We start from the raw sequence: 57,671 nt of genomic DNA, 5'->3' as shown, positions 1-57,671 counted from the left end.
CGGCCTGGCCGAGATCCTTCCCCCGGGTCTGCGCCTGGCCCGGACCCAGGAGGAGTCCCGCCGCATCGACGTCCACAACGGCCCGCAGATCGTGATCTCCGCCTCGGGCATGGCCACCGGCGGCCGGATCCTGCACCACCTGCAGGCCGCGCTCCCGGACCCGCGGAACACGGTCCTGATCGTCGGGTTCGCCGCCGCCGGCACCCGGGCCCGCGACCTGACCGAAGGCGCCACAGCGCTGAAGATCCACGGCCGCTACGTCCCGGTCCGCGCGCGCATCGTGCAGCTGTCCGGCCTGTCGGCGCACGCCGACTACCCCGAAGTCCTGGAATGGCTCGGCACCGTACGGGCCCCGAACACCACCTACCTGGTCCACGGCGAGCCGACAGCCGCCGAGTTCCTGCGCGAGCGCATCACCGAACGCCTGCGGTGGACGGCTGTCGTCCCCCGCCCGGGAGAGAAGGTCCTTCTGCCGTGACCATCCACGACCACGCGGTCCCCGCCGGCCAGATCCATCTGCGGGACAACCTCACCGGTCGGCACGGCCTGTTCTCCTGCTACAAGCCGGTCGTCTTCGCCTTCCACGGCTACGAGGAGCAGGGCACCACGACCGCGCCGATCCGGCAGGCCATGACCGACGCCAGGGCGCGGCACCGGACCTGGATCGTCGAGCACGGCGAGGATCTGCCGGAGATCCGCGAATGGACCTGGACGCCATGAACGGACCCGCCTCGCTCGCCGATCGGCCCGCCTTTCCGAGCGAACCGGTGCACGCACTGCTGGCCGACGGCACCACGGTGTCGATCCGGCCCACCGCCGAGGGGGACCTCGACGGCCTGATCGCGATGTTCGCCGCGTTGTCCCCGGAGAGTTCGCGCATGCGGTTCTTCGCCTCCGGCACCGCCGCCGGACGTGGAGCGGCCCGCAGGCTGTGCGATCCGCATCCCGATCGGATCGCGCTGGTGGTCGTGGCGCACCACGGCCAGGACGAGGAGATCATCGGCGAGGGCGAGGCCTGGCGGCTGCGCCCGGACGCCGACGCCGCCGAGGTCGGCTTCACCGTCGCCGAGGGCCACCGCGGCCTCGGCATCGGCACCCTGCTGCTGGAACACCTCGCCGGCGCCGCGCGTGCCGCCGGGATCCGGACGTTCGTGGCCGAGACCCTGGCCGATAACCTGGCGATGAAACGCGTCATCGCCTCGGCCGGACTGAACCACAGCGCCGCGTACGAGCACGGCGGCACCGTCTTCCACGAGATCGACCTCACCGAGGACGACGCGTACCTGGAGGTCGTCGCCGACCGCGAGTTCGCGGCGAGCGCCGCGTCGCTGGAACCGTTGTTCCGGCCGCGCGCGGTGGCCGTGGTCGGCGCCGGGCGCGGCGGCGGAGTGGGGCGCGCGATCCTGGACCATCTTCTGGCCGCGGGGTTCGACCGGCCGCTGTTCGCGGTGAACCCGCACGCGGACCGGATCGCCGGCGTGCCGTGCTCGCGCTCGATCGACCTGCTGCCGGAGCAGGTCGACCTGGCGGTCGTGGCGGTACCGCAGGACGGGCTCGTCGAGGCGGCCGCCGCCTGCGGACGGCGCGGCGTCAGGGCCCTGACCATCATCACTTCTCCGGTGTCGGCCTCGGTGCGCATGACCGTGAAGGCGATCTGCCGCCGCCACGGCATGCGGCTGGTCGGGCCGAACTGCCTGGGTGTCGCCTCGTTCGGGCCGGACCTGGCGATGGACGCCACGTTCGGGCCGCAGACCCCGCTCGGGCCGGCCCGGATCAGGCCGACCGGGACGGGGCCGGCGACGATGGGGCCGACCGCGATCGGATCTTCCGTGATCGGACCTTCTGCCATCGCCAGCGCGGCCGGGATCGGCGTGCAGTCCGGCGGCGTGGGCATCGCGATGCTCGACCACCTGTCCCGGCTCGGCATCGGCGCGGCCTCCTTCGCCTCGCTCGGCGACAAGGCCGACGTCTCGGGCAACGACCTGCTGGCCTGGTGGTCGCGCGATCCCGCGACGCGGCTGGTGCTGCTGCACCTGGAGTCGTTCGGCAACCCGCGCAAGTTCGCCCGCTACGCCCGGCGCGTGGCGCGCGCCAAGCCCGTGCTGATCGTCGCGGCGGGACGCTCCGCGGCCGGGTCCCGGGCCGCCGCCTCGCACACCGCGACCTCCGTGGCCCCGGGGATCACCCGCGAGGCGCTGTACCGGCAGGCCGGCGTCATCGCGACCCACTCGGTCACCGAACTGGTGGAGACGGCCGCGCTGCTGGCGACCGGCGCACGGCCGACCGGCAACCGGGTCGCGGTGGTGTCCAACGCCGGGGGCATGGGGGTGCTGGGGGCCGACGCCTGCGTCGAGACCGGTCTGGCCGTCCCGGAGTTCGGCGGCGCGTTGCGCGAGCGTCTCAGTACCCTGCTGGGGCCGGCCGCCGACTGCGGCAACCCGGTGGACGCCGGGGCCGGGGCCGATGCGGATCTGCTGCGTGCGGCGGTGGAGACCGTGGCCGCCTCCGGCGAGGTCGACGCGGTTCTGCTGTTGCTGGTCCCGACGGCGCTGGCGGAGTTGCCCGCGACGCTCGCCGCCGACGCCCGCACCGGATCGGTGCCCGCCCTCGCGGTGCGGGTGGATCAGGCTGCCGGGGTCCGGACCGTAGTGGGGTCCGACGGAGCGGTCGCCCCGGTCTACGGGGACGCCGAGTACGCTGCCAGAGCCCTGAGTCATGCCTGCGCCTATGCGGCGTGGCTGCGCCGTCCCGGCGGCGAGGTGCCGGTGCTGTCCGACGTCCGCTCGCGGGACGCGGCGCGGTTGATCTCCCTGTTCCTGGCCACTCACCCCGAAGGCGGCTGGCTGCCGCCGGACCGTGCCGCGGATCTGCTGGCCTGCTACGGGATCCGCTGCGCGCGCCTGGTCCTGGCCACCGACGAACAGAGCGCGGTGACCGCCGCGGACGTCTGGGGCGGCCCGGTCGCGCTGAAGGCGTACTGGCCCGAGCTGATCCACAAGAGCGATGCCGGCGGCGTGCTGCTGGGTCTGTCCGGGCCGGAGGAGATCCGCGCGGGCTGGCGCCGGCTGCGGGACAGGTTCGGCGACCGGCTGGCCGACGTGGTGGTGCAGGAGATGGCGCCGACCGGCGTGGAGCTGCTGGTCGGCGTCGACGACGACGCGGTCTTCGGCCCGCTGGTGGCCTTCGGCATCGGCGGCACCGTCACCGACCTGGCCGCCGACCGCGCCTACCGGCTGGCCCCGCTGACCGGCGCGGACGCCGAGGAACTGGTGCGCTCCACGCGCGCCGCCCGGCTGCTGGCCGGCTATCGCGGCCGGCCCGGAGGAGATGTGGTCGTGGTGCGCGAGGTGCTGTCCCGGCTGGCGCAGCTGGCCGCCGAGCAGACCTGCGTGGCCGAGGCTGAGATCAATCCCCTGATCGCCGCCCCGGACGGCGTGACGGCGGCGGACTTCCGCATCCGTGTCGAACCGCGCACCCCGACCGATCCCTACCTGCGCCGCCTGCGCTGAAGGCGGCGGCGCGGACCCGGTTCCGCCCAAGCAGAAGGAGGCCATCATGAAGCACACCGTCGTCGTCGGGTACGACCAGAGCCCGTCCGGCGAGCGCGCCCTGGGCCAGGCCGGCCGGGAGGCGGCCTGGCGGAACGGCTCGGTCACCGTCGTGAACGCCTTCCAAGCCGTCCTGACGAGCCCGATCGGCTACTTCCCGACGGACGTGGAGACCTCGCTGAAGGAGGCCGCCGACGAGATCGCGGCAGCCGGCGTCGCCGGGGTGCGCCAGCGGTATCCCGGCATGACCGTGGACTCGGCGGTCGTCGCCGGGCCGGCCGCCGACGCCCTGGCCGAGGCCTCCCGGGACGCGGACCTGCTGGTGCTCGGCAACCGCGGCCGCGGCGGGTTCGCCGGCCTGCTGCTCGGCTCGGTGTCGATGCGCACGCTGACCCTGGCCTCGTGCCCGACGATGATCGTCCGCGGCGCGCAGCGCGATCCCGTCCACACGGTCCTCCTCGCGGTGGATGTCGCGGATCCCGCTGAGGAGTCGATGGACTTCGCGTTCGCCGACGCCTCCATGCGCAGGGCGCAGCTGAAGGCGGTCACGGTGTGGGACCTGGACTGGATCGGGGCCGACGACCCCGACACCGCCGACAGCCTGGTCAAGGCAGAGCGGAACGCCCGGGCCGACATCCGCTCGACCCTGGAGCGGCAGCTGCGCCCGTGGCACGCCGAGCATCCGGAAGTCCACGTCGTCGCCGAGGTCCTGGGCGGCACACCGAGCGCGGCGCTGACAGACCTGACCGGGAGCACGGACCTGATCGTCGCGGGCGCGCACCGGCGCGGCGACGACCACCTCGGCATGCGCCCCGGGCCGACCGCCCACACGCTGCTGCACCACGCGGACTGCCCGGTCGTGGTTGTGCCGCGGGCGTGATCGGCGCCGGTTTCCCGGGCTTTTGGGGACCTTCGGCCCTGGGGCCGCTCGCCCGCACCGAGGTCCACTGGGAACCGGAAGAGGAGGCGCGCAGGCCATGGGAGTACAGGCCGGCGGCTACGCCGTCGTGAGGGCACCGCGGGGCTGAGAAGTCATGCGCCTCATCAGTCGGATCGCGGGCAGGCACCGTCCGAAGCGTTCGGGGCGGCAGAAGGACCCGGCCCCGGACACCGCGCGCTGGCGGCAGCGGGCCATGCTCACGAGCCTGCGACGGGACCTGGACGAGGCGGCCGACGAACTGGCCTTCGTCGAAGTGGAGATCACCCGCAGCCGGGAGCACGCCGCGCGGTTGGCCGCCGAGGAGGAGGCAGCGGCCGCCGACGGCTGCGCCGCCGTCGCCGCCGAGATCCACGAGGAGCTGAGCCAGACCCGCGCCTTCCTCGCCGAGCTCGTCGAGGTCCACGACGCGGTGATCGCCGAACAGGACCGGCTGTCCTCGGAGTACGCACGCCTCGTGAACCGCCTCGCCGAGGCCGACAGGACGAACGGACCGATCACCATCATCACGAATCCGGGAACGCCGGGTCCAACGGCCTGACCACGATCGGGACCTCAAGCCCTGGCGGGGGTGCGCGGCCGCGACGAGCGTGGAAGGCGGGCCCGCGGGCGAGCCCCGAACAAGCCGGCCAAGCCCGCGAACAGGCACCGGACAAGGCCCGCAGACAAGCCGGCAGGCAAGCCCGCAGAAGAGTCCGCAGAAGAGCCCACAGACCGCGCTCACCGTGGAGGTCGCCATGAACACCGTCGTCGCCGTCGGGTACGACCGCGCGCTGCCCGGCGAGCGGGCCCTGGACCTCGCCGCGGCCGAGGCGGCGCGTCGCGGCGGATCACTGGTCGTCATCACCGCCTACCACTGGCTGACCCCGCCGGCACCGGACTCGCTGACTTCCTCCGACACCGAGTCCACCGCGCGCAAGGCCGCCGAGGAGATCGCCCTGGGCGGCGCGGCCCGGGCCCGCCAACAACACCCGGCCGTCCCGGTCGAGGCGCGCGCCGTCGCCGGGTACGCCGGCAAGGTGCTCGCTGCGGCCAGCCATGAGGCGGACCTGCTCGTGGTCGGCAACCGCGGCACCGGCGGATTCCAGGGCATGATGCTGGGCTCCACCTCGCTGCGCACCCTCGCCGAGGCCTGCTGCCCGGTGATCGTGGCCCGCGGGAACGTGCTGGACGCCCACCACCGCATCGTCGTCGCCGTCGACATCGACGAGGGCTGCGACGCCGTCCTGGACTTCGCCTTCGACGAGGGCTCGCGCCGCGGCGCCGGCCTGACCGTGACGAACGTCTGGGACGAGCCCTGGATCGTCGCCTACGGCCAGCAGGACCCCGGCATCGCCGAGGACGTCGCCCGCATCGAGCGCGAACGCGACGACCGCCTCGCGGCCCTGGTGCGCGCCTTCCAGGAGCGCTACCCCGAAGCCCGCTCCTTCCACCAACTCGCCATCGGCTCGGCCGCGGGCCTGCTGGTCGACGCCTCCCGGCGCGCGGACCTGCTGGTGACCGGCGCACGGCGGCACGCGGAAGGCCGGCACGGGATGCTCATCGGGCCGGTGAGCCAGACGCTGCTGCAGCACGCCGAGTGCCCGGTCGCCGTGGTGCCGCTGGGATGAGGCCGCCGGACATCGAGCCCTGACAACCCCCTTGGACACCGGCGCGCTCAAGGTGTTCCTGAACCGCCCCTGACCCCTCGCGAAAGGAAGAAGCCATGAATCGCGGATGGCCTGCGGCACTGCTCGCCGGCGGGCTGCTCGGCTTCGCCGCCGCGGCCTACCCGGCCCTGTGGCGGGACCGCTGCTTGAACTGGGGCGCCCGGGACGACGAGATCCTCCGGACGATGCCCGGCGACAAGCTCCTGCCCGATGCCACGGTGGTGACCACCAGAGCGATCGGCGTCGACGCGCCCGCCTCGGCGATCTGGCCGTGGCTGGTGCAGATGGGTTCAGGGCGGGGCGGCGCCTACACCTACGACTGGATCGAGAACTTCTTCGGGCTGAACATGCACAGCGCGGACGAGATCGTCCCCGGGCTGCAAGACCTCGCCGTCGGCGACGAACTCCCGCTGGGCAAGGGCCAGAGGATGCGCGTGGAGGTCCTGGAACGCGAGCACGCGCTGGTGGTGCGCTCGGTCGACGGCGCGTGGGTGTGGTCGTTCGGGCTCTACCCCCAAGCCCCTTCCACCCCTGGCAAGTGCCAGACCCGCCTGATCAGCCGCAACCGGATCCAGGTCCCGCGGACCGGGCCCGTGGCCGGCGCGCTGTGGCTGTTCGTCATGGAGCCGGGCAGCCTGGTCATGGAGCGGAAGATGCTGCACGGCATCAAGGACCGGGCCGAACGGCTCACCGCCGCGCCGAACCCGCCGACCCCGAACCCGCCGACGCTCAGACCGGCCGCCCCATCTGCTCCGAGAGCTGCGCCAGCTGCTCCAAACGCCGCTCCAGCTTCGGGTGCGTCGAGAACAGGTTGGCGATAGACCCGCCGACCGGGCTGATGAAGAAAGCATTGAACGCCTGCACGCTGCGCAGGTCGCGATGCGGGATCCGGCTGGACTTGTCGGACAGCTTCACCAGTGCCGAGGCCAGTTCCGAGGGCTGCCCGGTCAGGATCGCGCCGTCCCGGTCCGCGGCCAGTTCCCGATACCGGGACAGGGCCCTGATCAGCACGAAGCTGACCGCGTAGACCGTGAGCGAGACCACCGTGATCGCCATCATGATGATCGCCGTGTTCTGGTCCTGGCGGCGGCCGAAAGCCTGCGAGTACAGGGTGAAGCGCATGATCAGGCCGGCCATGACGCCCAGGAACGAGGCGATGGTGATCACCGCGACGTCCCGGTGCGCCACGTGCGTCAGCTCGTGCGCCAGGACGCCTTCCAGCTCCTTCTCGTCGAGCAGCGCCATCATGCCGGTCGTCACGCACACCACCGCGTGCTCGGCGTTCCGGCCGGTGGCGAAGGCGTTGGGCACGTCCAGCTCGGCGACGGCCACCTTCGGCTTCGGCATGTCGGCCAGGGCGCACAGCCGGTCCACGATCGCGTGCAGCTGCGGATACTCCTCTTCGGTCACGATCTGCCCCTTGAGGGCGGCCAGCGTGATGCGGTCGGAGTACCAGTACTGGGCGAACAACAGGCCGCCGAGGATCACCACGATCAGCACGACGGACTTGAGCAGGACCACGAGCACCGCCGCGAAGGCGACGTACAGCAGCCCAAGCAGGAACAGAGTCAGACCCATCCGCGCGGTCAGCTTGCGGTCGGGCTGGATACGGCTTTCCACGGCGCCTCCTGGTATCCGTTCCTCCTCCCATCTCCAGCATGCGCCTCGACCAGGGCTTTAGGCCAGGGCCATACGTCCCTGATCGTTTTCGCCGATCACGGCTCCGGGAACAGGCCGTGCCAGGGAAACGCCGAACGCCTGGTCAGCATCACGGCCCGGTCCACGGGATCGGCCGGGTCGTATCCGCTGGTCCACGGCCGCGGGTCCGGGTGCTGCCCGTCGGTCATGGTCGGCACGCGGGCCGGACGGCCGGTCGCCTCGCGGGCGAGGACGAGCCACTCGGCAGGGATCGCCGAGGCCGGCGCGATCGGGTGCCCGGCGGCCTCGGCCAGCAGGTGCGTCCAGGCCCGCGGCACGACGTCCACCAGCTCGTAGCCGCCCCCGCCGAAGGCGACCCACCGCCCGGACGCGACCTCGTGGGCCAGGCGGTGCAGCCGTTCCGCCGCCGCACGCTGCCCGTCGACGGTGAGCAGCAGATGGGCCAGCGGGTCCAGGGCATGGGTGTCGCAGCCATGCTGGGTGACCAGCACGTCCGGTTCGAAGGCCCGGACCAGCGGCGGCACCACCGCGTCGAAGGCCCGCAGCCACTTCTCGTCGCCGGTCCCGGCCGGCAGCGCGACGTTCACCGCCGCGCCCTCCGCGCCCGGGCCGCCCGACTCCGACGGCAGACCGGTGCCCGGGAACAGGCTTCCGGGGTGCTCGTGCAGGCTGATCGTCAGGACCCGCGGTTCGTCCCAGAACGCCGCCTGGACCCCGTCCCCGTGATGCACGTCGACATCGACGTAGGCCACCCGCCGCGCGCCCTCGGCGAGCAGCCAGGCCACCGCGATCGCCGGGTCGTTGTACACGCAGAAGCCCGAGGCGTGGGAGCGCATCGCGTGATGGAGTCCCCCGGCGATGTTCACCGCATGCTCGCTCACCCCGTTCCACACCTGGCGCGCGGCGGCGACCGACGCGCCGACGATCCGCGCCGAGGCCTCGTGCATGCCCGGGAAGTAGGGGTTGTCCTCGGTCCCGAAGCCGAAGCGCATCCGCTCGCCGGACGTCGCCTGAGCGGAGTGCCGCACCGCCTCGACGTACTCCGGGGAATGGACCAGTTCCAGCAGGCCGTCGTCGGCCGGCGGCACCGCGACCACCTCCACACCGGGGTGCTCGAACACCCCGAACGACCGGGCCAGCGCCATGGTCAGCGCGACGCGCACCGGCGCCAGCGGATGGTCGTGGCCGAAGTCGTACTCCAGCAGACGGTCGTCCCACGGAACACTCAACGAGCCGGTCACCAGACCAGTCCACCCCAGCCGCACCGCGCGTCGTAGGGCCGAAAGTCCCGCCGTTCGCGAACCGGGCCCTTCGTCCGTCCGGGTGACCACGGGCCCAGCACCGCCACACAACACCGGACCCGGTGCCGCCCGCACATACCGTGATCTTGATATCCATGCTCTTCAATCCTGACGCGGCAGGAGTTCGACGTGTTGGACCGACGGGATGTGCTCAGGCTCGGTACGGCGGGCGCGCTGGCGGCGGCGGCCTCGGCAGCAGCGACGCCCACGGCCACAGCCACGGCCACGGCCACAGCGCGCGACGTATCAGGGGCCGAATGGCGCGCGTTGGCCAGAGCGCTCTCCCCCGGAGCCTCCCTCTACCGGCCCTGGGATCGCGCCTACTGGCCGCTCTCCGTCCCCTTCAACCACCGCTATGAAGCCATCCGGCCGGCCGGCATCGTCACCTGCGTCACCACCGCCGACGTGGCCGCCGCGATCCGCTGGGCCGGCGCGGTGGGGATGCCGGCCGTGCCGCGCTCGGGCCTGGGGCACAACTACGCCGGGTACTCGACCACCACGGGCCTGCTGCTGAACATGAGCCGCATGAAGGCGATCTCCTCCACGAAGCGTCCCGGCGTCCGGGTCCGGCGCTACGGCCCGATCCAGGTCGGCCACGACGCGGGCACCGTGACCGTCGGGGCCGGGGTGACCAACGGCGACGTGCATCCGCTGTTGGAGGACGAGGGGATGTTCGTGCCCACCGGGCGCTGCCCGTCGGTGGGCGTCGCCGGCCTGGTGCTCGGCGGCGGCATCGGCTTCAGCGACAAGATGTTCGGCATGACGTGCGACCGGCTGCTGTCCACCACCGTGGTGCTGGCCGACGGCAGCGTGGTCGAGGCGAGCGAGGGCTCCCACCCCGACCTGTTCTGGGCGGTGCGCGGCGGAGCGGGCAACAACTTCGGCGTGCACACGTCCTTCACCTTCGGCTACGACCAGTTCGCCGGCAACGTCTCGTTCTACTCCTTCACGTGGACCATCGACAGCGTGCAGCCGGTCATGGCCGCGATGCAGCAGATCGCGACGGAGACGCTCGGCGACAAGCGATTCCACTGCCGCCTCGGCATCGGGACCGCCGGACAGCGCCGCCGCGAGATCGAGGACAACGCGAACGTCAACGTCATCGGGCAGCACTACGGCAGCGTCGGGGATCTGCTGGGCATCCTCGATCCCCTGCTGCGGATCGGCACCCCCGGCGAGCGCGCGAGCAACGCCAAGTCAGTCCGCGAAGTCACCCCCGGCCGGGCGAGCGAGCTGCTGTCCCAGACCACGCCGAAAGACCGTTTCGCCGCCAAGTGCGCGATCCTCGCCCCCGGGGACCTCCTGGACGCCGATCAGGTCCAGGCCGCGGCCGAGACGCTGAAGACCTGGCCCGGCAGCGCCAACCCCGACGGCGCCGGCTTCGCGATGTTCGGTCTGGGCGGACGGATCAACGAGATCGCCCCGGACGCGACGGCGTTCGTACACCGGCGCGCGGCGTTCATCCTGAACGCCGAGACCACCTGGGCCGACCGCGATCCGCGCAGCGTCGTGCGAGCGAACCTGGGCTGGCTCGACGAGTTCTACGACGCGATCTTCCCCTTCGGCCCGCCGCGGCACTCGTACCAGAACTTCCCCGACCCGCAGCTCGACGACTGGCGCACGGCGTACTACGGACAGAACTACGACCGCCTCGTCACGGTGAAGCAGGACTACGACCCGGCCGGCTTCTTCTCCTACCCGCAGGCCATCGGCAGCTGACGGAGCCGGGGTCCGTCAGGCTGAAGCCTTGAACCCGCCGTAGAACATGCCCAGGCCCAGAGCGACGCAGAGTCCGGCGATGATCCAGAACCGGATGGTGATGGTGATCTCGGGCCAGTCCATCATCTCGAAGTGGTGGTGGATCGGGGAGTTCTTGAACACCCGCTTGCCGTGCCGCAGCTTGTAGGAGCCCACCTGGATCACCACCGAAAGCAGTTCCATGAGGAACACGCCGCCTATGAGCAGGGCGAGCAGTTCGGTGCGCGAGCAGATGGCCAGACCGGCGAAGGCGCCGCCCAACGCCAGCGCCCCGGTGTCGCCCATGATGATCTTCGCCGGGGACGCGTTCCACCACAGGAAACCGAAGCACGCGCCCACCACGGAGGCCGCGACGATCGCCAGGTCCAGCGGGTCGCGCACCTGGTAGCAGCCCTTGCTCGGCGACACGGCGCAGTTCTGGCCGTACTGCCACAGGCCGATCACCACGTACGCGCCGAAGGCCATGACCGAGGTGCCGGCGGCCAGGCCGTCCTGGCCGTCGGTGAGGTTGACCGCGTTCGACCAGCCCGCGATCATCACGTAGCTCCAGACCACGAACAGCACCGGGCCCAGGCTGAGCCAGCCGATGTCCTTCAGGAACGACACGTGCTCGCTGGCCGGCGTCAGTCCCGCGGCGTTCCGGAAGTGCAGCACCAGCACGGCGAACGTGAGCGTCACCGCCAACTGCCCGGCCAGCTTCGCCCTGGCCCGCAACCCGAGCGAACGCTGTCGGAAGATCTTGATGAAGTCGTCCATGAACCCGACCGCCCCGAGGCCCGTCATCAGGAACAGCACGAGCAGCGCCGACGTCGTCGGGGCCTTCATCGTCACGGCCTTGGTCAGGAAGTAGGCGGCGAGCGCCGAGAGCACGATGACCGTGCCGCCCATCGTCGGCGTCCCCCGCTTGACCTGGTGCAGCTCCGGCAGCTCGTCCCGGATCTCCTGCCCCCAGCCGCGGCGGGTGAAGAACCGGATGGCCACCGGCGTACCGGCCAGCGAGCAGATCAGGGCGATGAGGGTGGCATACAGAAGCGCTCTCATCGTGGCTGGTCCCCCACTGCGGTTCGAACTACCGACGGTTTCGCGCAATCGTACGGGCGCACGCCGCGCGGGGGCCCGGCAACCTCATCGCCCGGCCGCGGCCCCGTCTTTCTGCCAAGCCAGGGTCCCGCCGAGGAAGGTATGAGTCGGGTTCAGGTCCCGCCGATCCTGGTCCGAACAGGTCGCCGGATCCCGGTCCCACACCGTGAAGTCGGCCAGACGCCCCGGGGCAAGGCATCCACGCAGGTTCTCCTCCTGCGAAAGCCGGGCCGCGTGGCCGGTGTGCAGGGCGACCGCCTCGTCGTAGCTGACGGCGTGTTCGGCCCCCTGAACGCCGATCACGGTCTGCCGCGTGGTCATCCCCCACACCGAGCGCATGGCGCCGAACTGGCCGACGGGGAAGTCCGAGCCGGCGCTGACCGAGGCGCCCTCGTCGACCCACTCCCGGGCCGGGAACAGGGCCGCGACCCGCTCCGGGCCCCAGAACCCCTGCTCGACTTCGGCCGCGTCGTGCAGCAGTGGCTGCTGGATGGTGACCGGGACGCCCAGCGCGACGGCGCGGGCCCGCTGCTCGGGCCCGGCCAGCCCGCCGTGCTCCATGACGAGGGTGCCGGCGGGCAGGCCGGGGTTGTTCCGCAGGACTCGTTCGTACACGTCGAGAAGCACGCGTACCGCGCGGTCCCCGTATGCGTGCGTGCCGACCCGCCAACCCCGGCGGACCACGGCCTCGACGGCTTCGACCAGCACATCGGGATCCCAGGTCAGCGTACCGAAGAAGGAGTGGTCGCAGGCGTACGGCTGCTCGGTGGCCCCGGCCTCGAGCCCGCCGTCGAGGCCGAACTTCACGCCCCACACCCGCAGCCAGGGGTCTGCGCTGTAGCGCCACTCCTCCATGGCGTCGAGCATGTCCTCGACCTGGGCCACGCTGTCCATCCCGAAGGTCGCGATCATCGCCCGGACCCGGACCCGCAGCGCGCCGGCCTTCCGGGCCGCAAGCAGGATGCGGTAGTCGGGCAGGAAGACGGCGGCGTCGCGGACCGTCCCGATGCCCGTCGCCGCGTACTGACCGCTCGCCAGGCGCAGGCCGTCGATCTGCCGCGCCTCGTCGTCGACCGGCACCAGGCGCTCGACCAGTCCCTGGGCGTTGTCGATGAGCCGGCCGTCCAGCCGGCCGGCGGCGTCGCGGCCGATCACGCCGCCGGGCGGGACCGGCGTGTCCTCGGTGATGCCGGCCAGGCGCAGGGCGAAGCTGTTCACCACGTCGTTGTGGCCGCCGCGCTTGACCAGCACCGGGTGCCGGTCCGTGGCCCGATCGAGCTCGACGGCCGTGGGCATGCGGCGCTCGGCCAGGTTGAGCTCCTGCCAGTTCGTCGTGGTGCGGATCCACTCCCCGTCGGGGGTGACCGCGGCCCGCTCTCGGATCAGGTCCAGGAACTCGGCAATGGTCCGGGCCTTGTGGACCGGGACGTCATGCGCGCTGCGGCCGGCGAAGACCAGATGGGTGTGGGTGTCGTCGAAGGCCGGCAGCACCGTGGCCCCGGGCAGGTCGTGGACGGCGGTCCGCGCGCTCACCCACGCGTCCAGGCCGTGCGGATCAGCGGACAGGGCCACGATGCGGTCGCCCCGCACTGCCAGGGCGCGCTGCGGCGCCTGACCGGGAACCAGCGTGTGGATGGCCGCCGCGCGAACCACCAGGTCTGCACCATGATCATTCATGCTTCGACGCTAATCGGCCGGTGCGGATAGCCGCTCCCGTCATGTGACGTATTGAGCCGCTCGAGAGCATCGCGCAGCGCCGCCCGGGAGGTGACACCCAGCTTCGGGAACAACTGGTAGAGATGCGTGGACACAGTCCGCGGGGACAGGAAGAGCTTCTCCCCTATCTGCTTGTTGGTCAGGCCCGAGGCGGCAAGGCGCGCGATCTCCCATTGCTGCGGCGTCAGCGCGGAATCAGCATGCTGAGCTTCGACGCCGATCGGCCTGCCGCAGGCCCGCAGTTCCTGCAGAGCCCGGTCGGCCCAGGGCGCCGCGCCGAGCCGGCCGAAGGTCTGCGCGGCGACGTTCAGGTGGTGGCGCGCTCGTGCGGAGGACTTGCCGCGCCGCAGCCGCTCGCCGAAGTACAGATGGATCCGGGCCTGCTCGAAGGGCCACCGGTCGGCGCCTTCGACGGCCAGCGCTTCATCGAACCCTGCGAAGCAGACGTCATCGTCGTCGGCGGCCAGGGCGGCACCGGCCAGCAAGACCATGCGCAGCCGCGGGGACACCTCAGCGAGACCGGATTTCCGCCCAACCTCGATATGCGCCAAAGCGTGGCCACGTCGGCCAGTCCGCACCGCCGCCTCGATCAGGTCCAGGAACACCCACAACGCGTGCGAGGCGAACGACGGCAGACTCCCGGCCGGCGCGATCGAACTCGCATGGTCGTAAGCCGCCTCGAAATCCCCTCGCGCGAGGGAACCGAGGGTCCTGATATGCGCGGCGTATTGACGGGCCGCACCCGCACGATGCGGCCCGGCCCACTGCTCGAGCTGGTCGGCCACCGAATCGGCGCCCTCGTAGTCGCCACTGGCGGCCGACACGCAGGCGACGAGGAACCTGCCCGGCCAGGACGGCATCGGATAGTGGAACAGCTCGCACAGATCCAAGCCGTCGGCGATCACCCGGCGCAGCTGTGACCACTGGCCGCTGAACCAGAAGTGGTTGCCCAAGAGGAACAGCGCCTGGATGGCCGGGAAGACGTTCTCCCCGGCCCGGTCCCCATAGGCCGTGCGCCACAGCGGCTCCTCCAAGCCACCGAGGCGGTCGGCGTAGGCCGCGGCGACACCGATGCGCACGATCCGCACCGGATCCGCGGTGCCGGGCAGCTGCCCGATGACGGCGTCCAACTGAGCCCAGTCGGCCGGCCGTGCGCGGACCGGATCGCCGAATGCCGCCCGCATCAGGGCCGCCAGATCCGGGACCGAGGCGAACCGCGCCATCGCCTGGTCGAAGGACGACCACAGCTCTGGCCTGCCCCCGTAAAAGCACACCATCAGCAACACGAACAGCGCTTCGACCAGCGGCGTGTCGGATGCCTCGCAGGGCTCGGGCCGGCTGAGCACGGCCGCGCTGAGAACGCGATGCGCGGTGTCGACGTCGCCGTAACCGTTGAGCAGATACACGGCGGTAGCAGCCGCAGCGGCCACGGACCCCGCCTCCGGAGCGGAATGCCGCGCCGCGTCCAACAAACGCGGTACTTCTCTCAGACGGCCGGTGAGGTTCACGCCGACATACGCCGCCATGGCCAGCCGCCGCGCCTGCTCGGTTCCCCGCGGACTCAAATCGGCGGCGCGCACCAGCGCCTCCACGGCGTCCGCCCCGTCACCCCGCGCGGCTCTGATTCCGGCGACCTGCTCAAGCAGCGCCGCGACACGCTCGTCGGGCTCGACACAAGCCAGCGCCAAGTGCCAGGCACGGAGTTCGAGGGAGCCGCCATGAGCCTCGGCGAGAGCGTTGTGCACGTTCCGTCGCTGCTCGCTGGTCGAAAGCTCCACCACCGCCGAGCGCACCAGCGAATGCCGGAAGCTCAGCCTCCCGGTCGCGTCGTCGACGACCACCAGGCCCGCATTCTCCGCCGGCGCCAAGTGTTTCAGGCTGCACCGTCCGGCGACCGCCCGCCGTACCACCTGCATGCTGCCGCTGCTCTCCAGTGCCGCCACGAGCAAAAGGTGGCGGGTGGCGGCGGGCAGGCCCTGGACGCGGGAAGCGAATGCCGCCTGAAGACGGCGGGTCAGCGGAAGGTGCCTCGGCAGGGCCTGGGACGCGGTCCGCTGCGAATCGGTGAGCGCGGCGGGCAGTTCCAACAAGGCCAGCGGGTTGCCCTCGGCATCGGCCATGAGGCGCTGACGGACCCGCGGCGCCAGTGCCGGGAAGCTGCGCACCAGCAGTCTTTCGGAGGCGGCCGCGCTGAGCGGCCCCAGCTCGTGCAGCCCGTCGACGGCGAACACGCTCTCAGCGCCGGTCCGGGCGGCGCACAACATCCCCGCGCCGGTGCCCGGCAGACGCCGCGCCATCGTCTGCAGAACAATGGTGCTGGCTGGATCCAGCCACTGGATGTCGTCCAGCACGAGCAGGATCGGGCAGTCCCGGCTGAGGTCGGTGATCAGGGAGACTGCCGCCTCGGCCACAGCGCCGTGATCGAGAGCCGGGCCTGTCACCGCCGCCAGGTCTTCTCGTAGCCGGTACTCCGGCACAGAGGACAGCAGCTGGTGCAGCGCGATGTAGCCGACCTGCGTCCGGTACTGGTGGCCCGCGGTGTGCAGAACCCGGAAACCCGCCTCTTCGGCCTTATGCGAAACGGCGGTGAGCAAGGCCGTCTTGCCGACCCCCGGGTCCCCGACCACCAGCAGCGACCCGCCGAACTGCGGGATGCCGGCCACGAAGTCGCCGAGCCGCTCGGCGTCGCGGTCCCGGCCGATCAAGGATCCGTCCACCTCCTCAGTCAACGGAGCGCGAGGCGGGAGTGCCAGGAAAAGCGGGGTGCAAAAGTAGGCCGCGCCAGTCTGTGCAGCCGCTGGCGCCGGCCGCCGGCCGCCGGCCGCGGAACTACGTCACATGACGGGAGCGGCCGAAACAGCCGTATTCGTACCGTCCTCCCCACAGGCCGTTCACCAAGGCCGGACGTCACTGGAGGAATCATGAACGACAGCACAGCACCCGGGAACGTCGTGCTCGTCCACGGCGGTTTCGTGGACGGCTCCGGCTGGCAGGGCGTGTACGACGCCCTGCGCGCCGACGGCTACAACGTGGCGATCGTGCAGAACCCCACGCTCACGCTGGACGGCGACGTCGCCGCCACCCACCAAGTGATCGACGCAATGCCGGGCCCGGTGACCCTGGTCGGGCACTCCTACGGCGGCGTGGTCATCACCGAGGCCGGCACCCACGAGAAAGTGCGAGCCCTGGTTTACGTCGCGGCGTTCGCCCCGGACAAGGGCGAGTCGGTCAGCACCCTGATCGCGGACCCGCCGCCCGGCGCCCCGGTGCCGCCGATCCTGCCGCCGGTCGACGGGTTCCTGTTCCTGGACCGCGAGAAGTTCGCGGAGTCCTTCGCCGGGGACCTGCCGGAACCCCAGGCCGCCTTCATGGCCGACTCGCAGGTCCCGTGGGGCCTGGACGCCCTCAACGGAGCCGCCTCGCAACCGGCCTGGCGCAGCAAGCCCTCCTGGTACCTGGTCTCCCAGGACGACCGGATGATCCCGCCGCCGGCACAGCGCGCGATGGCCGAGCGGATCGGGGCGACGACCGTCGAGGTGCCCGGGAGCCACTCCGTGTACGTCTCGCGCCCCGCCGCGACAGCCGACCTGATCAAGCAGGCCGCGCGCGGCTGACCCGCGGCGGCCGCCCGGCGCCCACTCCGCCCCTTGTCGGCCGTGTCGGCCCGGTAGCGCTAGCGCAGCGCCCCGGGTCGATGAGGATCCTGATATCCCGCAGCCCTCCCGTCACCAGCCCGCCGGGAACTCGCACCACCCGCCTCCCGGCGGGCTGTGGCGCGTCGCCGGGTCGCGCCACAACGCGAGGACCTCGTCGGCCCGCGCGACCCGTCCCGTGGCGTTGATCGCCGCGTAGCGTGCGCGGGCGGCTTCGACCAGCTCGACGGCTTCGTCGTGCCGGCCGGTCCGGTTCAGCAGCCTGGCGTAGTGGACCTCCAGGTCGCCGCGCTGGAACGGCAGCTCCACGCGGTCCGCGACGGTCAGCGCCTGCCGGTAGGACGCCTCGGCCAGGCCCTCCTCGTCGATCGCCTCGTAGGCCCAGGCGAGGTACAGGCCGCCGGTGATCAGCGAGAAGTCGGCGATCAGCTGGCGCGCCGCCGACGTCTGCGGGATCCGGTACATCTCCATCACCTGGAGGATCTGCTCGACGGCTTCGCGCGGCCGGCGCAGCCGGATCAGGTTGACGGCTGAGATCTTCAGGGCTTCGGCGAGCCCTTCGTAGTCCCCGGCCTCGATGAACAGTTTCTCCGCCTGCTGGCCGTAGGACAGCGCCGTCGCGGAATCGGGCCGGGTCAGCGCGTTGGCGGCGTACTGGTACCCCCAGGCCTGCTGCCTGAGGTCCCCGGCCTGCTCGGCGATGCGGGCGGCACGCAGCGCGGTCTGCGCCGACAGCTGGTGGTCGCCGCGGACCACTTGCGCCCACGACAGGTAGTTCAGCTGTGTGGCCTGCTCCACGGTGTTCCCGAGACGCTCGGCGGCGGCCACGGCCAGGCTGAACAGCTCGTGCCAGTGCTCCCACAGGTGCCAGTGGTCCGAGAACCAGTGCAGAGCCTCGGCCGTGTCCACGACCTGGCGGTCCCACCCCTGTTCCGCGGCGATGCGCACGGCGCCGAACCAGTTGTCGCCCTCGGCCTGCAACCAGGCGGCAGCGGCTTGAGCCGTCGACAGATCCACCGGGTGTTGTCGGTCCTCAGGTGCCGCACCGTGTTCGGGCTCGAACCAGCGGCCGGCCGTCACGGTCTCCGCGAGCAGCCATTCGGTCATCGCCCTGCTGACCGCCGCCAGTTCCGCGGGCTCCTCCTCCGCCGCCAGCCGGTTCCCGGCGAACAGGCGGATCAGGTCGTGGAAGGCGTAGCGCGGACCGTCGTTCTGGGTCAGCAGGCCCAGTTCGTGCAACTCGTCGAGCAGATCCTCGGTGTCCGGCAGCGAATCCCCGATCAGCACCGACGCCAGCGCGGCGCTGAAGTCCGGCCCGGGGATCAGCGCCAGGCGGCGGCACAGTCGCCGGGCCTGCGGGCTCAGCTGGTCGTAGGACATGCCGAACGCCGCCGTGATCTGCTGGTCGCCGGCCTGGATGCGCTCCAGCCGCCGCCCGGAATCGGCCAGCCGATCGGCCAGCTGCCGCGCGGTCCAGCCCGGCCGGGTGGCCATCCGGTTGCCGATGATGCGCAGCGCCAACGGCAGCCCGCCGCACAACGCCGCCAGATCCGCCAGCCCCTCGCCGCGCGGACCGTCCGCGCCGCCGATGATCGAGCTCAGCAGCCCGAAGGCCGCCGGGCCGTCCAGAACCGGAACGGGCAGCCGCGCGACGCCCTCCAGCCCGGTCAACAGCCTGCGACTCGTCACCAGCGCCAAGGCCGGGCCCGCGCCCGGCAGGAGCGGCCGGACGTGCTCCTCGTCGCGGGCGTTGTCCAGGACCACGACGGCAGGCCGTTCCTCCAGCAACGCACGGAACTGCCCGGAGCGGCCGTCCACGTCATCTGGCACGTCGCGGTTCCCCACCCCGAGCGCCTTCAGCAAGCGGAACAGCGCGGCGGTGACAGACAGCGGCTCGGCGTCCATGCCCCGCAGATCCACGTAGTACAGGGCCACGCCGCGCGCGTCCGCCAACCGGCGACCGGCCTCCACCGCGAGCGTGGTCTTCCCGACTCCGCCGGGCCCCGACAACACCACGACCGAGGCCGCGGCTCCGGATCCGGCCGGCGATCCGGACGCGAACTCGGCGAGCCCGGCCAGTTCCGCCTCACGGCCGGCGAAGTCCGGGACCGGCCTCGGCGGCACGCACCAGCCGACCGGCGCGGTCACCGGGCGCGGACGCCCGGCCTCCGCCAGCTGCTCCAGGACGCTCCGCTCCGCCTCGCCCAAGCCGAGCCCGTCGGCCAGGGCGATCACCGTCCGCCGCTGCGGCCCGAGGCTGTGGCCGCGTTCCAGTCCGCCGATGGCCCGCGCGCTGACGCCCGAGCCCTCCGCCAGACCTTCCAGGGTCATCCGCGCTCTCCGCCGCAAGCGGAGCAGCTCCGCGGCGAACGTCGTCGCCGGTCGCTCTTCTCGGTCTTCGCTCACGCCCGACCGTACGCCGAGGACGGCCGGCCCTGCCAGGCCGACGTCCCGAACGTCAGGCGACCGCCTCCGCGGCGTCCGCGATGAGATCGGCGACGGCCTTCGGGTGGCTGATCATCGCGACGTGCGACGAGGTCGGCACCTCGACGATCTTGCGCGCGTTCGCGCGGGTGTACATCCAGCGCTCGCACGCCGGCGGGATCGCCTTGTCCCGGCCCGCGACCAGTCCCCACACCGGGATCGTCTTCCAGGCCGCGGCCGTGGTCGGGAAGACGAACGACTCGGCGTCGAACGGCCGCTGCGTGGCCTGCAGGACGCGGAAGGTCGAGGTGGGGATGTCCGCGGCGAAGGCCGCCTGGCCGTCCTTGGACAGGTACAGGTCGGTCCCGGTCGTACCGTCGGCCTTCGTATACGGCACCGGCACGCTGACCGGCAGGACCTCGCTGCCGGGGAACTTGTTGATGAGGTCGCCCTGCGTCTCGCCGACGTCGGGCACGAACGCCGAGATGTACACCAGGGCCTTGACATTGTCCTTGCCGGCGGCGGCGTTCGTGATGACCGTGCCGCCCATCGAGTGCGCGACCAGCACGACCGGCCCGCTGATGGAGTCCAGCAGGCTGGCGATGTACGGGGCGTCGGTCGGGATGCCGCGCAGCGGGTTCGATCCGCAGATCGTGATGTAGCCCTGGTGCTGCAACTCGGCGATGGTGGCGTTCCAGCAGGACGAGTCGGCGTAGCCGCCGTGCACCAGCACGATCGTGGGCTTCGCCTGCGGCTGCGCGTCACCGGGAGCGCCGGCCGCGGCGGCCGTACCCTCCGCGCCGGCGATCAACGCCGCCGACCCTGCCAACGCTGCTCCGGAGACCAATACTCGACGACGGGAGACATCTGCACTCATGAGCTTCCTCGCTTGATCGATGGGGCGGGTGCGATGGACGCTACGAGGAGTGCTCGTCAGGCTGCTTCCGTAATGTGACGTAGATTCCGGGGCCGCCGGAGTTCGGCGGCCCCGCGACTTCACAGCACGGCCGCCGAAGAAGTCGACCTCGAACAGCCGCCGGTAGTCGATCTCCTCCTGCTCCTCCAGGCGGGCCAGTTCGTCGCCGCGCCCCACGATGCTCACTGGCATGCCGCACCTCTCGACAGAACGACCAGCGCCAAAGGATTGCCGTGCGATTCGGCGACGATGCGGTCCCGCAGCCCGGGATCCACCGTCGCGGGCAGCAGCGCGTCCAGCATCGTCCGGGCGTCGTCCTCGCCGAGGCGCTCCACCCGCAGTTCGGGCAGCCCGGCCAGCAGCCGGCTGTCGGTGGCGGCCAGGTCGTCCGCCGCCGTGGTGGTCATCGCGAAGACCACGGCGACCGCCTCGGCGTCCAGCCGGCGGGCCACGAAGGCCAGGACCGCCGCGGACATCCCGTCGACCCACTGGGTGTCGTCCACGACGCAGACGAGCGGCTCGCCGTCCGCGGCCTCGGCGAACAGGCCCAGCACCGCCAGCCCGATCAGCAGCGGGTTCGGCGAGGCGCCCGCTTCCATCCCCAGCGCGGTGGACAGCGCGGCCCGCTGAGCGGCCGGCAGCCGGTCGAGACGGTCCAGCAGCGGTGCGCACAGCTCGTGCAGGGCCGAGAAGGCGACCTCCGGTTCGGTCTCCACGCCCCCGGTGTGGACTACCTGGCGGGCCAGGGGGTGACCGGTCAGATAGGCGAGCAAGGCGCTCTTCCCGACGCCGGTGTAGCCGCGCAGCACCAGCGCCTGGCTCCGGCCGGCGTGCAGGTCGTGGAGCAGCCGGTCCAGGATCTCCTGCTCCCGGATGCGGCCGTACAGCGGTGCGGCTGAAGGATCACTCGTCACCCCTCCAAGATCCGCTCCGGCGGCCCGGGCCCGCGCCCGTGACGGACCCTGGCCGGGCCCCGGGCCCGCGCGACCAGGGTCCGGTACTGGCTCGACGGAGCCCGCGCCGGCGGGAACCTGGGGCCAGACGGACGAGATCGATTACGGAACCCATTTCGGAACCCATTTCGAAACCCCAGGAGAGCGGCCATGGCGACCATCCACTTCACCGAGAAGACCCTCGCGACCCCCGAGCAGTTCGTGGCGTGCCTCACGGACTTCGGGCCGGGCCGCAAGGAGCTGTTCCCGAACAGCGCCGACGAGTACTTGGAAGTCCATTCCTCCGGCGTGGACCACGCCGACGTCACCGAGGGCTCCGGCGGGGTGTGGGAGCGTCTGAGCTACGACTGGTCCGACCCGCGCCGCGTCGTGATGACCACGACCGACTCCAACATCTGGGGCGGCGCCTCGGGCCACACCTACACCTTCACCCCGCTGCCCGACGGGTCCACGCAGCTGGACGTCGTGGTCGTGCGCGAGGGCAAGAACCTCAAGGGCCGCGTCACCGGCGTGCTGCTGGGCAGCGTCGGCAAGGGCGTGCTGGGCAAGGCGCTGAAGAACACGATCAAGGAGATCGAGACGCGCAACCAGCTGACCCGCGCCTGAACCCCGCCTGAGCCGCGCCTGAGACCCGCCTGAGCCGGCCGATCAGCGGGACGCGCCGCCGATGCCGTGCAGCAGGGTCTCCACCACGACGTCGGCCGCCTGGCCGGGGCTGAGCCCCGGCTGCTCGCGGTTCACCAGGTTCACCAGTTCGGGCAGCAGCGCCCCGGCCCATCTGCCGGGAAGCCCGGGGCGCAGCAGGCCCTCCTCCGTGGCCCGCTCCAGGAACGCGTCGACCTCGTCGACATAGGCGTCGCGGCGCCGGCGGACGGCGTCGTCGCCGAGCATGCGGGACAGGTCGACCGGCCACTTCCGGTTCACCACGATGATGTTCTCGACGTAGCGGTGCAGGGCCACGGGCACCGGCGCCTCGCGCAGCCGCGCGCCCTCGATGGCGCGCCCGATCGCCTCCAAGCGCGCCTCGTAGATCGCTTCGAGCAGCTGCTCCCGGGAGTCGAAACGCCGGTAGACGGTCCGGCGGTCCACTCCAGCCTCCGCCGCGATGGCCGCGATGCTCGCCCCCGGATCGGCGGCGAGCATGCGGGCCCCGGTGGTCAGGACGGCTTCCAGATTGCGTGCTGCGTCGGCTCTCACGGTGCCCGAGTCTAGCGCCTCGCTGTGCAGCATGCGACGGCTATAGCCACATGAGAATGAACACTGCCTTCTTAAGTGCTACAGTCCTGTGACATAAACCAGCTAGGAGGCTTGCACATGCCGACGTCATGGCAGTTCCCCGAATCATCACCCCGTCCAACGCAGACCCGGCCGACAGGCGTCGCCGCCGCGATGACCGCGCTGGTCCTCGCGGTCCTGCTCGCGTCCCTGGACCAGACCATCGTCTCGACCGCCCTGCCGCGCATCGCCGAGGACCTCGACGGCTTCGCCGACATCGCCTGGGTCAGCGCCGCCTACCTGCTCGCCTCGACCGCCGTCACCCCGCTGTGGGGCAAGCTCGGCGACATGTTCGGCCGCAAGCGCCTCTACCTGGCGGCGACGTCGACCTTCCTCACAGCCTCGGTGTTCTGCGGCCTGGCCCAGAACCTGGCCGAGCTCATCGGCGCCCGGGTCCTGCAGGGCGTGGGCGGCGGCGGCATGATCGTGCTGACCTTCGCGCTGGTCGGCGACATCGTCGCGCCGACCGAACGCGGCCGCTACCAGGGCATGTTCGGGTCCGTCTACGGCGTCGCCAGCATCGTCGGCCCGCTGCTCGGCGGCGTCTTCACCGACCACCTCTCGTGGCGCTGGGCGTTCCTGATCAACCTGCCCGTCGGCCTGGTCGCCCTGGCCATCGCGGCACGGGCGCTCCCCAGGGCCACCCGCGGCGCCAAGGCCCGCATCGACTACCCGGGCTCGTTCCTCCTCGCCGCGATGGCCACCGGCCTGGTCCTGGTCACGTCCTTCGGCCAGCGCTGGGGCTGGGGCTCGCCGGCCATCGCCGGGCTGATCCTGGCCACCGTCGCCCTGGCCGCGGTGCTGCTCCCGGTCGAGCGCCGCGCCGCCGCCCCGGTCCTGCCGCCGGCCATGCTCCGGTCCCGGACCGTCGTCTTCTCCTCGCTCATCGCCTTCTTCGCCAACGCCGCGATGTTCTCGGTGCTGGTCTACCTGCCGACGTACCTGCAGATCGTGCACGGCGTCTCGGCGACACTGTCCGGGATCTCGATGCTGCCGCTGGTCGCCGGCCTGGTGGTGAGCCAGTCCCTGGCCGGGCGCTGGGCCGCGCACGTCGAGCGGCTGCGCCTGATCCTGCTCGGGGGCCTGGGAGCGAACCTGGCCGGACTGCTCCTGCTGGGCACCATCGGCGGCGGCACCGGCACCGCGGTGCTGAGTGTCTACTTCCTGATCACCGGCATCGGCATCGGCATGGTGCCGATGGTGGTGCTGACGACCGTCCAGAACAGCGTCCCGGCCTCCGACCTCGGTGCGGCCAGCGCCGTGGTGACCTTCGCGCGCTCCATCGGCGCGGCGTTCGGGGTCGCCGTCTTCGGCACACTGCTCGACACCGGCTTCGCCCACCGCACCCGCAGTCTGCCAACCGTCGGCGGCTTCGACGCGGCACGGCCCGATTCAGTCAGCCACCTGCCCGCCGGTCTGCGGCAGAGCGCATTGGACGCCTTCGCGCATGCGACGGCCACCGGGTATCTGTGGATCGCGCCCGCGCTGGCCGTCGGGATCGGACTCGCCCTGTTCCTCAAGCCCGCGCCGAAGCCCGCGACAACCGATGAGAACGTGGACTATGAGCTCGCTGCCTGACACCGACGCGGAGCTTGTCCGGGCGGCGCAGGCCGGGGACGTCACCGCGCTGGCCCTGCTGCTGGAGCACCACCGGGCCGGGATGCGCGCCGTCGCGTTGAGCATCCTGGGTCCGGGACCGGACGCGGACGACGCGGTGCAGGACGCGGTTCTGGTGGCGCTGCGGCGCATCGGTGACGTGCGGGACCCGGATGCTGTCGGGGCCTGGCTGCGGATGATCGTCCGCAACCAGTGTCGCGGTCGGCTGCGCGAGGCGCGACGCCTTGTGCCGGTTGAGGAATCGGCTCCGCCGCGGGATCCGGCCGCCGGCCCGGAGGAACTGCTCGACCAGCACGCGATGCAGGACTGGGTATGGGAAGCGATCGAGCAGCTGTCCCCGACCTTGCAGCTGCCGCTCGTGCTGCGCCACTTCAGCTCGCAGGTCACGGCGTACGACCAGATCGCGCGGGTCTGCGGAGTCCCGGTCGGCACAGTTCGCAGCAGGCTGAATCAGGCCCGTGCCAAACTCGCCGCCGCATTGGCCGCGACCGCGGAAGCCGCCCACAGCGACGCCCGCACGCGCACCGCGGCGAGCTGGGACGACGCCCGCGACACCCTCGCCACCGCCGAGGCCGGCGCCTTCGAGGCGGTGGTGGCGCAGCGCTGATCGCCCGAGGTGGCGTTGATGTACGGCGCGGCACGCCTTGGTGGCAGGGCCCTGATCACCCGCGCCATGAACTGCGACCTCGCCGCCGGAGTGCGCCAGCGGCCGGTGAACGTGACCGCCGGCCGGTCGCTGGCGGTGTGGGAGATGGACGTCACCAGCCCGCCCGAGGACCCCGGGCACTGCCCGCCGTCCGCGGCGTGGGTGATGGATCTGGACGGCGGCAAGGTCGCCCGGCTGCGGCTTTTCCACCCGCGCCCGATGGCGGAATCGGTAGTGGAGCAACGGCTCGCGGCTCCGGCCGAAGCCGTGTGAGCCGGATCACTTCTCCGGGATCGAACTCGGGCCCGCCTTCCGCATCTTGCCGGTGAACCACTCACCGACAAGATCTGGAGTTCGCTCATGGCCACCCCCTCCGCCGCCCCGCTGACCGAAGGTCCGCACGCCTTCGACGTCGACGGCCTCGCGTTGCGCTATCACGTCCACGGCACCGGACCGGTGTGCGTGGCCGTCCCCGGCGGACCCGGCATCGCCTGGGAGTACCTGCGTTCCGAAGCGCTGGAGCAGCGCCTGACGATGGTCTACCTGGAGCCGGCCGGCACCGGCGACTCCGGCCGCCTCGCCACTCACCCGCACGGCTACACCCGTGACCTGTACAGCCGGCACCTGGCCGAACTGATCGACCGCCTCCCGGTCCCGCGCGTACACCTGCTGGGCCACTCCCACGGCGGATTCGTGGCGCAGCACCACGCGATCCTGCGCCCGGACCAGCTCGCCGGCGTGGTGCTCTACGAGAGCGCACCGGCCACCGGCCCCGAATTCGGCGCCGAAGCCGCGCGCATGGTCTCCGAACTCGCGGAACGGCACGCCGACGACCCGCATCTGCCGGCCGCGTTGCAGGCATTCGCGGAGATCCCGACCATCTCCGACGACGAGTCGACGACGCGCGTGGCCCGCGGGATCATCCCGGCCTACGTCGCCTCGTACTGGGCCGACCCGGAACGCTGGAGCGAGCTCCAGAACAAGATCCGCGCTACCTACATCTCCGGCCTGGACGAGCACGGCGCCCCAGACCCCGTCGACGACCGAGCCGCCCTGCCGACGCTGCGCGTGCCGGCACTGGTGGTGGCGGGCCGCTTCGACGTGATCTGCGGCGTCCGATGGGGCGAGGAACTCAATAGCCTGATCCCGGACTCGCGGCTGCTCATCCTGGAGAACAGCGGACACCTCGGCCACTTGGAGGAGCCGGAGGCGTTCGCGGAGGCTGTCGCAGCCTTTGTCGCCTCCTGACCAAAGCGGGCCGCCGCCGCGACAGCGATGGTCGCGGCGGCGGCCTTCGACGAGCCGAGCCGAACCGAACCGAACCCTGCTTGCTCAGTGGCAGTGGTGTGCGGCGCCGTCGTACGTATCGTGGTGGGGGAACTCAGTGATGTGCAGCTGGCGTCCCAGCGGTGTCAGGTCGAGGTAGGTGTAGGTGCCGACCAGCGCCTCGCAGCCCCGGGCGTAGGCGGAGTAGGTGTGGAAGATCCGGTCGCCGTCCCGGAGGAAGACACTGAGGCCGGGGTTGTCGCCGCTGAGGGCGTAGTCCATCCCCTTCGCCTCCAGCTCGGCCTGGTTCATGTAGTTGTACTCGACCGGGGCGACCTCCGGGTCGCTGGTCACGTGGAAGTCGTAGTTGAAGTCGGAGTCGCAGGAGGAGTACCAAGGCGTGCTCCATCCCATGCGCCGCTGGAACCGGTCGATGTCCGGCCACGGCGCGCGCGTCACCATGACCAGGTTCGTGTCGGCGGCTCCCAGGTGGGCCGGGTGGCCCATGTTGTCGGCGACCATCGAGCAGCTCGAGCAGCCGGCGTCGCCCATCCACATGAAGTGGTAGACGATCAGCTGACGCCGGCCGTCGAACAGGTCGGCCAAGGATGACTCTCCGTCGCGATCCTTGAAGGTGTACGGCTTGACCACCTCGACCATCGGCAGGGCGCGGCGGCGCTCGGCGATCCGGTCCAGCGCGGCGGTGGCCGCCTTCTCCTCCTTGAGCAGTGCGGTCCGGGCTTCGCGCCATTCCTCCTGCGACACGACGGCGGGCAGTTCCACGGCGGTCTCCCTAGGGCTCGTCCTGTGAATCAGTAGCCTTACTCACTGGAAGTTAACGACGCTCACGCTGCGCGGCAAGGAACCGCCGGCCCCTTCAAAACATGAATGATCCTCAGTACCGTGCCCCCCACCGATCCTTTCGTGGGAGGTCACATGCGAACACCCGCACGTCTGCGTTTCCGTCTCGCCGCCACGGCCCTCGCGGCGACAGTCGCGGCCGTCGTCGCTCTTCCCGGCGCGGCGCGCGCCGCTCCGCCCGCACCGGCTCCGCTGTCCGCGTTGTCCGTGCCCGGGACCGTGGTCACGCCGGACGGTGTCACCCGGCTGGCCGACTCCTCCGGCCGGGCCCTGGACCTGCGCGGCTTCAACCTCGACAAGTACGACGAGTCCACGCCGGATGACATCCGGGCCATCGCGGAACGCGGATTCAACCTGATCCGGCTGGACATCACCTGGGCCCGGCTGGAGCCGGCTCCGGGCGTGTACGACGACGCCGCGATGGGGCGCATCCAGCAACTGATGTCGGCAGCAGACCGGTACGGCTTGCGCGTCCTGGTCGATTTCCACCAGGACGTTTACGGGCCCTACTTCGGCGGCGGCCAGGACGGCATCCCGGCGTGGGCGACCCGGGACGACGGACTGCCGTTCACCCCGATCCCCGACGACTGGTTCAGCGAGTACTTCGAGCCCTCGGTACAGGCGGCGTTCCGGCACCTCTACGACGACGCGGATCTGCGGGCCGCCCAGACGGCGTTCTACCAGCACGTCGCCACGGCGCTGCGGTCGCATCCGAGCCTTCTGGGCTATGACCTCTTCAACGAGCCGAGCGGCCCCGCGCTCGGCGACCCGTCCGATCCCGCGGTGCTGATCGCCTCCTCGCGAGCGCTGGAGCAGGGCCGGCTGCAGGAGATGTACAAGCGGCTGATCTCCGCCATCCGGAAGGCGGATCAGCAGTCCTGGCTGTTCGTGGAACCGACGGTGTTGGTCGGGGAAGGCGTGCCGACCGCGCTGCCGGGCTTCACCGACCCGCGTGCCGGGGTGTCCCGGATCGGGTACGCGCCGCACTTCTATGACACGGCCGTCGAAGACGGGCAGGACTGGAACCCGACGGACGGCTTCGTCGACAACTACGTGGCCGCCATCACCGCCTACCCGAAGGCGCACGGGATGCCGGTGATCGTGGGCGAGTGGGGCGAGAACACCAGCACGCCGGGGAACGCGGCCCTGATCGTGGCCCAGATGAAGGCGATGCCGTCGTTCGCGACCGGGTGGACCCGCTGGTACTGGGGTTTGGGGACCGGCGGGTACGCGCCGCTGGACAAGGCCGGGAACCCGCTTCCGGGCGAGGCTCCCATGTTCGTGCCCTTCGCATCGGCGGTGGCCGGCACTCCCACTGATTCGGCTTTCGACTCCACGTCCGGCACCTACACCCTGAGCTACACACCGAGCCGGAAAGCCTTGCCAGTCACCGAAATCGTGCTGCCCGGCACCGTCTATCCGGACAACGCCACCGTCTCGGTGTCCGGCCGGGCAGTGGCCGTGACGATTCCGCCGACCGGGTCGAACACGGCGGGAAGAGTGCTGGTCTTCGCCACCGGCGCGACGCACGGAGGCTCCATCACGGTCACCGTACGCCGACGCTGAACATCTTCGTGGCGGCGACTCGGACGAACACAGTCGCCCGCAGTCGCCGCCACAAGACCAGCCAGATGCCGGTTCACTCTTCCTTAGCGCTCGTTTCCAACGGCGCTGGCCCTTCGGCTCCACCATCCACAGCCGCGACCCGCCCGCGACGGCCCACCATCACCGCGCCGACGATGAACGCCAGGGCGAGGATCGTCAGGGCCAGCGGGGCCACAGTGCCCTCCCACAGCAGCTGCGACTGGTCGTCCTTCGACTGCTTGACCGCGTCCGCGATCCCGGCCGGCGACATCTTGGTGTCGACGTCCAGGACCGCTGTGAGCGGCACCGTCCCCAGCTTCGACTTCATCTGCGCGGTCACCGTCTGGTGCGCGTCGGCGTCGACGGTGGTGCCGGTCAGCTGGTCCACGTACATCGTGGTCTTCGTCGTCGACGTGTACGTCAGCGGCACCAGTACGCTGTCGCCGCCCGGCGGCAGCAGCGCCGCCAGGGCACTCTGCATGTCCGGAGCCATCGTCGCGGCCAGTCCCTTGAGCACGGAGACCGGGACCGCCGGCGGCAGCTGCTTCAGCGTCCCCGGGTCCTTCAGGGCGCCGGAGACGTCCACGGTGTACACGTAGGTGGACCGGCCCACGTGGCTCTCGCTGCGCACGTACTTGGCGGTGGCCTGCGTGGCGGTCGCCCCGTCCCACCACGGATAGTCGTGCTTGCCCGGAGAGAAGGCGAAGCCCACAGCCAGTCCCTGGTGCGCGTCGGCGTCGACCCCGGCCGGCGCGGTGGCCGGCATCAGAGTCTTGCGATCGACCGCCCACGTCGAACTCGGGTTGCCGAGCACCCCGCCGGCACCGCTGATCGCGGTCACATCCGACAGGACCGCGACATCGCCGTGCATACCGATCGCCTTGACGGTCTCCACCGCCGTGAACGGCGCACCCTTGACGAACGCGTGCGCCAGATCCCCGCCGGCCACAGCCTGCTGATCGAGATAGGACGCCGTCCCGGCATACCGGGTGACGGTGTTCTGGTCGCTCTGAACGCGCTCGGCATCCGGCACGAGCTTGAACCGGATCACCCCGGCGACGGCACCACACACCACGGCACCAGCGACGAACGCGAGAACTGATCTACGCATGTTTATCGATTCCTGACGAGCCCGGGGACAGGGAAGAAGCGCACGGAACCGGCTTCTGTGACCGTCGTCACAGCGAGCCGTGTCCGGAAGGGTAATCCCAGCTACCCGCCAGTAGGAAGAGGTGAGCTGAAGAATTCTCACGTTGCTTGGTCCACCGGCGCGATCCGCCCCTTCGCCGGACCCTGTCCGGCCCGCCACTTTCGGGTGACCCGGCGTGTCGCTGCCCGGGCGGCCGGAAGCCGCGGTACAGACTCAAGTGGATCTTGATCTGGAACCAGGGAAGAGGTACGACCATGCGAGTTGGCAAGATCGTCGCCGCCGTGTTCGGCGCCGGGATGCTCATCGCGGCGACCCCCGTCGCCGCGAACGCCGCGAACGCCGCGGGCACCGCGACCGGCGGGTTCAGCTACCGGTACATCGACGCCGCCGGTTCGGCCCAACAGGGCCTCCTGATGGACCCGCCCAGCCAGGAGTGCGTCACGCTGCCGCAGGTCGCGGATCCCGACACTTCGGCCCCCGCGGACTCGCCGCTCAACTTCACGGACGCGGCGGCCATCGTCTTCACCGGCCCCGGCTGCCGGGGCGACTCCTTCCGCCTCCAGCCGTTCACCGGCCACGGCAGTGAGCGCTTGAAGCTGCGTTCGGTGCTCTTCGTCTAGCGAAGCCGCGGCGGTCGCGTCTCGCTTCGTGAAACATGAGAGTACGAATATAAGAACACGCATAACTTTTTGCCCCCTCCAGGGCGTCGGTACTCAAGAGGCACAAGGCTCCGCGTGTGGGCACATCCACACGCCGGAGCCGATCCGACGATCTGGAGGAACCACTTGTGCTAGCACGCATCCGCCGCGTCCCGACCCTGGCGGCGGCCATGGCTCTGGGCCTGGCCACCGCCGCCGGCAGCGCCGCGGCGACCGCGCCGCCTCCCGTTTCCAGGCCGGGGATCTTCCCTGCTCACCCGGCCACAGCGCCACAGACCACCACCTTGCCGAACGGCGACCGCGTGATGGTCAGCGGCTCCGGCCCCACCGCGACCGTCACGGTGCTGGATCCGAGCGGCAAGACCGCTCCGGCCGTGCGCTACGCACCGGACGCGCAGCACGCCTATGTCATCCCCGACTCGGTGACGACCGCGCCGGCACAGTTCGTGGCATCGCAATACGAGATTCCGGCGCTGGAGGTGGCGAGCGCCCCCGCGGCGGTTCCGTACTACCCGCTGCACATCCTGCAGATCAACGGCGTGGACTCGGACGGAGCCGGTGCCAGCGGTCTGACCTTCCTGACCGACGTGGACGACGCCCACCGGGTCTCCCTGCCCCCGATCCCGCTGACCAACGGCGTGGCGCGGCTCGCGGTGCCGGCCGGCCACTACTCGGCCACCACCATCTACGCAACCTTCGACGCGGCGGGGAACAACACGTCGGCGCACATCGTGACGAACACTGATATCACCGTCGCCGACACCGGCGTGAGCACCGTGACCGCCGACGAACGCCTGGCGACCGTGCCGCTGACGGCGAAGACGCCCCGGCCCACGGTCAACGACAACGACCTCATCCTGTTCACCCGCACCGACCTCACAGGACAGCCCAGCACCCTGTTGGCGGGCTCCGCCGGACCGACCTACGTCACCCCCACCGCCCCGGCGCAGGTCGGCGGATTCGCGTTCCAGCTGATCAGCTGGGGCGGTTCGAACCCGGCCGGCAGCGCGGACCACTACCGCTACGACCTGATGTACCCGGCCGCCGACCACATCGACGCGAACCAGAGCTACCCGGTCGACGCCTCGAAGTTGACCACGATCCACAACACCATCGACACCGACCCCGGCAACACCAGCCACCAGGGCCTGTACATGAACGCGATGTCCGGACCGCAGCTCGGCGGCTTCGGCATCGGCTACGTCATCCCGGTCCCGGAGCGCCTGACCACGTACTACAACGCACCGCTCGACGGCGTGGGCATCTCGCAGTCCGCCGCGAACGAACCGCCGTCCCGCTACTCCCAGTACACGGCCTTCGGCACCGACGCGCCGGCCTACGCCGGTCCGACCGTGATATCGCGGACCTGGGGTCACGGCCCGCTGGCCCCGCAGGTCGGCCAGTACCAGGCCCCCACCTGGTGTCGGTCCTGCGCCGACGGCGACACGGTGGCGCTCGGGCTGAACGAAGTCCAGGACAGCTCGCCGGACAGCTTCGGCGGCTTCTCGTACCAGAACGTCAGCAACGTGACCGTTTACCGCGACGGCACCCAGGTCTTCTCGGGCGTCGGCTACGGCGGCACCACCCTCACCGGCCAGTCGCAGCAGCCCGGCACCTACCGCATGGTGTACGACGAGGACCTCTCCGGGTCCCCGCTCACCCAGTCCACGGCGACGCACACCGACGTCACCGTGCCCTACAACCCGACGGCGGACGCGCAGTGGGCCCTCCCCGCCGCCGACACCTGCTACGTGCAGAGCAGCAGCACGACGGCGTGCTCGGTGCTGCCGGTGCTGAACCTGAACTACCAACTGGCCAGTGACGACATGAACACCACCCACGGCCCGGTGGCCGCGATGCTGCTGAACGTCGGCCACCAGTCGTACGGCGGCGTCGGTTCGCAGGCGGCGATCACGGGCGCGACGGTGTCGGTGTCCTACGACAAGGGTGCGACCTGGACGGCGGCCTCGGTGGTTCCGGCCGGTCAGGGCCACTTCGCCGTGCTGTGGAAGAACGGCGCGAAGGGTGCCACGCCCTGGCTGAAGGTCACCGCCACCGACACGCTCGGCGGCTCGATCAGCCAGACCATCGCCAACGCCTACACCATCGGCTGAGGGGGACCAGGAACATGCCTCGAATAGGAAACCACCGGCTGTACGGGGTGCTGGGGGCCACTGTGCTGGCCGTCGGCACGATCGCGGCCGCGGTGACGCCAGCCAACGCCAGCACCGCCACCGCCACCGTCACCGCCGTCCACAGCAAAACCTCGGCCAACGTGAAGAACGTGTGCGCCGCCGCCAAGCCCGGCTTCGACCGCTGCTTCGCCCAAGCCCGCACCGATGTGCATGAGCCCGCACACATCGGCCGGGTCGGCGCCGCGAACGCGGCTGCCGCCACCCTGCCGGCCGGTTTCGGCCCCGCGGACCTGCATTCGGCCTACAACCTGCCGTCCACCGGCGGCGCCAACCAGACCGTGGCCATCGTCGACGCCGGCGATGACCCCACCGCCGAGGCAGACCTCGCGGTCTACCGCTCCACCTACGGACTGTCGGCCTGCACCACCGCCAACGGCTGCTTCACCAAAGTCAACGAACAAGGCACCACCACCCCGGTGCCGGCCGACCAGGGCTGGGGCGTGGAAATCGCCCTGGACCTGGACATGGTCTCCGCCGCCTGCCCGCAATGCAAGATCCTGCTGGTGGAAGCCGACCAAGCAACCGGCGACGACCTCGGCAAATCCGTCGACACCGCCGTCAAACTCGGCGCCACCGAAGTCTCCAACAGCTACGGCGCCACCGAATCCAGCGTCACCCCCGCCGACACCGCCTACTACACCCACCCCGGCGTGGCCATCGTCGCCTCCTCCGGCGACAGCGGCTACGGCATCCCGGCCGAACCAGCCGTGTTCTCCTCGGTGATCTCCGTCGGCGGCACCTCACTGACCAAAGCCACCAACACCCGCGGCTGGTCCGAGACCGCCTGGCAAGGCGCCGGCTCCGGCTGCTCCGCCTGGGTCGACAAGCCCACGTGGCAGACCGACGCCAACTGCCCCGGCCGCATGGTCGCCGACGTCGCCGCCGACGCCGACCCGCAAACCGGCCCCGCCATCTACGTCACCGACACCCCCGACCTGGAAGGCCTACCCTCCGGCTGGAACGTCGTCGGCGGCACCAGCGCCTCCTCCCCCTTCATCGCCGGCGTCATCGCCCTAGCCGGCAACCCCGCCAAGTACAACAACGCCTCCGCCTTCTACGCCCCCGGCGCCAAGGCCGGACTGAACGACGTGGTCAGCGGCAACAACGTCACGTTCCAGGACTGCGGCGGCGACTACCAGTGCAACGCCGTCACCGGCTACGACGGACCCACCGGAATCGGCACCCCCAACGGGATCTCCGCGTTCTGATCGTCTGCTGGCATCGCCATGCCAAGGCATGGCGATGCCAGCGGGCGCAGCGCCCCGCAAACTCGAGTATTGAGAAAGAGCAAAAATGAGCAGCTTCACCACCACTCGTCAGCGGCTCCAAAGACTCGCGGCCATCGCCGCCTGCGGTCTGTGCCTCACCCTCGACTCCGTCACCGCGGCGGGAGCCGCGACGTGGCCGGTCAGCGACCCCCACGTCATCACACAGTTCTCGTTCACCGACGAACAGACTCCCGAGAACATCGCCCTCGAGCCGGACGGCACAGCCGACCTCAGCCTGTCCTACAAGGACCAGATCGTGCGGGTCGGCCTGGACGGCTCCGTGAAGCAGACGATCCCGCTGCCGTCCTCGCCCGACACCGGGTGCGCCTTCGGCAAGCACACCAGCCTGGCCATGGGCCTGGTCCGCGACCACCGGGGCGACCTGTACGCCCTGCTGTGCACAGGCGACTCCCGCCAGGGCGTCTGGCGCATCACGCCGCAGGGCGTGCAGACCCAGATCGCCGCGCTGCCGGCCACCGGCTTCCCCAACGGGATCGCCTTCGACGAGCAAGAACGCTACCTCTACGTCACCGACTCGCTGCTCGGAACCATTTCCCGGGTCGACCCGCGCAGTCATGCCGTCAGCACCTGGTCCGACGACTCGAGCCTGGCCTCGACGGGCGTACTCGGTGTGAACGGCATCAAGGTCCACGACGGCGCGCTCTACGTCACCAACACCGACCGGGGCACGCTCCTTCGCATCCCGATCCGCGCCGACGGCTCGCACGGCTGCATCGAAACCCTCGGCAGCGGCCTGACCGGCATCGACGACATCGCCTTCACCAGCCCGCGCCCCGACGCCGACATCCTGGTCGCCCTCAACACCCAGAGCCAGGTCGACCTCTTCGATCCGGCCACCCGCACCGCGACCCCCGTCCTCACCAAGGCCGACAATCTGTCGAACCCCAGCTCCGCCGCCGTCCGGGGCGACACCGTCTATGTCGCCAGCGCGGGCTACTTCACCAAGAGCAACCCCAACCTCCTGGTCGCGCACCTCGAGCAGACGCACACCGCCGCCGGCTCGGGCCGCTGAAGCCCCGCCAATGCCGCCCTGGCCGTCACATGACTGAATACGCGCGCGCCCCTAATGTGACCGTCATACGACGGATCCGCCAAGGGGTTCGGTGCGGAGATGCTCGATAGAGCCCTTCGAACCGCCACCGAAAGCAGTGACCCACGCATGAGCAGCCCCCTCTCGCGGATATCCGGCTACGACTACCTCATCATCGGCGGCGGATCCGCCGGCTGCGTGCTCGCGGCACGCCTGTCCCAAGACCCTGACACCCGCGTCCTGCTCCTGGAGGCCGGCTCCGCGAGCCTGCCGGCCGCGGTCGGGAATCCGCCGGCCTGGCCGTCGCTGGTCGCCTCGGAAGCCGCCTGGGGCGACAAGACCACCGTCCAGCAGGCATCCGGCACGCCGATAGCGCTTCCGCGCGGCAAGGGACTCGGTGGTTCCTCGGCCATCAACGCGATGGTGTTCGCCCGCGGGCACCGCTCCAGCTACGACAGCTGGGGTGACCACGGCGCCAAGGGCTGGACCTTCGACGACCTGCTGCCGTATTTCCAGCGCAGCGAGACCGCGGCGTCCGGCGCGCCGGGCCGCGGGGCCGACGGTCCGCTCACCGTCGGCCCCGCCGCCGAGCCCAACGACGTCCTGCTCGCCTGCCTCGCCGGCGCGGTCGAGACCGGATACCGCCGGGCCGGCGACATCAGCGGAGGCCTGGAAGAAGGCTTCGCCCCGGTGGACCTCAACATCGTCGACGGGCGCAGGCAGAGCGCCGCCGACGCCTACCTCGCGCCGATCCTCGCGCGCCCCAATCTGGACGTCGTCACCGACGCGATGGCGCGCAGGCTGGTCTTCGAAGGACGCCGCTGCACCGGCGTGGAGTACGACCACGCGGGCAGCCGTCGCTACGCCGCGGCCGCCCGGGAAGTGGTGCTGGCCGCGGGGGCCATCGGATCCGCGCAGTTGCTGCTGTTGTCCGGCATCGGGCCCGAACAGGTCCTGCGCCAGGCCCAGGTGGACGTCTTCCACGCCCTGCCCGGAGTGGGGCAGAACCTGCACGATCACCCGCGCGCGAACCTCGTCTACCGCACGATGCGCACAGTGCCCGCGGCGCACAACAACCACGGCGAGATCATCGGCCTGCTGCGCAGCACGCCCGCCGGCGATGCGCCGGACCTGCAGATCATCTTCATCGACATCCCGGTCCCCAACCCGGTCGCCGCCGTGGAGAACGGCTTCACGATCGGCGTCTCGCCGATGCGTCCGGCCAGTCGCGGCACCCTGTCCATCGCCTCCGCCGACCCGTACGCGCCGCCGGTGCTCGACCCCGGCTACTTCACCGATCCGGCGGACGTCCAGGTGGTGCTGGCCGGCATCGCGGCGGCGCGGCAGATCGCCGACTCGGCGGCGCTGGACGCATGGGGCGTCGAGGAGGCGAGTCCCGGGCCGCTGGTGGTCGACGAACGCTCGCTGCGGGCATTCGTCCGGAGCTCCTTCGGCTCCTACTGCCACCCCGTCGGCACCTGCATGCTCGGTGAGGACGCGATGTCCGTCGTCGACTCCGAACTACGGGTCCACGGACTGGACGGCCTCCGCGTCGCCGACGGCTCCGTCATCCCCGCCATCCCGTCGAACAACACCAACGCCACGGTCTACGCGATCGCGGAACGAGCCGCGGAACTGATGCTCGGCGGCGCGGGCTCCTGACTCGCGGGTGCCGCTTTGCCCGGTCCCATCTCAACGGTCGGCGCCGGGCAACGCCCCGACGAGCTCCCTCCGGGAGGAGATCCCCAGCTTGGCGAACGTCTTTCCGAGGTGCCACTCCACGGTGCGCGGGCTCAGGAACAACTGCGCACCGATCTCAGCGTTCGAACGTCCGGCGGTGACCAGCCGGGCGATCTGGGTCTCCTGCGGGGTGAGCACCGGCGCGCCGACCGTGCTGCGCTTGCGGACCGTCTCGCCGGTGGCGAGCAGTTCCCGGCGGGCACGCTCGGCGAACACGTCCATGCCCATCGTCGTCGCCGCTTCGTGCGCGGCCCTCAGCTCGGTCCGGGCTTGGCCGCGCCGGTTGCGGCGGCGCAGCCATTCGCCGAGCAGCAGCCGGGACCGGGCCTGGAGGACACCGAGTTCGCCGCGGTCGAAGTGGGCGATCGCTTCGCGGTAGTGGCGTTCCGTCTCTGCCGCCTCGCCGGCTTGGTCACCGTCGTCGGCTCCGTCGCTCCCGTCGGCGTTGTCAGCCGCGTCGGCCCCGTCGGCCCCGTCGGCCCCGTCCGTCTCGTCGGCGATCGCGGGCGCTCCGGTGAGGGCCTGGGCGAGCGCGTGGACGCCGAGGGCCCACGGCGTCCCGGCCTGAGCCCACTCCGCCAGCCCGTCGCACGCCTCGACGGCCGTCGCGCGGTCGCCCACCCGCACCGCCGCCTCGACGAGTTCGGTCCGCGCCCAGTTGTGCAGGGCGAAGTCCCGATACTCCAAGCCCTTGCGGGCCGCCTCCAACGCGAGCGGGTAGTTCCCCAGGCTGTTATGGAGCACCGCACGTGCGAAACCCGCCAGGGCGAGCAGGCGTCCCGTGCCGCGTTGGACCGCGGCGCGTTCCAGCGCCTCGACCCGGCCCAGCGCCTGTTCCTCCCCGCCCCGGTACACGCCGAGCATGGCCGTGGCGAGCGTGGAGCCGGTCAGGCCCATGGCCTCCTCGGCGGCCGCCGCCTCAAGGATCAGGCCCCGGGTCTCGGCGAACCGCCCGGCGTGGTTCAGGGCGATGATCCGGTAGGTCAGCGCGGTCGGGATCAAGGACAGTGTGCCGGTGGATCTGGCGAGGTCGGCCGCGCGCTCGGTGATGCTCAGACAGGCCTGCAGGTCGCCCAGCTCCAGACCGGCGGCCACCGCCAGCCACAGCATCCCCGGGTCGGCGTTGGTGTCGGCGGCGTACGCGTCCAGCACCTGCCGCAGGAACGGGGCCGCAGCCTGGGGACCATCGCTGTACCAAACGACGAACGCGCGCAGGAAGCTTCCGGCCATGTCGTCGCCGGACGGCAGCTCACGCGCGGCCTCGACGGTCTGCCGCATGCTGTCCGGATCCAGCCGGCCGGCCCACATGGCCGCGCCGATCGCCGACAAGCAGGTCTCGCGCGCGGCGGCCGGGTCGAGCTCGCGGAGCTGGGCGGTCGCGGCCAGCAGCGGCTGCACCGCACGGGGCCCGGGGTTGATCATGTACGACGCCTTGGCCCGCAGCCGCGCGGCCTCGGCCTGCTGCCACCGGTCCACCGGTCCCAGCTCGGCGGCCGCGAGCAGGTCCGGCACCCGGGCCGGGGCGCCGGCGGCGAGGTGCGCCGACGCGGCGGCCAGCGCGCGCCGGGACCGGTCCTTCGCTTCCGGGGTGAGCGCGGCGGCCCGTTCCAAGAACGAGGCGGCCGCGGCGCGGCCGCCGCGCGCCAGCGCCCGGTCGGCGGTGCGTTCCAGGGCGGCGGCGACGTCCTCGTCGGGTCCGATCGCGGCATGCGCCCGGTGCCAGGCCCGCCGGTCCGGGTCGCGCTCGGCGTCGGTGGCCGCGGCGAGCGCGCTGTGCACCGCACGCAGCGTGCCGGCGTCGGCGTCGCGCCACACGGCCGAACGCACCAACGGGTGCCGGAACCGCACCGACGCACCCATTTTGAGCAGGCCGGCGGCCTCGGCCGGCGCGGCGGCGTCCGGCTCGATGCCGAGCAGCTTGACGGCCCGCCACAACAGCGGACCGTCGCCGACCGGCTCCACAGCGGCGGCCAGTAGCAGCATGCGGGTGTCTGCGCCCAGCGCGTCGATACGACGGCGGAACCCGGCCTCGACCCTGGTGGACAGCGACGCCACACCCAGCCCGCCGAACCCGAACGCCAGCTCCGCCGACGACAGGCCGCGGGGCAGCTCCAGCAAGGCCAGCGGATTCCCGCCGGTCTCGGCGATGATCCGGTCCCGCACCCGATCGTCGACCGGCGCGGACAGCACCGAGTCGAGCAGGGCCCGAGCCTCGGCATCGGCCAGCCCCCGCACCGGAAGCTCCGGCAGTCCGGTGACCCCGGTCCCGTCGTCGACGTCGAGGATCCGCTCGGCGAAGACCAACGCCACCGATTCGGCCTCCAACCGGCGCCCGACGAAGGTGAGAATCCGTTGCGACATCAGGTCGAGCCACTGGGCGTCGTCGACCAGGCAGAGCAAAGGGGACTCGGCCGCCGCCTCGGAGAACAGGCCGAGCACGGCCAGCCCGACCAGCAGCATCTCCGGCGGATTGCCCGCACTCAGGCCGAACGCGACGCGCAGCGCCTCCTGCTGCACCGGCGGCAGCCGGTCGACGTGCGACAACAGCGGGGCACAAAGACTTTGCAGGGCGGAGTAAGCGAAATCGGACTCAGCCTCGACACCTGCCGCCCGGACGACCTGCATTTGCCCGGCCTGCGTAGCCTGCGCGGCCAGATAGTCGAGCAGCGCCGACTTGCCGATGCCCGCCTCGCCCCGGAGCACCAGCACCCGACTGCGTCCCTGCCGCACCTCGCGCAGCAGGCGGTCCAGTTCTTCCCGCTCCCGGCTGCGCCCGAGCAGTTGGTCCTTCGCGGCCTGTGAGATGGGGTCTTCGTTCACCGGTGTGTTTCCTGGTACGGGTCCCCTGACGGGGAGCTTTACCCTCATCCTAAAAGGAGTGCGGTGTCCCCCGAGGCCGGGGGACACCGCACTCCTCATTTCATAAGCGGCAGAAACGGGACCTCAGTCTTACGACACCCGCATCTTCCAGATACCGCGTCCGTGCGTGGCCGCGTACAGGTACCCGTCCGGGCCCAGCTCCAGCTGGAGCGTGGCGTTGGTCGGCAGGCCGTTGCCCAGGACGCTCCAGCAGGTGGAGTGCGGGGCCTGGTAGAACACGCCGAGGTCGGTGGCCAGCGCGATGCCGCCGTGCGGCATGATCTGGATCGAGTCGGCCGGGACGTCCGGCAGGTTCGCCGAGATGTCCTTCCAGGTGGTGCCGCCGTCGTGGCTCTCGAAGATGTGGCCGACGGCCGCGCCCGGGCCTTCGGTCCACTTCCGGGAGAAGCCGCTGACCGCGACGTACACGTGGTTGCTGTCGCTGGGGTCGATGGCGATCGAGGACAGGTAGCGGTTCGGCAGGACGCTGCCGTCGGCCGGCAGGTTCAGCTGGTGCCAGCCGGTGCCGTCGGCGTTGCCGACCGCGATGCCGCGGCTGAAGCCGACGCTGTTGCAGCCGCCGCCGCACCACGCCGCGTAGATCTTGCCGCCGGAGTCCGCAACGGCGGACGCGTCGTTGCCCGCGCCCAGGTCGTAGACGTCGGTCCAGTCCGAGGTGGAGCGGATCGCGTAACCCTTGGTCTGCACGGCGATGTGCTGGCCGCCGGCGACCCAGGTGTTCGAGTTCTTGGTGTCCGCGGTGAACGGCGCGGTGAAGCGCGCGGTGCCGTTGACACCGTCGTTCGGCGGCACGTTGTACTCGGTCGCGGTCGAGGGGTCGGTGGAGACGTTCTGCCCGCAGTCGTTGGTGACCCAGATCGACTCGTTGGTGTACTCCTCAGCGATGTTGCAGCCGTTCTTCGGGTCGACGAGGGTGTCGCCGCCGTCGCCGCCGAAGTTGGAGCCCATCACCGAGTCGCCGTTGCGCAGGATCGACTGGCCGTTGTCCTGCAGACCGCCGGAGACCGCGACGCCCTTGCCGGACGGGTCGGCGCCGACGCCCACCGAGTAGTACTGCAGCGTGTCGATGGTGCCGTCGTTGAGCGACTGCCAGTCGGCGGCGTGACCACCGGCATCCAGCACGCCGTTCACCGGCCGCTTGTACGCGCCGCCGTCGTTGCCGACGACCACGTAGCTCTTGCCGCCCATGCTGCCGATCGCCACGGCGTGCTGGTCGGAGTGGGTGGTGGGGCTGCACGTACCGGTCTGCTTGGTCGGGTCGATCGACCAGCAGGGGTAGGTGAAGTTCCAGTACGGGCCGACCGTGTTCCACGTGGCGCCGGCGTCGTGGGACTCGTAGACCTCTTCCAGACCCATGTAGACGTGGTTCGGGTCGTTGGGGTCGACCTGCAGGAACTGGTTGTACCATGCCTGCACGCCGGGGTTGTAGGTGGCGCCGGTCTCGGCCGAGCCGTCGGCCTCCAGCTTCGGCGAGTCCGCCAGCAGGGTCCACGGCCCGAACGGCGTGCCGTTGGAGACGTAGACACCACCGAGCGTGGACTGCGCGCTGGTGATCTTCGTCGGGTCCTGGTTGATGGCGTAGAACTTCGAGCCGTCCGCGGACCGCGCGAAGGTCACCGCGCCGACGTTGGCCGGCGTCGTCGGCAGGTCGCCGAGCGAAGTGGTGATCCGCGTCCAGGTGCCACCGGACTTGGTGTAGAAGCCGTTGTAGGTGTCACCGCTGCGCCACCCGATGGCCGCGATCAGCTTGGTCGGGTCCTTCGGGTCGGCGGTGATGTCGTTGACGATGTTCTTGTACGGCGCGGCCGGGTCAGTGGCCTGCGACTGGCCGGGCAGGTAGCTGGGGTTCGGGGCGAACTCCAGCTTCCACGCCCCGCGCAGGTCGTTCAGCGAGTGCGAGTAAAGACCGCGCGTCGTGGCCGCGTAGACCGTGTCGCCGATGAAGCGGATCTTGCGGATGCTGGTCGACTCCAGCTCCGAGCCGCCCACCCGGTCGCGCGTGGAGAACGTGCCGTTCGCGGGGTGCGAGAGCACGTACACGCCGGAGCCGGTGAACGTGTCAGAAGCCGTGTTCGCCTCGCCGGTGGCGTACCAGAGGCGCCCGGCCGCGTCCAGCTCCAGGTCCCCGGTCGACTCCGCCGGCAGCGCGTTCGAGATCGGGGTCCAGTTGCCGCCGCCGGTGGACGAACGCCACACGCCGCCGTTCGCCGCGCCGGCGTAGACGTGGCCGGAGTTGTCCGCCGCCAGACCGGTGATCCGGCCGGTGACGTTGCCCGCGCCCCCGGAGGAGTTCGAGTCGTAGTCGCGGTAGCGCGGGTCGTCCGAGTTGTAGGGCGTCGTGGTGACCGGCTTCCACGTCGGCCCGTAGTGGGACATGGATTGCATCTGCTGCCAGGCCGCGCCGTACGCGCCGGGCGCCACCACGCCGGGCGCGCTGCGGGCGGCGAAGTACTCGTTGTCGGCCTGGTTCGGGTCGTCGACACCGCCGTCGTCGCTGCCGGGAGGGCCGCCGATGGCCGAAGCACGAATGTGTCCCGTAGAAGGAGCGGTGCTGATCGCGTGCGGCCGGTTATGGTTCTGCGCGGCTCCGATGCTCGCGGCGGACGCCTGCGGGCCGGTGAGGGCCAGCGCTAAGGCCGCACAGGCTGCTCCGATCGGGAGCAGGCCGAGTCGTGAGGCAGTTCGCATGCCGTGGGTCCCAACCTTTCGAGGAATGGTGAAGGTTGTGCCTGCGCAGCGTTCCATGTGCAATGGCACCTTGAAGAGACCTGAGATGGTCAAGATTTGGTAAAGTAGGGTCCTGATTAGGTGTTGTATGTGCCGCGACAGGCCGCAATCGTACGCCCGCCTCGGCAGGCGACCGGGGATTTGCCGGTGGTTCACGCCAACGGCGGACGGTCGTGTCCACCGCTGTCAGCGGTGGACACGACCGTCCTTCAGCCTGCGTGAGCAGGCTTCACCAGAGCTCTAGTGCAGAGCCCTGAGCGCCGGCGTCCTCGGATGCTGGGGCGCAGCGAAGACCGGTCCGGTGGTGGCCCGGATCGGGCCTCCGCGCATCGCGAGGCCGCCGCCGACGGTCCACATGCCCTCGTCGAAGGCCTGGCCGTTGGTGGGGGCCTTGCCGACCGCGAGCAGCGCGACACCCTTGCCGTTCACGACTGAGCAGGAGATGTAGTCGCCGACCATGTAGCCCTGGCTGGTGCTGGCGATCTGCGCCATCGTCATCGGGCCGGCCACGGTCTGCGCGGCGCTCCACGTGGTGCCGCCGTCCGCGGAGGAGATGTAGCCCACTGACATCTGGCAGGTGGAGACGGTGCAGTTGGCGTTGGAGTAGGCGTAGTAGTACAGCCCGAGCTTCGCGGTGCTTCCGGAGGTGGCGTGGTCGACGCCCAGGCCCGGGATGAAGTGGTCGGTGCCGGAGGTGGTGGCGTCGATCGGGATCCGGGTGACGGCCGACCAGGTGGTGCCGTTGGTGGAGGTCGACATCACGATGTCGTTGCCGGGGCAGCCGGAGCGGAAGCGGCAGTCCTGCCAGGCCACGTAGACCTTGCCGGAGGCGTCGATCTCGGCGGAGGGCAGGCCGGAACCGTCACGCAGACTGCCGTTGGCGGTGTGCACCTGGACGCTGGAGATCGTGTTGACGCTGCCCCAACTGGAACCGCCATTGGTCGAGGTGAAGGCCTCGATCGCGGACCCGTTGGTCGAGAAGGGCACGATCACGGTGCCGTTGGGCTGCACCACCGGCTGCCCGCCGAGCCCGTCGGGGCTGCCGGACGGGTTCTTCGCGGCGCCCCAGGTCTGGCCGCCGTCGGTGGACGTCGCCATGAGTTCGGCGTTGCCGGCCGAGGTGTTGTCGGCCTCGATGTAGCAGTTCCCGTAGTAGGGGCTGGTGGACGTGTCGTCGCAGACGATCCACTGCTTGTCGTAGCCCTGGCCGTCGAAGCCGATCGCGTTGACCGGGTTGGTCCAGGTGGTGCCGCCGTTGGTGGACCGGTTCACCAGGATGCCCGCGGCGTTGCCGGAGGAGTCGATCGGCAGGCCGGCGACCATCCAGGTGTTGTGCTTGACGTCATAGGCGACCGAGGCGTCGGAGACCTGCGCGTAGCTGCCGCCCTGGTTCACCGTGATGCCGGGCAGGAAGCCGTTGGTCCAGGTGGTGCCGCCGTCGGTGGAGGTGGCCCAGCCCAGGTTCGAGGACCCGCCGCCGTAGACCCGGCCGACCTGGAACGCCGCGACGACCGTGTTCCCGTAGGCGAAGGTGTCCGGCTCGACCTCGGTCGCGTGCTGCGCGTCGGTGTCGGTATACGGGTCGGTGGAGACCTTCTGCAGCGTCGGCCCGCCGGTCCCGTTCACCGTCAGGGTGAACGTGGTCGTGTGGGTGGCCGAGGCGCCGGCCCCGGTGATCGTGATCGGGTAGCTGCCGCTCGGCGTGCTGGAGGAGGTGGCGACTGTCAGCGTCGAGGACCCGCCGGCGGTGATCGGGTTCGCCGAGAACGACGCCGACGCGCCGGACGGCAGCCCGGACGCGGACAGCGTCACGCTCTGCGCGCTGCCGGACGTGACCGCGGTGGAGATCGTCGAGGTCGCCGACGAACCGGCGTTGACGCTCGCCGACGCGGGGCTGTCAGTGATCGAGAAGTCGTTGCTCGGAACGCCGCCGGACAGCGTGACGTCGTCGTACAACGTGTACGTCGGGTCACCCGGGTAGTTGTCGTCCTTGCTGGTCAGGGTGAGCGTGTAGTTGTCGTTGGCGGTCAGCGTCTTGGTGACCTGCTTCCACCCCGACGACGGGTTCACACAGGTCTTCGGCAGCACCGTGGTCGTGGTGTTGGTGGTGGTGTCCTTGAGCGTCGCGGTGGCCCAGTCGTACTGGACCGTGTCCGGGCACACCACGTCGTACCAGAACGACAGCGACGGACTGGTCGCCGGCGCGGTGAAGGACTGTGTGATCGAGGACGTGTTACTCGGGTTGGTCGAACCGACCATCGCGGCATACGTACCGGAGTGCGGGTTTGTGGTGGTCACCGAAGTGACACCGGAGGTGGTCCAGCCGGAGAGGTTCCCGGCCTCGAAGCCGCCGTTGGTGATCGACGTGGCGGCCTGCGCCGGTGCGCTCAGGGCCGCGGTGCCGAGGAACGTCAGCCCGACCGCGGCGACGACCGCCAGCAGTCTGTTCCTCAGGGGGCGTGGGGAATGATGGCGCAAGGTGACTCCCGATGTGAGGCCGGGTGGATCCACACCCGGCTGCGGATGGCACGGGGTGCACGCGGGGTTGGGTAACGCCGGGGCGGAGGTTTTCTCCGGCCCCTGACACCCTGCGGTGGGATCCGATCATCAATTGGAGACACGGGTCTTGGCCGGCACAGAGTCCCGATTGGGAACCCAAGTTGAGGCCAGGGCACAGCTTCGCAGCCTGCGACAAGGTGGCACCCCTTTCGACTGCACTGGCGGATGGGGCGTTGCCGGTTCCACAACCGCGCAAAATGTCGCGGGCACGGCGGATGTTAGGTATGGCCAACTACAGAGTCAAGGTTCTGCTAACACCCGATATCTACGGAGTCGATAGTAGATGTGCGCAGCAGGAAACCTGATCAGTGCTCGCCGATGAAGGTGTCACTCGCCTCACGCCGCTAGAGCGCGAAGACCTCAGCCAGCAGCGCGGCGCCGGCCTCGGGCGCGCGGACTTCGAGATGCAGATCCGGCCCATCGAAGTGCAGCCGGAAGTCAAAGAAGGCGCAGCACTGCTGCTCGGCCGCAGCCAGGCCGGCAACCGCCACGGCACGTTCGACCGGCAGCGTCAGCCGCAGCCCTTCGGGGATCGCCACGCGTGCCGCGCCGTCGAGGACGTCCCGCCACTGCGCTACCCGTTCCCGCAGGCCGCCGCCGGACAGGGTGCACGCCACCGGGGCCTCGCGCCAACGCTCAGCCTCGGCGTGCGCGGCATGCCTGTCGGTGAACAGCGGCACCGGGACGCTCGTCGTAGGCGCCGCAGCCGGAGCCGGCGCCAGGAACGCGCACAGCGGATCGCAGGGCTCATCGCGATCCGGCAGCGCGTCCAGATGGGCCAGCGCCCCGCGCAGCGTGGTGGTGAACGCGGCCAGCTCGGCCACACGCAGCTCGGCCTCATCAAGGCGATGGGCGATCCGGGGCCGCAGGTCGGCCTTGACCTCGGCACAAGCCCCGGACTCCCACACCGCCAACAGCTCTGCGATCTCCTCCAGCGGCAGACCCAGGTGCTTCGCGGCGTCGATGAACTCCAAGCGAAGCACCGCATCCTCGCCGTAGACGCGGTAGCCGGAATCGGTCCGGCCCGCCGGCAGCAGGCCGGAGGACTCGTAGAAGCGCAGCGTGGTGGCCGGTACGCCGGTGCGTTCGGCCAGCTGGGAGATGCGCATCGTGCTCATGTCTCGACCGTAGACCTTCGACTCGACTCGAAGGTCAAGCGGCGGCCTTGTAGAATTGTGAGAGATAATTATGCGAGACTCGCTCTATGGTAGTGCCCGTGGAGCAGACAGCGTTGGCCGTGGAGCGATTCGCCTGTCCGACGTGCGCGACACCGGCCGGATCTCCTTGCCGAACACGAAGCGGCAACGTCGCGGTCAGCTATCACACGACCCGCTTCATCCTGGTCCCCGCTCTTGGCGAGGTGGCGGAAGTCCGTACACCTGCGGACAGGGGCGCAGGCCAGGCGTGGACGCCGATGCGCGCACCGGTACCTGTACGAATCGGCTACGCGTACGCGCCAGACGCCAGCACGGATATCAGCGATCACCTGTCCGACTTGGAAGTCGACGCCGGCTGCGCTCGGACGTTCCTCGACGTCGTCGGCCCCATGGTCAAGGCCCGGCCCGAATTGAACCGGGCCATTGAGTTAGCTGCCGAACAGCGGCACTGTGCCGAGAACCAGCCAGTTGTCTTCACCGTCTACGACCTCGCTGATCTCGCCCGCAACGCGGCTGAGCTGATCGACGTGTCCCGGGCGTTGCGGGCCGCCGATGTACACCTGGAACTACGCACCGGACAGTTGGCCGGAGTCCACGACCCGAACGGCGTCGGCTCGACGTTCTTCACCGTGCTGGACGCGGCGGGTGAGTTGGAGCACCGGGATCGCCGTCAGCGGATCGAGGCTGGACAGAAGGCAGCCGGCGACCGGGGAAGGCACGCCGGGCGCCCGAAGGTGTTCGATGACGCGATGCTGTCTCAGGCCCGAACACTCCGCGCCGAGGGCGTGCCGGTACCGGAGATCGCCAGCAGGCTCACCATCTCGACGGGCAAGAACGCCGGGCGCCACCCATCGCTGGCGTCTGTGTATAGGGCGCTGTCCGAGGTCGACCCGACGGCCGACGTCCAACTACGAGAGGGTCTTTCGTGAATTGGCGAATGCGGGCCGCGCAGCAACTGGTCGATGGCCTGCATACGCCTCCCCGATTGCCCGAAATAGCAGCCGTCTGCGCCGTCGCCGCCGACCACGAAGCGTTCTCCGTCCACCTGAGCGATGGCTGTCCCGTCGACGGACGCTTCGAGATCGGCTCGATCACGAAGACCATGACGGGAATCCTTCTGGCCTCTCTCGCCGACGACGGCATCGTCCACCTGGACGACGAGATAGGGCGCTGGCTCGACGCCGGCGACAACGCGGACATCACCCTGGCGCAGCTGGCGACCCACACCTCAGGACTGCCCCGGCTATCACCCAGCCATGTTCCAGGCGCGCCGGATCCCTACGCGTTCCTGACGGCGGACGTCGCCGAAGCGGAGCTGCGCGCAGCCCCGCGCAAACCCCGCGGAGTGGAGCACGACTACTCGAACTTCGGCTTCCAAATACTGGGGCTGGTCCTTGAGCGGGCAGATGGCACCGCCTTCGCGGACCTTCTTGAGCGCCGGATTCTCCGACCGCTCGGTATGGCGTGTTCAGGGATCCCCGGCCACGGCGGCGGGGCCGGAATCACGGGCTACGCACACGGCGCACCGGCAGAACGCTGGAGCCACCATCTCTGGGGCGCCGGCGGTGTCGAAGCAAGCGCCGAGGACATGGCTCGCTACGTGATGGCCTGCCTGAACCCGCCGGACTCACCAGTCGGCTGGGCCATCAGCCAGGCCCAAGAACCCCGCTTCGAGATCGACCCGCTCCGCTCGTCCGGCCTGGGATGGCCCATCGGCCCTCCCGGCTACCTCGGGCACGACGGCGGTACCGCCGGGTTCCGTTCGATGCTCGGGATCAACAGATCCGCGCAGCGGGCAGCGGCCGTATTCGTGAACGTCCAGGAAGCTCGCGGGCTGGCCCCGGCCGTGCGTCACGCGCTGGATGCAGACTCCTGAGGCGCGTCGGCCACGCGGGTCACACGCCGACACCGCAATCGCTGATGCTCCGGATCAACCTGACGCTATAGAGGAATATTCGGCCGCGCGTCTTGGAGCACGACTGGACCGCGGATCCCGTCCGCGGTCCACACCCGGCTGCTACGCGGGCACCTTGTCCAGGAACCCGTAGACGCTCGCGATCCGCCCGTCCGAGTCGATGACCGCGACGTCGAAGCCGACGACCGGGGCCTCGACGCCGGCCGGCCCGAGCTCCCACGTGAAGCGCACGATGTCGTGGTGCGCGTCGGACGTCCCGAGCTGGCGGAAGGTGAAGCCCGGGAACTGTCCTTGCGCGGCCGCGACCAGCGCGTCGATGGCGTCGTGGCCGGCCACCGCCGCCAGCGGGTCGGTGTAGGTGGCGCCGGCGGCGAAGACCTCCTCGATCGCCGCGCGGCGGATCGCCGGGTCCTGCTCGTTCCAGATGCCGAGGTAACGGGTCACGGTCTCGTTGATGTCGCTCATGGTCCACCGATTCCTGATGCTTGATCCGAACTGCGGTACGCCCACGAGTCTGGCGTCGGCCGGGTCCAGTGCGTCAGTGCACGTGATCACGTATTGGGCATGAGATTCTCATGCTCCAGGTCAGATCCAGTCAGCGGCCCGGGCTATCCGCACCGCGTCCGTGGTGTTCCGCGCATCGAGCTTCAGCACGATCGACGTCAGGTAATTGCGCACCGTCCCGGTCGACAGGTGCAGCCGCGCCGCGACGTCCTTGGGCCCGGCGCCGTCCTCCACGAGCCGCAGCACCTCGCCCTCCCGCACGGTCAGCGGGCACGGCGGCAGGTTCAGCGTCGCCGCCGCCAGCTTCGGATCGATGACCCGCTCGCCGGCCGCGACGCGCCGGATCGCCTCGGCGAGCCGCTCCGGCGGCGCGTCCTTGAGCAGGAATCCGTCGACCTCGGCAGCGATCGCACGCCGCAACACCCCCGGCCGGCTGTGACCGGTGAGGATCAGGGTTCGACAACTCGGAAGCCGCTGCCGGATCGCGGTCGCCGCCGCGAGCCCGTCGCAGCCCGGCAGGTCGTAGTCCACCACCGCCACGTCGGGCCGGTGTTCGAGGGCGGCGGGCAGCACCGCGTCCCCCGTCGCGGCCTCCGCCACCACCGCGAGATCCGGCTCGTCCGCCAGCAGCGCGACCAACGCGCCTCTGACCATGTGCATGTCCTCGGCCAGCAGGATCCGTAGCACCCCCATACCGCCCCCTCCAGCGACCTGGCGTCCAGATGATCAGCGTAGCGACGGAGTACCGACTGGGAGATCTCGCGACGACAGGCTTCGATCATCGGCATGTGTAAGATCACCCTCGGTCTCACCGGGGAGGAAGCGTTTCTGATGACGGAGATCCCCACGACGACTTCCGCCGGCCTGGGCCTGCTCGGCCTCGGCGACGACTCGGCGAGCGTCTACCAGGAGATGCTCAGGGCGCCGGCCGACAGCGCGACCGGAATAGCCCACAGACTCGGCTGGGACGAGCCCCGGACCCTCGCGGCCCTGGCCGAACTCGAACGGCTGGAACTGGTCCGACCCTCCTGGCAGACGCCGGGCGCACTGCGGGCGGTGGAGCCCGGCGTCGGACTGGCCGCACTCCTGTCCCGGCAGGAGGCCGAGCTCCAGCGCCGGCGCGAGGCCGTCGAGGCCGGCCGCCTGGTCGTCCAGGACGTGGTCACGCAGTTCAGCGACACCCGCCAGTGGGTGAACGTCGAGGTCCTGACCGGCCTGGACGCCATCCGGCTCAGAATCCAGTCCCTGGCGGCCGAGTGCCGCACCGAGCTGGCCGGCATGGCGCCCGGCGGCCCGCAGAGCGCGGCCACCATGGCCGCCAGCAAGCCCCTGGATCAGGCGTTGCTCGAACGCGGGCTCCAAATGCGGAGCCTGTACCTGGACAGCATCGTCAACGACCCCGCGAACCTGGAATACATCCGCTGGCTCGCCAAAGCCGGCGGCAACGTCCGGACCACAGCGACGCTCCCGTTCCGGATGCAGATCTACGACCGCCGCCTGGCCGTCGTACCGGTGGACCCGAACACCCCCGGATCCGGCGCCCTCCTGGTCCGCAGCCCCAGCCTGGTGAGCGCCCTGTGCGCCCTCTTCGACCACGCCTGGACGACCGCGCAGCCCTTCGGCGAACGCCCCGAACCCAGCGACCAAGAGCTGACGGCGCAAGAACTGGCGGTACTGAGGCTGTTGGCCCAGGGCCACGCCGACGAGTCGATCGCCCGCCGCCTCGGCGTATCGGTACGCACCTCGCGCCGCATCACCGCCGCCCTGATGACGCACCTCAACGCGAGCAGCCGGTTCCAGGCCGGCGCCATGGCCGCGCTCCGCGGCCTGATCAACGCCGATGATCTGGTCTGAACCCGAAACCGAGCCACCCGAGCCGTTCACGAAACCAGCGGTACGCCCGATAAGGCCGATCCCGTGGCTCACTCGCGGCCAGCAGAACACCGCAGAACGCCCCGACAATCCGGGCGGCCAGCACCGGCCATGAACCCCCCAGCCCCTTTCCGACGGCATTGGTGGACACCACGAAAATCGTTTGGGCCGCGGCGAGAACGGCATTCACGACCGATAGCGGCAGGGCTGCCCGATCGTGCCTGAACGCCTCGGGAAAGGCCGTCGCCAGTCCGACCGCGCTGGCAGCCTCAAGCCCGAGCCACGTCGGCGGCCAGTGCAGCACCGACAGCACGTCGGGCAACCGGAGCACCAGATAGCCCAGCCACGCGACGGTGGCCAGGGCTGCCACCGCGAAGGTCCTCGACACCCGCGGCCCGGACCGTGCTGCGGCGGCGATGGGGGTCGCTGTCGATGTCGATGCTGATGCCGGTATCACCGTCGGTATCGCTATCGGCGTCGGTCCAGCCGGTACATATGTCCTCATGAATTCCGGCAGAGTTTCGGACATCAGCGAAGTCATCAGAATCAGGCCCCCTTCGATGGCAGGGCATCTGCGACGCCCTGCTAATCGGATCGTGATTCGAACCTATTCGCCACTCCCCCGCCGACTCCACGACTTCCGCTTGCAGGACACTGCCGCGACAGCAACATGACAGCCCCTACCCGCCAAGCCCGGCCCGCTCAGCCAACGCCATCGCAGTGTCCGGATACCGCCTCACGATCTCCAGCCCGCCCTGCGCCGCCCCGCCGCCGACGCTCCACTCCCCCTCGCAGCCCAGCAGCCCGGCCACCGCGTCGCACGTCGCCGGGTACGCCTGGAGCAGCTCAGCAACCGGCCCGCCCGAATCACGACGAGCCGCACGCCGCTGGGACACCACCGCCGGATCGGCGGCCTCCCCCTTCCAGGGCGCCACCCAAGCGTCCAGGACGTCGAGCCGTGCCGGGAACACCCGTCCGGCCTCCCGCACCAACAAGGACGCGAGGTCCGCACCGCTCTTCCGCAACGCCGTGATCAGGGACGGCAGCCACGGCAGCAGAACGCTGTCCGGCAGCCGTCCGAACGCGTTGGACACAGCCTCGACGACGAAGTCCACCAACCCCGGCACCGGCTCCAGCGCGTGGACCAGCCCACTGATATAGCGCGGATAGGCCGGCAACACGAGCGGGTTGCCCAGCAACTCCTCACACCTGTCTCGCAACTCGCCACGGGACAGAGTTCCCAGCTGCACCCGCGCCGCCCAGAACAGCGCGATCTTCTCCGCCTCCTCCGGATGCGCCTGCGCGACGGCGAGTTCCAACTGCGAGCGATCGCAGCCCAATGACAGCGCCAAGCTCTCCATGCTGAACAGGAAGCCCAGCATGGCCGCCACCTGCCGCACGCCGACGTCATCGGAGGCGAACGCCGTGGGCAGCAGCGTGCAGTAGTGCGCATAGCCGGTCTTGACGAACGTCTCGATCCACCCCGGCAACACCGGTTCCGTGGTCCGGTAGAAGGCCAGCAGCCGCCGTATCCGCCGCAGCACCTCCGGGGCGTCGTCGACCGAGCGCTCAGCCGACAGAACCTGTAGCGCGCGGGTGCCGAGTTCGTCCGCGAGGCGGTGACTGCCGAGATAGAGCAGCGCGTCTTCGACGGCTTCCAAGACGACGGCAGCCGTGGCCTGCGGACTGTTGGCCTTGCGCCGGAGCCGCTGCTCAAGCACCTGCTCGACACTCACGCCCTCGTAACCCAGCTCGATCAGGGCCCGTTGATGGGTGCCGATCGCCAGGTCCCAGGACTCCTGGAGGGACCGCTCGCCCAGCTTGCGCTCGCCCATGATGGGCCGGGCGGCACCGTCCGGGAGCAGACGGCGCAGCATCCACAGCACGTCCGAGCACTGAGCGAGCGCCGGTTGGCCGGCGATGTCGAGCAGCGCCCGCTTCACGCCACGCTGCTCCAGGTTCAGCCGCAACGGGGCGAGCCGGTCATGGACGTCACGGGCCAACGGTGGGAGCGCGTCGTAACCGACCTGGCCGACGCGGTCGCCGCCCATCATCGTCTCGACGAGCCGCCGCACGTCCCGGCGCCCCGGGACCGAGTCCTTCTCGATGCACGTGACGGCCGCGTCCTGGAAGTCGTACGGCGTGGGCTTGGCACGGTCGCGCATGCCGGCGAGCAGAATCGACGTCTCGAACACCGCGATCGCGTCGGCCGTGGAAGCCAGATAGCCGTTGCGGCGCGCGGACCGCACGATGTCGACCGACCAGCCGAGCAGTTCAGCCTCGTCGAGCCGGTCCAGCACCGGCGGCCGCCGCAGGAAGCCCGACAGCCGGTCCGAGGGCCCCGTCGCGGGAACCGGGGCCGGGACCGCGGCGGAAGCCACGGCCTTCTTGGCCTTCTTGGGCTTGGCGGCCGTCTTCTTCACCCCGGCCTGTCCCTCAAGGCGGAACGGCTTGACGCCGGTCCGCTTGAGGTTCGTGCCCCACGTCGTCGCCGCTATGGACACCGAGCCGGGGGCAAGCCCGAACTGGGCCTCGATCGCCGCATGGCTGGACGGGATCAAGCCGTGGCGCCACTTGGTGGCGGACCGCGGTGTGATCTCGAAAGTGTCGGTGCCTTCGACACCGAACTCCGCGACGCGACTGGCGGCGTGGAAGGCCCCACAGACGTACAGACTGTCCGCCGGGTCGGTCCCGGTCGCGGTCAGGTGTTCGCGAATACGGGTCCACATATAGCGTTCGCGGTCTTCGTCGACGCGGACACGGTGCGGGTCGCCGGGTGCCAGCCGCCGGAACAGGCTGCCGATCAGCAGCATGACCTGTCGGTAGGTGTCGTGATCGGCGTCCCCGAGCGGCGTCTCGACGTACTGGTGCCACCACTCCGACCAATGCCGGACCCGGCCGTGCCGCAGCAGATGCTCCTCCAGCTCGGCGAAGCGCGGCCGGAGGTCGCCGATCTCGACGCCGACCGCGTCGCCGTGCAGACCGGCCTCCTCAGAAGGCTCGGCTGGATCGGCGGCACCATCGGCACCATCGGTGCCAGAGCTCCGAGGATCCCACTGGAAGACGTGATCGGAGGACCAGTCCACCAGCACGATCTCCACGCCCGGAGTCTCGAGGGCGTAGGCAATGGCCTGATATTCCGCCGAAGCCTCGGTGATCGGCGCGATCACCGACAGCGGAGCCCAGTCCAGCGGGAAGCCGTCGACCTCGCTCGCGAACGCCTGCACCGCGACCGGGAGCTTGCAGTTGCGCAGCTCCGACAGCAGCGGAGCCATGTCCTCGCACAACTCCAGGTAGATCGCCTTCGGCTGCTTCTCCTGGAGGCGCCGCGCCATGGCGATGGCGGAAGCCGGCGAGTGGTGACAGACCGGGAAGATCTCCAGCGGCTCACGCACCGCGCGGTCCACGTCGTCGACGATGCCGAGCAGGATGCCCTCCAGCGCGTCCGGGCCGTCGGCGAATCGGGTCGCGGCCTCCTGCAACTGGCTTCTCAGCGCGTCAAAGGGCGCTGCGACACTCTTGCCCGCGGCGCTCACGACAACACCGCGATCGCGTCGCGGCCGCCCTCCAGGAACTCCGGCCACTCGCCGCCGTCCTTCTTGCTGCGCGGCTCCACGACTCCGTGCAGGTACTTGTTCATGATGGCCAGGTCCTCCGGGTCGCGCCGGGCCAGCGACCCGACCAGCGAGGACGCCAGTGTGCGAGCACTGAGATCCTGTGCCCCGAAGAAGTTGCTGTGCAGGATCGCGTCCTCCAGCACGCCGATCTGCTCGGCCGTGGACAGCGCCGACTCCAGCTTCTCGTCGTCGCTGGCAGCGCTCGCGGCGGCGGCGCGCAGATCGGCGAAGCTCTGCAACAGCACATCCAGCAGCGACGGCGGGACGTCGAGCTCGATCTGGTGCCGGCGCAGCAGTTCCTCGGTGCGGAACCGGACGATCTCCGCCTCGCTCTTCTTGTTGGTGACCACCGGGATGCGCACGAAGTTGAAGCGGCGCTTCAGCGCGGAGGAGAGGTCGTTGACGCCGCGGTCCCGGCTGTTGGCGGTGGCGATGATCGAGAAGCCGGGCTTGGCGAAGACGATGCCGTCGTCGTCGAGCTCGGGCACCGAGATGTACTTCTCGGACAGGATCGAGATCAGCGCGTCCTGCACGTCGGAGGTGGACCGGGTCAGCTCCTCGAACCGGCCGATCACGCCGCCCTCCATCGCGGTCATGATCGGCGAGGGGATCATCGACTCCCGGGACTGGCCCTTGGCGATCACCATCGAGACGTTCCACGAGTACTTGATGTGGTCCTCGGTGGTGCCGGCGGTGCCCTGCACGACCAGCGTCGAATCGCGGCTGATCGCCGCGGCCAGCAGCTCGGCCAGCCAGCTCTTGCCGGTACCCGGGTCGCCGATCAGCAGCAGACCGCGGTCGGAGGCCAGGGTGACGATGGCCCGCTCGACGATGGCACGCTCGCCGAACCACTTCTGCGGGATCTCCCGATCCAGGCCGTCGGAGCGCTCGGAACCCAAAACAAAGAGCCGGACCATCTTCGGCGACAGCCGCCAGTTGAACGGCTTGGGGCCGTCGTCGACCGACTCCAGCCAGTCCAGTTCCTCGGCGTACTTCAGTTCGGCTGGGGCGCGCAGCAGATCGGACATATCAGGGTTCTCCTAAGCCAGAAAAGTCTTGAGTTCGTGGACGAGCTTGCTGATGTGGCCGGAGATCACCGGCGTACCGAGGTCCTTGAAGCGTTCGCGGAACCAGGGGTTGACCTCCTGGCGACCGGAACTGGTCACCGAGCCGACCGGGATGAACCTCACCCCGGAGCGGTACACCTCGCAGATCGCGTCGAACAGCGGCTGGGAGCGGTCGAACTCGTAGAAGTCGGAGATCCACACCAGACAGGTACTACGCGGCTCGGCGATCTTCGGCCGCGCCATGGCCATCGCGACCGGCCCGTCGTTGCCGCCGCCGAGGTTGGTGCGCAGCAGCATCTCGAACGGGTCGCTGACCCAGGGCGTGAGATCGACCGCCCGGGTGTCGTAGGCGATCAAGTGCACATCCACCTTCGGCAGCCCGGCGAAGATCGAGGCCAGAATGGTGCAGTTCACCATGGAGTCGGTCATCGACCCGGACTGGTCCACCACCACGATCAGCCGCTGCGGCGTAGTCCTGCGCGCGGTGTGCCGATAGTAGAGGTGATCGACGTAGAGCCGTTCCTCCTCGGGGCTCCAGTTGGTCAGGTTCTTCCAGATGGTCCGATCCAGATCAAGGTTCCGGAACACGCGCTTGGGCGGCACCGACCGGTCCAGCGCGCCGACCGAGCTCTTCTCCACCTCGGTACGCAGCACCTCGGCGACCTCGTCGATGTACCGGCGAATCAGGGCCTTGGCGTTCGCCAGGGCCAGGCCCGACAGATTGCCCTTGTCCCGCAGCAGCTGTTCGACCAGCGACATGCTCGGCGTCAGCCGCGCGGCCAGGTGCGGGTCGGCCAGGACCTCGCGCAGACGCATGCGGCTGACCAGGTCGGCTTCGAGGTCGCCGAGCTCGGAGCCGATCGCCGGGATGAGGTTCGACAGGTCCGGGACGCCCGCGCCGGCTCCGGCTCCAGACGGGACGCCGCCGTGCATCGCACCCACGCCGGGGCCACCCGAGCGCAGGCCGCCGGGCGGGCAGCCGAACGCGCGCTCCAGCCAGCCGGCGTCGGACTGCCATCGTGAAAGCTGTTCGGCGGACACCGATCCACTGCCCGTGGCGAACACGTTGAGCAGGATCTTCGACACGAGCGCGGCTCGGCGGACCTCGGCGGCGCGGTCACGGGGCCCGACCTCGTCCTCGTCTTCGCCCACCATCAAACCGTCGAACTCCGCGGCCAACTCGGGATGCCGCTGGACGACGGAGTCCACGCTGGTCCGCTGGTCCAGCAGCTCACGCGGCAGACCGATGTCGGTCACGACGGCGGCGCTGGACGACTCGAGCGCGGCCTGCTCTTCGTGATCGAACAGCCGCGCCAGCAAGCGCCAGTAGAGGACCTGGCGACGGTTCTCCTGGAAGTCGACCTCGCTCATCGACTCCCTCATCGGCTCGCTCATTGACTCGCTCATCGACTGAGTCATTTGCGCAGCAGCCTTCCGGCTCGCTCACGCAAAACCGTGACCGCCTCGGCCGCAGCCTTCTCGGCCTGGACGCCTTCCTTGTCCGCGGTGCCGCCGGCCCATGCCCCGGCGTGGACCGCGGTGGCCTTCTTCTTGACCGTGGCTTCCACGGCCAGGGGCTGGAGGGTGAACGCCCCGGCGTCCCAGCGCACCAGCCCGATGCAGGAGGTCGACGCCCAGACCATCTCCGGCGTCAGGGGACTCGCCGAGGGGATGCGGTCGGTGTCCACAACGAGCCGGCCGCCGGCAAGCTCCAGCACACCATCAGCGACCTTGTAGCCCTCAAGGAATACGAGCTCTGCAATCCGCGCCGGATGGCGGGCCAGCGGCGCAGTGAACGCGGCAGTGGCGGTCGGCAGGACAAGGCGGGCCGCAGCGAAGGGGTCGGCCGGCTCACTTCTGCGGGCCTTGTCGTCGGACCAGCGGAGGTCGCCCTCCGCGGTGATCGGCATGTCGACGAGGTCCATGGCACGGCCCTCACTGAAGGCCGCGATGAGCGACATGTGCGGACGCAGCAACTGCCACACGCCCATCCCGACGACGGTATCCGGCTTCGGCGCCGCAACGCTGGCCCGGACCAGCCGCGGGGCGCCGCCGTCGGCGGGTTCGAGGACGGCGTGGATCTGGGCTTGAACGGCGGTCGCGTGCTCGTTCAGATCGACGCCCAGCGGGAGGAGGCGACCGGTGACCGTGGCAGCCGTGCTGCTCGCGCCCGCAGCGGCTGCTACGTCGGCTCCGCTCGCACCGCTCACGCTCGTACCGGCCGCGCTCGCACCGTTCACGCTCCCACCGTTCGTGCTCGCACCGGTCGCGCCCCCACCAGTCGTGATGCGCGATCCGGCCGCCGCGCCGGGCTGTGTCAGCAGCATCGCCCGGGACCACAGATCGGCCCAGCGCCGTACCGGAACCCGCTCCAGCGTCGCACCGGGGCACGAGGCCGCGAGCTCGGCCGCGAAGCCGTCGAGCAGCGTCGCCAACCGGCGCAGGCCGGTGTCCGGAAGCATCACAC

General features: G+C 70.5%; 45 protein-coding genes (2 of these 45 cut by a window edge). 23 read left to right on the top strand and 22 right to left on the bottom strand.

The window, feature by feature from the left end; all coding sequences use genetic code 11:
• The 7 genes from ABH926_RS13405 to ABH926_RS13375 all read left to right on the top strand — a co-directional run.
• Positions 1–478, top strand: partial view of an MBL fold metallo-hydrolase RNA specificity domain-containing protein gene (locus ABH926_RS13405; RefSeq protein WP_370365809.1) — the final stretch only. 941 nt of this gene lie to the left of the window's left edge; only the last 478 of its 1,419 coding nucleotides appear in the window; its start codon lies off the left edge, out of view; the stop codon is at positions 476–478.
• Entirely contained in the window at positions 475–720 is a 246-nt protein-coding gene (locus ABH926_RS13400) for a hypothetical protein (protein ID WP_370365808.1), read from the top strand. The genes ABH926_RS13405 and ABH926_RS13400 overlap by 4 nt, the downstream gene beginning before the upstream one ends.
• Entirely contained in the window at positions 702–3,509 is a 2,808-nt protein-coding gene (locus ABH926_RS13395; protein WP_370365807.1) for a GNAT family N-acetyltransferase, read from the top strand. The genes ABH926_RS13400 and ABH926_RS13395 overlap by 19 nt, the downstream gene beginning before the upstream one ends.
• Positions 3,510–3,555: 46 nt before the next feature.
• Positions 3,556–4,428, top strand: a complete 873-nt coding sequence (locus ABH926_RS13390) for a universal stress protein (RefSeq protein WP_370365806.1) — start codon at positions 3,556–3,558, stop codon at positions 4,426–4,428.
• A gap of 154 nt (positions 4,429–4,582) precedes the next feature.
• Positions 4,583–5,026 (top strand): hypothetical protein, encoded by a 444-nt coding sequence (locus ABH926_RS13385; protein ID WP_370365805.1) that lies wholly within the window; start codon positions 4,583–4,585, stop codon positions 5,024–5,026.
• 196 nt (positions 5,027–5,222) lie between these two features.
• On the top strand, positions 5,223–6,095 hold the full coding sequence (locus ABH926_RS13380; RefSeq protein ID WP_370365804.1) for a universal stress protein: 873 nt from the start codon (positions 5,223–5,225) through the stop codon (positions 6,093–6,095).
• A gap of 95 nt (positions 6,096–6,190) precedes the next feature.
• Entirely contained in the window at positions 6,191–6,955 is a 765-nt protein-coding gene (locus tag ABH926_RS13375; RefSeq protein ID WP_370365803.1) for an SRPBCC family protein, read from the top strand.
• On the opposite strand, the gene htpX is transcribed toward ABH926_RS13375, so the two are convergent.
• Together htpX and ABH926_RS13365 are read right to left on the bottom strand one after the other, a co-directional pair.
• A complete protein-coding gene (gene htpX, locus ABH926_RS13370) occupies positions 6,864–7,754 on the bottom strand; it encodes a zinc metalloprotease HtpX (RefSeq protein WP_370365802.1) in 891 nt (296 codons plus the stop codon). The two genes, ABH926_RS13375 and htpX, sit on opposite strands and share 92 nt — an antisense overlap.
• A gap of 95 nt (positions 7,755–7,849) precedes the next feature.
• Positions 7,850–9,034 carry an acetoin utilization protein AcuC gene (locus tag ABH926_RS13365; protein ID WP_370365801.1) on the bottom strand — a complete coding sequence of 395 codons (1,185 nt, stop codon included), beginning with the start codon at positions 9,032–9,034 and terminating at the stop codon, positions 7,850–7,852.
• 189 nt (positions 9,035–9,223) lie between these two features.
• On the opposite strand from ABH926_RS13365, the gene ABH926_RS13360 reads away from it, so the two are divergent.
• Positions 9,224–10,813 (top strand): FAD-binding oxidoreductase, encoded by a 1,590-nt coding sequence (locus ABH926_RS13360; RefSeq protein ID WP_370365800.1) that lies wholly within the window; start codon positions 9,224–9,226, stop codon positions 10,811–10,813.
• 15 nt (positions 10,814–10,828) lie between these two features.
• Here the strand turns inward: ABH926_RS13360 and mraY are convergent, their stop codons facing one another.
• From mraY to ABH926_RS13345, 3 genes are all read right to left on the bottom strand, one after another.
• On the bottom strand, positions 10,829–11,893 hold the full coding sequence (gene mraY, locus ABH926_RS13355; protein WP_370365799.1) for a phospho-N-acetylmuramoyl-pentapeptide-transferase: 1,065 nt from the start codon (positions 11,891–11,893) through the stop codon (positions 10,829–10,831).
• 84 nt (positions 11,894–11,977) lie between these two features.
• Positions 11,978–13,609, bottom strand: a complete 1,632-nt coding sequence (locus ABH926_RS13350; protein ID WP_370365798.1) for an amidohydrolase — start codon at positions 13,607–13,609, stop codon at positions 11,978–11,980.
• A complete protein-coding gene (locus tag ABH926_RS13345; RefSeq protein ID WP_370365797.1) occupies positions 13,606–16,365 on the bottom strand; it encodes an AAA family ATPase in 2,760 nt (919 codons plus the stop codon). The genes ABH926_RS13350 and ABH926_RS13345 overlap by 4 nt, the downstream gene beginning before the upstream one ends.
• A gap of 204 nt (positions 16,366–16,569) precedes the next feature.
• On the opposite strand from ABH926_RS13345, the gene ABH926_RS13340 reads away from it, so the two are divergent.
• Entirely contained in the window at positions 16,570–17,262 is a 693-nt protein-coding gene (locus ABH926_RS13340) for an alpha/beta fold hydrolase (RefSeq protein ID WP_370365796.1), read from the top strand.
• Positions 17,263–17,373: 111 nt separating this feature from the next.
• Here the strand turns inward: ABH926_RS13340 and ABH926_RS13335 are convergent, their stop codons facing one another.
• From ABH926_RS13335 to ABH926_RS13325, 3 genes are read right to left on the bottom strand one after another with little or no spacing between them, the layout of a single operon-like run.
• Positions 17,374–19,707 (bottom strand): helix-turn-helix domain-containing protein, encoded by a 2,334-nt coding sequence (locus tag ABH926_RS13335; protein WP_370365795.1) that lies wholly within the window; start codon positions 19,705–19,707, stop codon positions 17,374–17,376.
• Positions 19,708–19,759: 52 nt separating this feature from the next.
• Positions 19,760–20,833 carry an alpha/beta fold hydrolase gene (locus tag ABH926_RS13330; RefSeq protein ID WP_370365793.1) on the bottom strand — a complete coding sequence of 358 codons (1,074 nt, stop codon included), beginning with the start codon at positions 20,831–20,833 and terminating at the stop codon, positions 19,760–19,762.
• Positions 20,824–21,555 (bottom strand): AAA family ATPase, encoded by a 732-nt coding sequence (locus tag ABH926_RS13325; RefSeq protein WP_370365792.1) that lies wholly within the window; start codon positions 21,553–21,555, stop codon positions 20,824–20,826. The genes ABH926_RS13330 and ABH926_RS13325 overlap by 10 nt, the downstream gene beginning before the upstream one ends.
• Before the next feature lie 189 nt (positions 21,556–21,744).
• On the opposite strand from ABH926_RS13325, the gene ABH926_RS13320 reads away from it, so the two are divergent.
• Positions 21,745–22,200, top strand: a complete 456-nt coding sequence (locus tag ABH926_RS13320; RefSeq protein WP_370365791.1) for an SRPBCC family protein — start codon at positions 21,745–21,747, stop codon at positions 22,198–22,200.
• Positions 22,201–22,242: 42 nt separating this feature from the next.
• On the opposite strand, the gene ABH926_RS13315 is transcribed toward ABH926_RS13320, so the two are convergent.
• On the bottom strand, positions 22,243–22,737 hold the full coding sequence (locus ABH926_RS13315) for a TetR/AcrR family transcriptional regulator (RefSeq protein ID WP_370365960.1): 495 nt from the start codon (positions 22,735–22,737) through the stop codon (positions 22,243–22,245).
• 246 nt (positions 22,738–22,983) lie between these two features.
• Between ABH926_RS13315 and ABH926_RS13310 the strand changes: the two genes are divergently transcribed.
• The 4 genes from ABH926_RS13310 (at position 22,984) to ABH926_RS13295 (ending at position 26,380) form a co-directional block, all read left to right on the top strand.
• On the top strand, positions 22,984–24,447 hold the full coding sequence (locus ABH926_RS13310) for an MDR family MFS transporter (RefSeq protein WP_370365959.1): 1,464 nt from the start codon (positions 22,984–22,986) through the stop codon (positions 24,445–24,447).
• The gene (locus ABH926_RS13305) at positions 24,431–25,093 is read left to right on the top strand and encodes an RNA polymerase sigma factor (protein WP_370365790.1); all 663 of its coding nucleotides are present in this window, start codon (positions 24,431–24,433) and stop codon (positions 25,091–25,093) included. Before ABH926_RS13310 ends, ABH926_RS13305 begins: the two co-directional genes overlap by 17 nt.
• An 18-nt stretch (positions 25,094–25,111) precedes the next feature.
• The gene (locus ABH926_RS13300; RefSeq protein WP_370365788.1) at positions 25,112–25,405 is read left to right on the top strand and encodes a hypothetical protein; all 294 of its coding nucleotides are present in this window, start codon (positions 25,112–25,114) and stop codon (positions 25,403–25,405) included.
• Between the two features lie 87 nt (positions 25,406–25,492).
• On the top strand, positions 25,493–26,380 hold the full coding sequence (locus ABH926_RS13295; RefSeq protein ID WP_370365787.1) for an alpha/beta fold hydrolase: 888 nt from the start codon (positions 25,493–25,495) through the stop codon (positions 26,378–26,380).
• 84 nt (positions 26,381–26,464) lie between these two features.
• On the opposite strand, the gene ABH926_RS13290 is transcribed toward ABH926_RS13295, so the two are convergent.
• Entirely contained in the window at positions 26,465–27,181 is a 717-nt protein-coding gene (locus ABH926_RS13290) for a DUF899 domain-containing protein (protein ID WP_370365786.1), read from the bottom strand.
• Positions 27,182–27,334: 153 nt separating this feature from the next.
• On the opposite strand from ABH926_RS13290, the gene ABH926_RS13285 reads away from it, so the two are divergent.
• The gene (locus tag ABH926_RS13285; protein ID WP_370365785.1) at positions 27,335–28,825 is read left to right on the top strand and encodes a cellulase family glycosylhydrolase; all 1,491 of its coding nucleotides are present in this window, start codon (positions 27,335–27,337) and stop codon (positions 28,823–28,825) included.
• Between the two features lie 73 nt (positions 28,826–28,898).
• On the opposite strand, the gene ABH926_RS13280 is transcribed toward ABH926_RS13285, so the two are convergent.
• Positions 28,899–29,954 carry a porin PorA family protein gene (locus ABH926_RS13280; RefSeq protein ID WP_370365784.1) on the bottom strand — a complete coding sequence of 352 codons (1,056 nt, stop codon included), beginning with the start codon at positions 29,952–29,954 and terminating at the stop codon, positions 28,899–28,901.
• A gap of 293 nt (positions 29,955–30,247) precedes the next feature.
• Between ABH926_RS13280 and ABH926_RS13275 the strand changes: the two genes are divergently transcribed.
• The 5 genes from ABH926_RS13275 (at position 30,248) to ABH926_RS13255 (ending at position 36,828) form a co-directional block, all read left to right on the top strand.
• A complete protein-coding gene (locus ABH926_RS13275; protein WP_370365783.1) occupies positions 30,248–30,613 on the top strand; it encodes a hypothetical protein in 366 nt (121 codons plus the stop codon).
• A 167-nt stretch (positions 30,614–30,780) separates the two neighbouring features.
• The gene (locus tag ABH926_RS13270) at positions 30,781–32,766 is read left to right on the top strand and encodes a hypothetical protein (RefSeq protein WP_370365782.1); all 1,986 of its coding nucleotides are present in this window, start codon (positions 30,781–30,783) and stop codon (positions 32,764–32,766) included.
• Between the two features lie 14 nt (positions 32,767–32,780).
• On the top strand, positions 32,781–34,055 hold the full coding sequence (locus tag ABH926_RS13265; RefSeq protein ID WP_370365780.1) for a S8 family serine peptidase: 1,275 nt from the start codon (positions 32,781–32,783) through the stop codon (positions 34,053–34,055).
• A gap of 85 nt (positions 34,056–34,140) precedes the next feature.
• Positions 34,141–35,148 carry an SMP-30/gluconolactonase/LRE family protein gene (locus tag ABH926_RS13260; protein ID WP_370365779.1) on the top strand — a complete coding sequence of 336 codons (1,008 nt, stop codon included), beginning with the start codon at positions 34,141–34,143 and terminating at the stop codon, positions 35,146–35,148.
• A 147-nt stretch (positions 35,149–35,295) separates the two neighbouring features.
• On the top strand, positions 35,296–36,828 hold the full coding sequence (locus ABH926_RS13255) for a GMC family oxidoreductase (protein ID WP_370365778.1): 1,533 nt from the start codon (positions 35,296–35,298) through the stop codon (positions 36,826–36,828).
• A 30-nt stretch (positions 36,829–36,858) separates the two neighbouring features.
• On the opposite strand, the gene ABH926_RS13250 is transcribed toward ABH926_RS13255, so the two are convergent.
• From ABH926_RS13250 to ABH926_RS13235, 4 genes are all read right to left on the bottom strand, one after another.
• Positions 36,859–39,726 carry an AAA family ATPase gene (locus ABH926_RS13250; protein WP_370365777.1) on the bottom strand — a complete coding sequence of 956 codons (2,868 nt, stop codon included), beginning with the start codon at positions 39,724–39,726 and terminating at the stop codon, positions 36,859–36,861.
• 129 nt (positions 39,727–39,855) lie between these two features.
• Positions 39,856–42,474, bottom strand: coding sequence for a glycosyl hydrolase (locus ABH926_RS13245; RefSeq protein WP_370365776.1), 2,619 nt, complete (start codon positions 42,472–42,474; stop codon positions 39,856–39,858).
• A gap of 279 nt (positions 42,475–42,753) precedes the next feature.
• A complete protein-coding gene (locus ABH926_RS13240; RefSeq protein ID WP_370365775.1) occupies positions 42,754–44,991 on the bottom strand; it encodes a hypothetical protein in 2,238 nt (745 codons plus the stop codon).
• Between the two features lie 425 nt (positions 44,992–45,416).
• Positions 45,417–46,190 (bottom strand): MerR family transcriptional regulator, encoded by a 774-nt coding sequence (locus tag ABH926_RS13235; RefSeq protein WP_370365774.1) that lies wholly within the window; start codon positions 46,188–46,190, stop codon positions 45,417–45,419.
• 98 nt (positions 46,191–46,288) lie between these two features.
• Between ABH926_RS13235 and ABH926_RS13230 the strand changes: the two genes are divergently transcribed.
• On the top strand, positions 46,289–47,158 hold the full coding sequence (locus ABH926_RS13230; protein WP_370365773.1) for a recombinase family protein: 870 nt from the start codon (positions 46,289–46,291) through the stop codon (positions 47,156–47,158).
• 8 nt (positions 47,159–47,166) lie between these two features.
• Positions 47,167–48,105, top strand: a complete 939-nt coding sequence (locus tag ABH926_RS13225) for a serine hydrolase domain-containing protein (RefSeq protein WP_370365772.1) — start codon at positions 47,167–47,169, stop codon at positions 48,103–48,105.
• A gap of 141 nt (positions 48,106–48,246) precedes the next feature.
• On the opposite strand, the gene ABH926_RS13220 is transcribed toward ABH926_RS13225, so the two are convergent.
• A complete protein-coding gene (locus ABH926_RS13220) occupies positions 48,247–48,609 on the bottom strand; it encodes a nuclear transport factor 2 family protein (protein ID WP_370365771.1) in 363 nt (120 codons plus the stop codon).
• 120 nt (positions 48,610–48,729) lie between these two features.
• Entirely contained in the window at positions 48,730–49,335 is a 606-nt protein-coding gene (locus tag ABH926_RS13215) for a DNA-binding response regulator (RefSeq protein ID WP_370365958.1), read from the bottom strand.
• 144 nt (positions 49,336–49,479) lie between these two features.
• On the opposite strand from ABH926_RS13215, the gene ABH926_RS13210 reads away from it, so the two are divergent.
• A complete protein-coding gene (locus ABH926_RS13210; RefSeq protein ID WP_370365770.1) occupies positions 49,480–50,502 on the top strand; it encodes a LuxR C-terminal-related transcriptional regulator in 1,023 nt (340 codons plus the stop codon).
• On the opposite strand, the gene ABH926_RS13205 is transcribed toward ABH926_RS13210, so the two are convergent.
• The 5 genes from ABH926_RS13205 to ABH926_RS13185 all read right to left on the bottom strand — a co-directional run.
• On the bottom strand, positions 50,480–50,890 hold the full coding sequence (locus ABH926_RS13205; RefSeq protein ID WP_370365768.1) for a hypothetical protein: 411 nt from the start codon (positions 50,888–50,890) through the stop codon (positions 50,480–50,482). The genes ABH926_RS13210 and ABH926_RS13205 overlap by 23 nt on opposite strands.
• Before the next feature lie 310 nt (positions 50,891–51,200).
• On the bottom strand, positions 51,201–54,056 hold the full coding sequence (locus ABH926_RS13200) for a DUF5682 family protein (RefSeq protein WP_370365767.1): 2,856 nt from the start codon (positions 54,054–54,056) through the stop codon (positions 51,201–51,203).
• Positions 54,053–55,165 carry an AAA family ATPase gene (locus tag ABH926_RS13195; protein ID WP_370365766.1) on the bottom strand — a complete coding sequence of 371 codons (1,113 nt, stop codon included), beginning with the start codon at positions 55,163–55,165 and terminating at the stop codon, positions 54,053–54,055. The genes ABH926_RS13200 and ABH926_RS13195 overlap by 4 nt, the downstream gene beginning before the upstream one ends.
• 12 nt (positions 55,166–55,177) lie before the next feature.
• A complete protein-coding gene (locus tag ABH926_RS13190; protein WP_370365765.1) occupies positions 55,178–56,599 on the bottom strand; it encodes a VWA domain-containing protein in 1,422 nt (473 codons plus the stop codon).
• 20 nt (positions 56,600–56,619) lie between these two features.
• Positions 56,620–57,671, bottom strand: partial view of a hypothetical protein gene (locus ABH926_RS13185; protein ID WP_370365764.1) — the 3' portion only. Its footprint extends 457 nt past the window's final position; 1,052 of the gene's 1,509 nt are visible here — the last part of the coding sequence; its start codon lies off the right edge, out of view — the gene reads right to left on this strand; its stop codon occupies positions 56,620–56,622.

Source organism: Catenulispora sp. GP43 (assembly GCF_041260665.1).
Taxonomy (GTDB): Bacteria; Actinomycetota; Actinomycetes; order Streptomycetales; family Catenulisporaceae; genus Catenulispora.
Note: the sequence above shows the minus strand (reverse complement) of the source record. Positions and strands in the feature narration are given on the sequence as shown.

What these genes read in the sequence shown, in the direction of transcription:
- ABH926_RS13380 (WP_370365804.1), top strand. Translation starts at nt 5,223, where the DNA reads ATGAACACCGTCGTCGCCGTCGGGTACGACCGCGCGCTGCCCGGCGAG.
- ABH926_RS13245 (WP_370365776.1), bottom strand. Translation starts at nt 42,474, where the DNA reads ATGCGAACTGCCTCACGACTCGGCCTGCTCCCGATCGGAGCAGCCTGT.
- ABH926_RS13310 (WP_370365959.1), top strand. Translation starts at nt 22,984, where the DNA reads ATGACCGCGCTGGTCCTCGCGGTCCTGCTCGCGTCCCTGGACCAGACC.
- ABH926_RS13330 (WP_370365793.1), bottom strand. Translation starts at nt 20,833, where the DNA reads ATGCCAGTGAGCATCGTGGGGCGCGGCGACGAACTGGCCCGCCTGGAG.
- ABH926_RS13315 (WP_370365960.1), bottom strand. Translation starts at nt 22,737, where the DNA reads ATGCTCGCCGCCGATCCGGGGGCGAGCATCGCGGCCATCGCGGCGGAG.
- ABH926_RS13235 (WP_370365774.1), bottom strand. Translation starts at nt 46,190, where the DNA reads ATGAGCACGATGCGCATCTCCCAGCTGGCCGAACGCACCGGCGTACCG.
- ABH926_RS13300 (WP_370365788.1), top strand. Translation starts at nt 25,112, where the DNA reads ATGTACGGCGCGGCACGCCTTGGTGGCAGGGCCCTGATCACCCGCGCC.
- ABH926_RS13305 (WP_370365790.1), top strand. Translation starts at nt 24,431, where the DNA reads ATGAGCTCGCTGCCTGACACCGACGCGGAGCTTGTCCGGGCGGCGCAG.
- ABH926_RS13210 (WP_370365770.1), top strand. Translation starts at nt 49,480, where the DNA reads ATGACGGAGATCCCCACGACGACTTCCGCCGGCCTGGGCCTGCTCGGC.
- ABH926_RS13390 (WP_370365806.1), top strand. Translation starts at nt 3,556, where the DNA reads ATGAAGCACACCGTCGTCGTCGGGTACGACCAGAGCCCGTCCGGCGAG.
- ABH926_RS13340 (WP_370365796.1), top strand. Translation starts at nt 16,570, where the DNA reads ATGAACGACAGCACAGCACCCGGGAACGTCGTGCTCGTCCACGGCGGT.
- ABH926_RS13260 (WP_370365779.1), top strand. Translation starts at nt 34,141, where the DNA reads ATGAGCAGCTTCACCACCACTCGTCAGCGGCTCCAAAGACTCGCGGCC.
- ABH926_RS13220 (WP_370365771.1), bottom strand. Translation starts at nt 48,609, where the DNA reads ATGAGCGACATCAACGAGACCGTGACCCGTTACCTCGGCATCTGGAAC.
- ABH926_RS13375 (WP_370365803.1), top strand. Translation starts at nt 6,191, where the DNA reads ATGAATCGCGGATGGCCTGCGGCACTGCTCGCCGGCGGGCTGCTCGGC.
- ABH926_RS13255 (WP_370365778.1), top strand. Translation starts at nt 35,296, where the DNA reads ATGAGCAGCCCCCTCTCGCGGATATCCGGCTACGACTACCTCATCATC.
- ABH926_RS13285 (WP_370365785.1), top strand. Translation starts at nt 27,335, where the DNA reads ATGCGAACACCCGCACGTCTGCGTTTCCGTCTCGCCGCCACGGCCCTC.
- ABH926_RS13320 (WP_370365791.1), top strand. Translation starts at nt 21,745, where the DNA reads ATGGCGACCATCCACTTCACCGAGAAGACCCTCGCGACCCCCGAGCAG.
- ABH926_RS13395 (WP_370365807.1), top strand. Translation starts at nt 702, where the DNA reads ATGGACCTGGACGCCATGAACGGACCCGCCTCGCTCGCCGATCGGCCC.
- ABH926_RS13385 (WP_370365805.1), top strand. Translation starts at nt 4,583, where the DNA reads ATGCGCCTCATCAGTCGGATCGCGGGCAGGCACCGTCCGAAGCGTTCG.
- ABH926_RS13225 (WP_370365772.1), top strand. Translation starts at nt 47,167, where the DNA reads ATGCGGGCCGCGCAGCAACTGGTCGATGGCCTGCATACGCCTCCCCGA.
- ABH926_RS13195 (WP_370365766.1), bottom strand. Translation starts at nt 55,165, where the DNA reads ATGTCCGATCTGCTGCGCGCCCCAGCCGAACTGAAGTACGCCGAGGAA.
- ABH926_RS13190 (WP_370365765.1), bottom strand. Translation starts at nt 56,599, where the DNA reads ATGAGCGAGCCGATGAGGGAGTCGATGAGCGAGGTCGACTTCCAGGAG.
- ABH926_RS13275 (WP_370365783.1), top strand. Translation starts at nt 30,248, where the DNA reads ATGCGAGTTGGCAAGATCGTCGCCGCCGTGTTCGGCGCCGGGATGCTC.
- ABH926_RS13280 (WP_370365784.1), bottom strand. Translation starts at nt 29,954, where the DNA reads ATGCGTAGATCAGTTCTCGCGTTCGTCGCTGGTGCCGTGGTGTGTGGT.
- mraY (WP_370365799.1), bottom strand. Translation starts at nt 11,893, where the DNA reads ATGAGAGCGCTTCTGTATGCCACCCTCATCGCCCTGATCTGCTCGCTG.
- ABH926_RS13350 (WP_370365798.1), bottom strand. Translation starts at nt 13,609, where the DNA reads ATGAATGATCATGGTGCAGACCTGGTGGTTCGCGCGGCGGCCATCCAC.
- ABH926_RS13265 (WP_370365780.1), top strand. Translation starts at nt 32,781, where the DNA reads ATGCCTCGAATAGGAAACCACCGGCTGTACGGGGTGCTGGGGGCCACT.
- ABH926_RS13295 (WP_370365787.1), top strand. Translation starts at nt 25,493, where the DNA reads ATGGCCACCCCCTCCGCCGCCCCGCTGACCGAAGGTCCGCACGCCTTC.